Origin of the sequence: Pseudomonas fluorescens (genome assembly GCF_902497625.1) — a bacterium.
GTDB classification, from domain to species: domain Bacteria; phylum Pseudomonadota; class Gammaproteobacteria; order Pseudomonadales; family Pseudomonadaceae; genus Aquipseudomonas; species Aquipseudomonas fluorescens_BQ.
In genome coordinates, this window is the sequence record NZ_CABVGX010000015.1 from 57,672 (window position 1) to 112,528 (window position 54,857).

The following is a 54,857-nucleotide window of genomic DNA, read 5'->3' on the forward strand; positions in this document are numbered from 1 at the left end:
GCCTGGAGCAGTCGAACACCCGTCAATTATCGTGAAGCCGAACATGTGCGCCAGCGCATCGAGCAGGCCCGCCATCAACGCGAGGCCGAGCAACGCCAACGCCAACTAAACGCGGCAACCCTTGCTCAACGCTGGTGGCGTGACGGACAACGCGCCGACCCTGACCACGCCTATTTAATCGCTAAGGGTGTTCGCTCCCACAGCCTGCGCCAGCGCAATGACGAATTACTGGTGCCGCTGTACTCCGATGGCGTGCTAGTCAACCTGCAACGGATCGCCTCGGACGGCAGCAAGCGCTTCTTGGCTGGTGGCCGGGTAAAGGGCGCCTATTCACCGATGGGCCATATCACGCTAGGCAACCCACTTTGTATCTGCGAGGGCTGGGCCACGGGTGCAACGCTTCACGAAAGCGGCCACACCGTCGCCTGTGCAATGAATGCCGGTAACTTAAAACCGGTGGCGCTGGCGCTTAGGGCCGAATATCACACTACCGAAATCATCATCACGGGCGACGACGACCGTCAGACCGAGGGCAATCCCGGCCGCACCGCCGCCAATGCCGCCGCCATTGCCGTGGGTGGACTAGTAGCGTTTCCCGACTGGCCGAACAGTGCGCCCGACACCCTGACCGACTTCAACGACCTGTATCGCTGGGAAGCAGACCGTGCCAACGAGTAATGTAATTAGTCTGACAAGTGATCTAGGCGGCACGGCTGGGGCAACTGACGGGGCCAATACGGCGACAACTACCGCATGCCAAGCGGCAAAGGTTTCGGCCAAGTTTCTGGCGTGTGAAACTCCGAAAATCGCACCTGAACGCCCTTGCTGGTGCGTGTACAAACACTGGGTCACGAATGAGAAAGGCCGCAAACTGCGCCCCGGCGTCTGGTTCCACGGGCACAGGGAGAGCAAGGAAACGGGTGAATCCTTGCCATTTGATGAATGGTTGTGCGGCCCACTACATGTAGACGCAGTGACCCGCAACGAAGGCCAAGATGGCGACTATGGCCAACTACTGCGCTTTCGCAACTCTGATAGCCGCTGGCTGACCTGGGCAATGCCTAACGAGCTGTTGGCGGGCAAGCCTGACTCGATACTTAGTGCGTTGCTGAACATGGGGCTAGAGGTCGATTACAAGCGCCGGGCGCAGGTGCCCCAGTACATCGCGAGCCAGCACCCCACGCGCCGGGTTATTGCTGCCACGGCTACCGGTTGGCATACACCCGAGCTGTTCATTATGCCCCGGCAGAACATCGGCACCGGTGACGCCATATTTCAGAGCGAGGCCGCCAATGGTGACGACTACCGGCACGCCGGAACACTGGCAGGATGGCAGTCGAGCATTGGTTCGCGATGCGAGGGCAATCCGCTGTTGCTACTGAGCGTCTGCGCCTCACTGGCCGGCGCGCTGTTGTTTCATGTTCAGCGCCAAGGTGGCGGGTTTCACATCGTGGGCGATTCCAGCACCGGCAAGAGTTCCGCCATTCTGGCTGGTGCCTCGGTATGGGGGCACGGGGAAGACTTCAAACGCACTTGGCGCGCTACCGGCAACGGCCTGGAAGGAATCGCCAGCCAACGCAATGACACGCTGCTGGCGCTGGACGAAATTGGTGAGGCAGACCCGCGTGAGATTGGTGCAGTGATCTATGCCATGGCCAACGGCACCGGCAAGGCCAGAGCAAGCCGCAACGGCGCCGCGAAGGCTGCCAAACGCTGGCGCGTGATGCTGTTTTCGTCGGGCGAGCTGGGGCTGTCCGCACTGATGGCCGAAGGGGGTAAGCGCAGCCGGGCCGGTCAGGAAATTCGCCTGTTGGATATCGCCGCTCGCCGCACTTATGGCGCCTGGGACAACCTGCACGGATTGGCCGGTGGCCGGGAGTTTTCCGACGCCATCCAGCGCGCCAGCGTGACGGACTACGGCCATGCCGGGCCTGAGTTCATCCGCCAGCTCTTGGCGTCTGGTGACGCGGACAAGTTGCCTGGATGGCTGGCTTCCATGGGCGCCAAGTTCCCCAGCGCCAACGGGCAAGAAGGCCGGGCCGCTGAACGCTTTGCCCTGGTCGCCTTGGCGGGGGAGCTGGCTATCAAGTTCGGCGTTCTGAGCATTCCACCCGGCACCGTACAGATCGCCATGTTGGAGCTGTTCGACGTGTGGCGCGCTGGCCGTGGTACGGGCCCAAGCGAAGATCGCCAGATCCTCAAGAGCATTGCCGACTTCATTGCCCGTCACGGTGACACCCGCTTTTCAAGTGCCGACGATCCACACGGTGAAGCACGGGATCGAGCGGGCTATTGGGAGGCCTCACCGAGTGGGCGCCTGTACCTGTTCAACCGTCCGGGACTGGAGGAAGCCGCCAAGGGTTACGACATGGGCCGCGTGGTACAGGCGCTTGATTCAGTCGGGGCTATCACCAAGCGGGAGCTCGGAAAAAACCAGCACAAAAAATGCCTACCGGACAAGACAAAGCCACGTCTGTACTGGATAGACCCTTCGAAGTTGGAACCGGAAACCTAAACGCATTTTGCTTTTTCGAGGGGGAACTGAGGGAACCAAGGGAACCGCCTAGGGCCACGTTGCTTCCAGTAGTTCCCCCGCCTCAAAACGCATAGGGAACCAAGGGAACCGGGTCAGTATCAATTCCCCCAGTTCCCCCGGCCAAAAAAGCGAAGGGAACCGCTACAGCCCGCGCCATTACTGGCTGTCCCCTCGGTTACCCCAGTTCCCCCAGCAAAAATCAAAAGGGCGCTGAAGCGGGTAAATTGTTGCAGCTTGGCGGACACCATGAGTTATCTAACGCGCCCAAACCGGCACCAGCACTGCAACCGAGCGCCATGCCCGGTAAAGCTGGAGCCGGAGATCTAAACGCACTTTGGTTTTTCTACGGGTGCCAGGGTTGAGCGGTTGGCGATTTACCCCCACTGTCCCCGGACACCTACAGTTCACGCCGCTGGCGGCTATCGGGCCATGCGCCCAAGAGGCATTGCTGCATGCCAACGAACAACGAACAACGAACAACGAACAACGAACAGATCGTTAACGTTAACCAGCTACAAAGGCGTCGGATTTTCGGAAAAAGGCCCGTATTTGCGGGTCAAGAATGGCCTAATCGTATGCTGCTAGGCTGTTAACATTGGTTAACGTGGCAAAAACGCAAAGTGAACAAATTGTTAAGGTTAACCGGTTACAAACGCTTTGAAATTTCGGAAAAAAGCCCGTATTTTCGGGTCAAGAATGGCCTTGCCGTATGCTGCTAGGTTGTTAAGGATTGTTAAGGTGGCGAACAGAGGATTGTGTTGCCATCCGACCAGCTAATTAAAATGACAGGTAACAAATGGCTAATATTAGCCACCCACAAACGCGTCAAAATTTCGGCCTAAAGCCCCGGTTTTGTTGGCCGAAAGGACCTGGCCCTATGCCCCCAAGTTGTTAACATTTGCAAACGTGGTTTTTTCCATCAGGGAACGGGAGGCCAGGGCGCGGCAATCGTTTCGGTTCAGATGCTCAATGAGGATTCCAACCGCCGTCGGTACGTTACGCGTCACGTTCCGTTGCAGATGCGAAATTGCACTCCACTTGACCACCTGATTGCATCGGTACTGACCACTCGTTTGCATCGCACTTGACCAGGCGTTTGCAATGGATCTGACCACCGATTCCATCGGAATTTACCAGCACGTTTAGTCAACATGATCGGCGGAGAGCTGCCCATTGCTACCGGTGGCGACAGGCAAAATCGACCCACAGCTGCCGTTCCAAGTTGGCTATAACTCACTACAGCCCCTTACCTGCTCAGAGCATCCAATGCTCCTCGACCTGGTAGAGCGGCTTGCCGACCATCAGCAACTTGATGACATCTATGTGCGCCACGTAATCAGCCTCAGAGAACTTAGTCCATCGCGGATTACGCTTTTGCGCGGCGATGAATGCTGAGCGCGCCTTACCCATCGCGGCGCGGTTCTTCGATAGAAAACTGCGCAACCCTTTGAACAGTTCAGAGTCCAGCGGCGGATGGAGCAAGGCAACGCTCGGGTGTTGGTGGTGGCCACCGCAGACGAGCACCGTTTTCAAGTAAATGTTGACTAGCTTCTGGGCACGGCCGAAGGAGAAATCGGTCACACCCACGCGTGCAGCCTCGGCTTCGATCTTATTCATAAAACTCATCTGCCATTTATCGACGTTCGGGCCAATTTGCTCTGGCCCGGTTACCTGGCCTAGGCCGCTTGCCTCTATCAGCTCGAAAGCCAAGGAATTACCCCCGCCGGCCAGGCCGCGGCCATACGCGGCGGCGGCGCACCACTTGGCATAGAGGTGTTTGTGTTTTTCGATTGGATACAGGGTTGCAGGTGTAGTCATGGATTTTTACTCGCGAATATTTGAGAGGCCCCTTTTTTGGCGGCCTATGTGCTTCATATACCTTGAAGCGTCAGCTCTTGGCCGTTCTCTGCCGATCAAGGTTACAACGCGTGTTGGTCAAATCCGATGCAATCGCTGGTCAGAACGAATGCAAGTGACTGGTCAGGTCGAATGCAAACGGGTGGTCAAGTGGAGCGCAATTTCGCACTATCTGTTGTTAGAGCTGTTTTTTACTGCATTGACAAGGATGTAACGACTTGCAGCCGAAACTCCGCTCAGTCGGTTCAGCGTGGCGTTGGATAATTGGGTGTAAGAAATCATGTATTCAGCCATGGAAGCCCTTCACCATTGCCGCATAATGCATCCAAATTTTTTCATCAGCGTGCGGGTGCCAATATCAGCACCCAGCACCAAAGGGATTTCCACTCATGTCGCAAACCTCCAACAACCTGGCCGCCTACATCTGGTCTTTGGCTGATCTTCTGCGTGGCGATTTTAAGCAGAGCCAGTACGGGAGGATCATTCTGCCGTTTACCCTGTTGCGGCGCTTGGAGTGCGTGTTAGAGGCCAGCAAGGCGGCGGTGTTGGCTGAGTACGACAAAATCCAGCAGCTTGGCGTGTCTGAGGAGGCCCAAGAGAAACTGCTGCTGCGCGCCACCAAACTGCCCGGCCAAGCAGAGGGCTTGTCGTTTTTCAATACCTCGAAAATGGACATGTCCAAGCTCGGCGAGGCTGGCATCAAGGCCAACCTGGAGTCCTACTTGCAGAGTTTCTCCAAGGATGCGCGGGAGATTTTTGAGCACTTTAAGTTCACTGAATTCCTCGGCCAGCTCAACGATGCCAACCTGCTCTACAAGTTTGTGCAGCGGGTACGCCTGACCGACTTAAGCCCGGCAGCGGTGTCCAACCACGACATGGGCCTGGTGTTTGAAGAGTTGATTCGTCGCTTTGCTGAAGGCTCGAATGAAACCGCCGGCGAGCACTTCACCCCGCGCGATATTGTGCGGCTCACCACTTCCCTGGTGTTTATGGAAGACGATGATGCCCTGACCAAGCCCGGCATCATCCGCACCATTTACGACCCCACTGCCGGCACTGGCGGTTTTCTCTCCTCCGGCATGGAGTACGTGCACGAGCTCAACCCGCAGGCCGTGATGCGCGCCTATGGCCAAGAGCTCAACCCCGAGAGTTACGCCATCTGCAAAGCCGACATGTTGATCAAGGGTCAGGACGTCAGCAACATCAAGCTCGGCAACACCCTGTCCAACGACCAGCTGTACGCCACCGAGTTTGACTACATGCTCTCCAACCCGCCGTTTGGCGTGGACTGGAAGAAGATCGAGCAAGAGATCAGCACCGAACACGCTGAAAAAGGCTTCAACGGCCGTTTTGGCGCGGGCTTGCCACGGGTTAGCGATGGTTCCTTGTTGTTCCTGCTGCACCTGATTAGCAAGCTGCGCGACGGCTCCCTGGGTGGCGGGCGGATTGGCATCATCCTCAATGGCTCGCCGTTGTTTACCGGCGGCGCGGGCTCTGGCGAGTCGGAAATCCGCCGCTATATTCTCGAAGCCGATTTGCTCGAAGCCATAGTCGCGCTGCCCACCGATATGTTCTACAACACTGGCATCTCCACCTATGTGTGGGTGCTGTCGAACAAAAAAGCCGCTGAACGTAAAGGCAAGGTACAGCTTATTAATGGCGTCAACCTGTGCGGCAAAATGCGCAAATCCCTCGGCTCCAAGCGCAATGAAATGGCTGAGGAGGATATCGCCACCATCATCCGCGCCTTCGGCAGCTTTGCCGCTATCGATGCCTACGCGCTGGACAAACAAGCCGCACAAAAAAGCAGTCGTGGTCGCCCAGCCGCCAACCCGAAAGCCGAAGTGGCCAAGACCTTCGCTAGCAAAATCTTCAGCAGCCATGAGTTCGGTTACCGGCGTATCAGCATCGAGCGGCCGTTGCGGCTGTCTTGGCAGTTCAGTGACGCGCGCGTGGCCGAGCTGCGTTTCGCCCCCGGCGCACTCAACAGTGCCATGCGTTGGGTCTACCAAGAGTTCAGCGCGGTGGAAGGCGAGTGCTGGAACGACGGCGACAGCTGCAAGCGCTATGGCGAGTTGAACGCCCATGAAGACGCGATCCGCCGTTACTGCAAACTGCACTTCGCCGACCTGAAAGAGAAACACCTGAAAGACCTGCTCGCCCGTCGCACCTGGCTCGATCAAAAGAGTTTGTTATTAAAAGCCCAGCAGCTACAGACCAGCATCGGTACTGAGCAGCATGACGATTTCAATAGCTTTGACGACGCACTCAAGGCTGCCGGTAAGCAACAAGGCATCGCCCTGGATGCCAAAGACAAAAAGCAACTGACCGATACCATGAGCTGGAAGAACCCAGCCGCCGCCAAGGTCATCAAAAAAATCCACAAAACCCCAGCCAACCCGCTGTATGGCTTGTTTGCGGTTAATGGCGAGGTGCAGGAATACCAGACCGACAGCGAGCTGCGCGACAACGAGAACGTCGCCCTCGACCCGAGCCAAACGGTTAACGCCAGCAACGAAGCCTACTTCCTTAAAGAAGTGCAGCCCCACGTGCCTGATGCCTGGATAGATGCCAGCAAGAAGGATGCGAAGGACCAGCAAATCGGCATCGTCGGTTATGAAATCCCCTTTAACCGGCATTTCTACCAGTACCAACCGCCACGGGATTTGCTTGAGATTGATGCCGATCTGGATGCGGTATCCGCCGAGATTATGGCCTTGCTGCAAGAGGTGCATTCGTAATGGCGGGGCGATATAAGCCGTATCCTGAGTACAAGGATTCAGAAGGAGCATGGTTTGGAAATACTCCATCTCATTGGAATAATACTTCGCTGAAGAGAGTATGTTCTCTGAAAACAGGTTTAACGCCGCCTACAGATGATCGAGATAATTATGCGGATGAAATAACGGGGTTGCCATGGGTTCGACCCGAGGACTTGAATGATAGTAGCGATTCAGTGATAGCAAGCAAATTTATCAGCTTGTCCGGCTGGCGACTTATGCGCCCTGTGCCAGCAAATTCAACTTTAATTTGCTGTATTGGCACTATTGGAAAAGTTGGCTACACAGCCTGTGAAACAACAACGAATCAGCAAATTACAGCTGCATGCTTTAACGAGTCATTTAGGTATAACTACTATCTTATCCAGGCGGCCAGGGAGGTTCTTGAGGAATATTCAACTGGCAATGTTATTAAAATTTTAAACTCGGAAAGATTGGGTTCTATTCGATTTATATCACTACCTGAAGTGGAAGCGGGGAAAATCGCCGACTTCCTCGACCACGAAACCGCCAAAATTGACACCCTGATCGAAACGCAACAACAGCTTATCCAACTGCTAAAAGAAAAACGTCAGGCCGAGATTAGTCATGCCGTCACCAAAGGCCTCTCTTCATTAAACGGCGGGCCCAATGCCAAGCTGCGCGACTCGGGTGTTGAGTGGCTGGGGGAAGTGCCGGAGGATTGGACCGTGTGCTTGATCAAGCACATGTGTGAAGAGGTAACTGATGGGGCCCATATTTCACCGGTGACTGAAGGCGGTGAACGCCATTTTGTTTCTACTACAGATATAAAGAATGGCGTTATAAATTTCGACGATGCCTTGCTGACAACTCCAGCTAGCTTCGAGTACATGATAAAAACTGGCTGCATGCCATTTGCAGGAGATATCTTATTCAGCAAGGACGGAACCATAGGTCAAACGGCTATAACCCCAGAGGGGGTCGAGTTCGTAGTTGCATCTTCGCTGATTATAATTCGGCCGAATAAAGAAGTAGTTATGCCGGACTACTTTAATTTTTTACTACAGAGTGAAGTCGTTGTAGAACAGGTAAAAAGCTTTGTGAAAGGCGCTGGCTTGCCCCGTCTCTCAATTCAAAATTTGTTGAAAGTTGGCGGGGCTTTTCCTCCAGTTTCTGAGCAGGTTCAGATTGTTGCGTATTTGACTAGAAAGCTAGAACGATATGATGAGCTAGAAACTAGGGCGAGCATCATCGTTAAATTACTTCAAGAGCGCCGTATCGCCCTAATCTCCGCCGCCGTCACCGGCAAAATCGATGTCAGAGACTGGGTCGCGCCGCCAGCCAGTCCAACCCACAAGGAAGTAGCCGCATGAGTGTATTGGCTGGCGGTAAAGCCAACGAGCTGACGTTTCAAAACGACATGCTTAAACACTTGCTGGCCAACGGCTGGCTGCTGGGCAAGGCAGAACACTACAACCGTGAACTGGCCCTGTACCCCGAAGACTTGTTAGGTTTTGTTAAAGAAACGCAGCATGAGCAGTGGCAAAGGTTCTGCGCGCTGTACCCTAGCAACCCCGAGCAGCACTTTCTGGAGCGGGTCGCCAGCCAGCTGAATAAAACCGACCCGAATGCCGCCAGTAAAGACATGCGTACCTTCGGCACCCTGGGCGTGTTGCGCCATGAGCTGCGCCATCGCGGTACGCGCTTTAGCCTGTGTCAGTTTAAGCCCGAGCATGATCTGAACCCGGATACCTTGGCGCGCTACGCCAAGAACCGCTGCCGGGTGGTGCCGGAACTGGTGTACTCACCTTGGGCTAGCCAAGACCACTTGGAGCTGACCGGCGGCAAGGCAAAAGCCTGGCGGATTGACTTGGTGTTGTTTGTTAACGGCTTGCCGGTGGCCACGCTTGAGCTGAAGTCCGAATTTAAACAGGCCGTACAGAACGCCATTAAGCAGTACAAGACCACCCGTTTTGCCATCGACCCCACCACCAAAAAGCCCGAGCCGCTGCTGACTTTTAAACGCGGCGCGCTGGTGCATTTTGCCGTCAGCCAGTACGAGGTCTATATGGCCACGCGGCTGGAGGGCGCGGCTACTTACTTCTTGCCGTTTAACAAAGGCACCACGGCGGGCGGTGCCGGTAACGATGTGCCGGCCGACCTCAATCAGTACGCCACCGATTACCTGTGGAACGAGGTGTTGCTGCCGAGCAACTTGCTGGCGATTCTCGGCCACTTTGTGCACCTGCAAATCGAAGAGAAAGAAGACTGGGAAGGCCGTAAGTACAAAAAAGAAAGCCTGATCTTCCCGCGTTATCACCAGTGGGATGTGGTGAATAAACTGGTTAACGCGGCGCGCACCGAAGGCCCAGGGCATAAGTACCTGATCCAGCACAGCGCAGGGTCGGGTAAGTCCAACTCGATTGCCTGGGTCGCCCACCAGCTGTCGTCGATCTACAATGCGCAGGGCAGCAAGCAGTTCAACTCGGTAATCGTGGTGACCGACCGCACCGTGCTGGACGACCAGCTGCAAGACACCATCAATCAGTTTGAACACGTCGATGGCGCTGTAGGGCGGATCAATAACAAGGAGGGAGACGGTTCCAAGTCGGAGAAGCTCGCCAGCGCCTTGGAAAACTCCCAGCCGATTATTATCGTCACGATCCAGACCTTTCCGTACGTGCTCCGTGCCATCGAAAACAGCGTCAGTCTGAAAACCCGCAGCTACGCGATCATTGCCGACGAAGCCCACTCCTCGCAAACCGGCTCGACCGCACGGCAGCTGAAAGAAGTACTGATGATCGAGGCCAGGGCCGATGGTGAGGATGAACTCAGCTCTGAGGACATTCTCGATGCCGCCGTGGCCTCACGCAAAGCCTCGAAAAACCTCAGCTACTTTGCCTTCACCGCCACGCCAAAAACCAAAACGTTGGAGTTGTTTGGCCGTTTACCCAAGCCCGCCGAACAACCGTCGAAAACCAATAAGCCCGAGGCCTACCATGTATACAGCATGCGTCAGGCCATCGAAGAGGGCTTTATTCTCGATGTGCTGAAGAACTACACCAACTACAAAGTGGCCTACAACCTGGCGCAAAAAATCGATAAGGCCGATCAGGAGGTCGAAAGCAAAAAGGCCAAGGTCAAGCTCAACCAGTGGGTGCGCCTGCACGAGTACAACATCGCGCAGAAGGTGCAGGTGATCGTTGAGCACTTTCGCAGCAACGTCATGGGCCTGCTGGGTGGGCAAGCCAAAGCCATGGTGGTCACCAGCTCGCGCAAAGAAGCGGTGCGCTACAAGCTGTGTTTCGACAAATACATCGTCGAGCAGGGCTACCAGAAGCTCCATGCCATGGTGGCGTTCTCCGGTGAGGTGGAATTCGTCGAGAAAGACCCCAACTCAGTGGCGCTGCTGGGCAACAAATACACTGAGAGCAACATGAACCCCAACCTCAAAGGCCGCGACATGCGCAAAGCCTTTGATAGCGATGATTATCAAGTGATGATCGTCGCCAACAAGTTTCAGACCGGCTTCGACCAACCAAAGCTGTGCGCCATGTATGTGGACAAAAAGCTTGGCGGTGTCGAGTGCGTGCAAACCTTGTCGCGCTTGAATCGCACCTATCCGGGCAAGGCGGAAGTCGGCACCTTCATCCTGGATTTCTTCAACGAGCCGCAGGAAATTCTCGATTCGTTTCAGCCGTATTTCCAAACGGCTGAACTGGCAGATGTTTCCAATCCCGACTTGATCTTCGACCTGTTCGAGAAGCTCAACGCATCGGGCATTTATAAGTCGAGCGAGGTTGAGCAGTTCTGCGCGGCCTTCTTCGTCAAAAACAAAAGCAATGCGGCGATTGCCAATATTTGTAAACCGGCCGTCGAGCGCTGGACGAAAAGCTACAAGCTGGCGGTTGAGGCTTATGCGCACTCGAAAGAGATTTTTGCGCGGATTAAAAAAACCAACGATGCAGTATTAATCGCCAACGCAGAAAACGACCTGAAGGAATGCAAGCAAGCTAAGGACGCTTTGGATATCTTCAAAAAAGACCTGGGAACTTTCGTGCGCTTCTATGAGTTCATGTCGCAGATCGTCGATTACGACGATAAACAGCTGGAAAAGCTCAGCCTATACGCGCGCAACCTCAGCCCAATGCTGCGCGAAAGTGCGGTGGATGAGGATGATATTGACCTGGACAGCATCGTGCTCAGCCATTACCGAGTGTCGAAAATACGCCAGCAAGACCTCAAGCTAAAAGAAGACGCGCCCGACTACAAATTGGTGCCCGGCGAGGGGCTTGGCTCCGCCACTGCCAAAGACAAAAAAGAAGAGCTGCTCTCGCAGATAATCGAACGGCTCAACGAGCTGTTTATCACCGATGAACTAACCAACAAAGATATGGTGAATTACGCCTACACCATCCGCGACAAGGTCAGTGAAAACCACTTGGTCATGCAGCAACTGGCCAACAATACGGCTGAGCAAGCGCTGCTGGGTAACTTTGCCAACGCGGTCGATGACGCGATCATGGACAGCGGCGATGCCCACCAGAACCAGATGATCCAGCTCCTATCTGACCCGAGTAAGGCCCACAAATTTGCGCGGGTGGTGTTTGATTTGCTCAAGCTGGCGGAGTGATGCGTCTTTGCCCTTTCGCGTAGAGGCGACGGACCAGCCCCCATTGATAGCCAGTTGCGTGTTTCACTGCGAGTTTGAGTTTATTCACTCCTTTGCCGATGGCAATTGGCGCATGGGTATCATAGATGTGCTGAACAGGGAGTGATGCATGGTTGCAGGGCATCGTGCACAGGCGTCAGGCCAGCAACCCATGTAATGCAATCGTAAGACCGCTTGTGGCCGTTTTCTACCTGTGGTCAAGGGCCGAAATTGACCGTAAGCCGAGCCAAGGTCAGCGAATGAGACTGCGAATAACGGCGTTTATGGTAAATCTCTGATTTCTTACGGGAGCTAGTCAATATCTGCGAAGAACGCGCTCACTCCAGCGTCATCCGCGCCTATCGATTAAGCTCGGGCACTTTTTGAATGCAGTTCGTACCGGGACGAGAACCAATCAGCCGTTCCCCCTTACAAGCGTTATGCGCACGCGTTCTTCCTTTAGGCCAGAGATACCAAAGATGGGTAAATTTCCCGGCGCAAGCCAAGCAGTCTATGAGGCCGCTATCAGAGGCGATTTTCACCAAATCAACGCCTTAGTAGCTGCGGGTGCAAATCTTAATGGTTTAAATAGTAACGGTGACACACTGTTGCAAGAGATGGTGTTTTGGCTAGCTGAGGATCAAAGCCAACTTTGTGGTGAGATTCTGCGCTTGTTACTACAGCTTGGGGCAGATCCCAACATCCTCGGCGACGAAGGTTCTTCTGCGCTGACAGCAGCGATGTTGTGCATGGATTCGGAGCTGCTGGGGATACTTCTTAGCGCAGGTGCCGACCCGAACCAGCCCAAGGGCCTCTGTGAGTCGGATAGCTTTTACGACTGGGCTGAACTCGATTACTGCTACAACGTATGGATGCGCGATAACGAGGAGTTTGAGTTAATGAGTCCACCTGAAGAACCTACCGATGCAGACCAAGTATCGGAGGAGTCCTATTTGGATTACTTGGATCGGATGGCAGTCAAGTACGGGGTCCGCCGGCCCGATCATCTCTTCCTACTGCGAAGTTATGGGGCGAAGTCAGCGCATGAAATCAAGGGTTAGAAGCAGGTTCTCGTGGTACTTGTGTAATCAACAGACTAGGAATTTGCGTAGGAATGCGATTATTGCTCCAGCCCCGACTGTCAAACGTGTTCTAAAACATTTTTACACAGCCTCGGCCGTTTTCTGCCCGTCATGGTTGCGGAACGTGTAGGTCCAGTCCGATGCAAATAGTTGGTCAAGTCAGTGCAATTACCCAGCAGGAATGTGATTTGAGGTTATGGCAGTAAGAACACTCCTCACGAGACATTTTTCTTGCCTTGCACGGCACAGCAACCAGCAGCATGTATGCCCCTGTGTATGCCTTGAGTCATAGAGGCACGTCAAGCCCAATAATTACTGGCACATCACCGACCAGTTCAAACGGCCCCGGCCCACCAAACACGAAGCAAAACAAAACCCGCCAAGCGCGGGTTTTGTTGCATCTGGGATCTGGTGATTCCCCTTTCGATTGACGTCCCACTGAATGTTCAGCACCATGGCTAATAGAAATCATTTTGCCACCACTCGATCCATGCCCGCTTTCCAGCAGTGCACCCCAACGTCCTCACCCTCGCTCCCGAATACGGAAATTCAATGAAAACTCCTCAATTTTTGCTCCCCCTCTCCTGCTTTCTCGCCCTGTCGCTTTTGACCGGTTGCGCCGCGTCCGTAAAAAGCGGTGGCACTGAGACTCTGGCCATTCAGCAATCGGCGAAGCAAAATCTGATGGTCAGTTTCCAGGGAAACAGCAAGGTTCAGCAAAACGAAGACTGGCCTCTCTTGCAGCGTGAATGGAGTGAAGCCCTTCAGGCTGAAGCCGTCCGCGCGGGCTATGCCCTTACCCAGACTCCAACTGTGAGCGCCAACAACAAGGAGGGGGTCGGGATCATCATCAACGTGACCAATTTCCGCTACCTGACTCCTGGCGCACGTTATGGCGCGGGCGTTATGGTCGGCAATGCCTGGGTCAATTCGAGCGCTGATTTTACAGATCTGAAATCTGGAAGCTTGATTGGCACCCGGACATACGACACGTCCTCATCGGCGTGGGAAGGTGTGATGTCGGCGATGACTAAAGAGCAGGTCGAGGCCATCGCTCAGCAAATCATCAGCGACATCAAGAACGCTAAGGCCAAGTAGCACCCCTCCCGCGCGATTGATTGCCCAAACACAAAACCCGCCCAGTGCGGGTTTTGTTGCATCCGGGGGTTGGTCAGGCGAAGTCATGCAGGGCGTTTTTTTGCAGGAGCGAAGCTTGCGCGCGAAGCCGGTATATCATCAACGTTGAGGGGGAATGCCACTCCGAATCCCGCGCCAGCTTGCTCCTATAAAGGTTCGGGGTTCAGACGACGTTCAGCTCAACATCCACCCCATCGCGCGTCATGCGCGAGTACGGGCAGATCTGATGCGCGGCCTCTGCCAGCTCTCGCTTGACACTCTCCTCCAGCCCGGGAAAATTGACGTTCAATCTCACCGCCAGCTGAAAATTGCCGTCGCCGGTTTTGCCCAGATCAACCTCGGCGTCCACCGATGTATCCTCCGGCAACTTGATCTTCATTTTGCCAGCCGCGACTTGAATCGCGCCGATGAAACAGGCGGAGTAACCCAGCGCGAACAGTTGCTCGGGATTAGTCCCCGGCTTGCCCGAACCCGGCGAACTGAATTTCACATCCAGCTCGCCGTCGCTGGATTTGCCGGTGCCGGTGCGGCCGCCGACAGTGTGGGTTTTTGCGGTATACAGAACGGATTCCAGTGCAGTGCTCATTACGATGACTCCTGATCGAGACGGGTAAGGAGGGGCCGGAACAGGTCGTCTTTTGTCGGCAGCTCCGAGCGTTCAAGCGTAGCAGTGAGTCGCCGGCTCTCAAGTACGCCAGTCGGAATCATCGGGACAAAATAAAGGCACTTGCCTGGGGCGCAAGTGCCTTTTCATACAGCCTGGAACGTTATCGCGACATCATGAACGTATCGTACTCAAGATCTTCCAACGCCTTCGACAACCGCTGCAACCCCAACAGCACACACACCAGCAACGACAGCGTAAACCCATAACCGAAGAAGCTTGGGCCCAGGTACATGCTGAGCAGGGTCAGTACGCCGTTCAACACCGCAAACAGCACACACAGCTCCAGCACCACGGTGCGTTTGTCGAGGTAGAAGAACACGTTGAGCAAGGCCATGAACACCACCTGAATGCTCACGCCGATCAGGTCGATGTAGAACAGCGGCAGGTAGTAACTGGAGATGCCCAGCCAGTCCAGCAGACGTGGGGCGAACAGGAACAACAGCACCACCGTGAGACCTTGAACCTTGCAGATTTCCAGCAGCCCCTGACGGATCGACAGGGTCATCTCGGTTTTCAACGAACCGATGTGCTGCAGGGTTTCACCGTCGCGGATAGCGCGGAACAGACGGTCGTACCATTCGGCAAAATCGGTTTCGATGCGCACCAGGAACACCGCCATGCCGGGGATGATCGCCAGGTACGCGAGGAAAATCGGCAAGTCATACAGAATCGATGCGCGTAACGGACCGACCACGGCGTTGGAGGTGCCGGGGTTGAACCAGAACAGGAACTTGTCGATCCAGATACCGAAGTTGTAGAAGAAACCGGTGGCCAACAGGCTCAGGAAAACCTGGCGGCGATCGAGGAAATCGAAGGCGATCAGTTTCTCGGCGCGGTACTCGCGCAGGATGTCGTAGAGGAACAGGAACAGCAGCGTGCTGTGCCCGATCAACAACGCCAGCAGCAAGCCCGGCATCTGCAGGAAGCTCAGCACGTAGGCGCTCGCCACCATCAGCGTGTAGCCCACCAGCATCACCAGCAGAATGCGGTTGTAGGCTTTCATCCCCGACAGGAAGATGATCACCAGCCACAGGTTGCACAGCACCACAAAGTTCGCCAGCACCAGCAGGCGGTAGATCAGCGGCTGGTCGAACAGCAGAGCCAGCACGATGATGCCCAGCACGCCGGCGGCGATCGTGACCAGCAGCAGAATGCCCAGCAAGTTCGGCAGAATCTGCTCGTACTTGTGCTCGAACAGACGGTCGGAAACGAAGCGGGTGAAGAACAACTGCAGGCCGCCCGTGAGGATCAGCGATGTCGCCATCAGGTACGTGACCGTGACCAGAAACTGTCCGACCAATGCGTTCGGCAACAGCAAGCCCAGGCTGATGATCCCCACCAGCATCACGCTGATGATCGACAATACCCACGGCCCGGAGCTGATCAGACCGGCATACACGTAAGCGTGCAGGGTCGAGGTGTAGGAGTCGCGCGAAAGTATTTTGCGCAGCTCGAAGCCAATACCGGCCATTTAACTGTTCTCCATGGCTGCTTTATACAAGTCGCGATAACGCTGCAGCATCAAGGCTTCGGTGTAGTAACGGGTGACGCGCAACAAGCCGCTGGCCTGAGCCGCCTGCCAGCGTTGCGGGCTGCGCAACAGCTCGAGGATCGCCGCGCTGGTGGCTTGTGGATCGGCAATCGCCACCACTTTACCGGCGACGCCGAGGTCACGGTCTTCAGCACTGCCGCCTTCGATCAGCTCGCGGCACGAGCCGACGTCACTGCTGACCACCGGCGTACCGGCCGCCCACGCTTCGAGGATCACCAGCGGCTGCGCTTCACTGATCGAGGTCAGCACCATCAAGCCGAGTTTTGGCAGGATTTCCTGGATGCGCTGGAAGCCGAGAAAATGCACCTTGCCCTCCAGGCCCAGACTGGCCATCAGGCTGCGGCATTCGCTGACGTATTCCGGGTCTTCCTCTTCCGGACCGACGATCCAGCCTTCGGCTTGCGGCATCGCACTGATCACGCCACGCATGGCTCGCAGGAAAGTCTTCACGTCCTTGATCGGCACCACACGCCCGATCAGACCGACCACCGGTGCGATGCCAGGCTCGCGGGCTTGCAGCGCGGAGGTCCACTGCGGCAAGTCGATCCCGTTGGGGATCACTTGAGTGCGGCTCGGCTCGGCGCCGTCCTTGATCTGCCGCTGACGGTTGCCGTCATACAGCGAAATAATGTTGTCGGCGCTGTTGTAGGTCAACTGGCCGATGCGCTCGAAGAAGCGTACCCACAAGGTGCGGATGTAACCCGAACCGGCATCGAGGCTACGGTTCAAGGCTTGCCCGGAACTCTCGGCAATCCAGCTGGCCTGGGCCAGATCGATCTTGCGTTCCTTGGTGTAAATGCCGTGCTCGCTGAGCAGGTAGGTGCAGTTCCAGCGCTTCTTGAGGATGCAGCCCAACAGCCCGGCGTAGCCGGTGGAAATCGAGTGCAACACACGCGCCCGCGGCATTTTGCGCGACGCTTCGGCGAGCATCAGCAGCGGCGACTGCATGGTGCGCAGGGTCCAGAAATAGTTGACGAAGGACGGGTCGGCGCAATGCTGCGCATAACCTTCGCTCAAGGCTTCCCAACTGGCGCGGCTGCGCAACACGTCGTCGAGGGTCATGTCACCCTGCGCGATGCGGTCGAGCAGACGCTCACCAAGTTCCGGCTCCGGCAATTCCGGGTGATGCAGGAAGCGATAGAGATCCGCCAGCTGTTGCTTGTCAGCTTCGCGCGGCGTGCCGATCGTGTGCGTCGGGTGCACCGCGCTTTCGATGAACATCTCTTCGATGTGCACGACGTTGGCCGGCACGTCGTAACGGCGTTCGCCGTAAGCCGAACGCTGGCCGCCAATGAAGGCCACCGAAAACGTCAGTTCCGGCAGGCCCAGTATCATCTGATGGATCCAGCTCGACACGCCGCCGCGCACATACGGCCAGGTACCTTCGAGGAGCAGACAGATGTCCGCTACCGGTGCCTCTTCCTTGTGATTCATGTCCAGCTCCTCACCAGCTCAGCGAACGGTGGACGCTGGCGGGTTTTCTCGGGAAGGCTGGCGAGCAGACCCGGAATTTCGTGATAGCGGCCGGCTTCGAACGCCAGTTCGGCGCGGAACGGCAGGATTTGTGCTGCGCCCATGCCGTTGTCCTGGGCCTGGCCCAGCAGCACCTCGGCACGCTCGATGTCACCACGCTCCAAAGCAATGCGTCCGGCCAGCAAAAACAGCTCGCCGCCCTCGCCGGCCTGCAAGCCTTGCTTGGCATGGTCGCTGGCTTGGTCAAGCACGTGATCCAGCACGCTGCCCTGCGCCAGGCCAAGGTAGGCCAGCTCCCAATACCAGCGCGCCAGCGTGCCATGCAGCGCACCGGCGGCCTTAGCGTTGGCACTGGTCAATTGCCCGAGTGCAATCTGGATGCGCAGGTTGATGTCGCTTTCCTGCTTGTCGAGCATCGAGTACGCCAGCAGACGCACGTCATCGCTCGGGTCGCCCAGCGCCAGCTTGAGGATCGGCACTGCTTCCTTGCCCGGCATGCGTCGCGTGGCGAGCAAAGCGGCGAGGCGCTGATCCGGATCCGGCGCGTGACGCAGTACGTCCTGCAAACCGCCGTCGGCGAAAATCGGCGAATGCGATTGCAGTTGCGCGCGAAACGGCAGGCTCGGAATGCCCACCGCTTGCCAGGCTTGCTTGTCGCGTTTGCGCGGCAGGTACAGCGCCGGAAAAATCGACAGTACCACGCCAATCGTACCGATCACCGGCACAAAGAACGCCAGGCTGAAAATGAACAGCGGGCTCCACGGCAACGGCGCGCGATAACGTGCCGGCAGCAACAGCCACACGGCGGCGCACAACAACGCGCACGCCAGACCGTGGCTGAGGGTGAACACCAGCAATTGTTGTAACTCGGGCGCCGGCAGCCACAGACTGGCCCAGCTGCCTGCCTCTAACAACAAGGCTCCGCTAAACAGCCACTTGCTGATCATTCAGGCCACACTCGTTGAACAGGAAATTACGCAGCCCGTCGCGTTCACAGCCAGGCTCCAGATTGAAAGGCATCACCCGCACGCCAAGGCTGTCCAGATTACTGTCGATACCAAAGTGCTCATGCAGCAACACGTTGATCCGCGCCAGATAACCTTCGGTACCTTGCGGGCTGGTCAATGGCAGCAGCACCAGCAGCAGTTGATGATCGCGGCTGTTGCGCACCGGCAAGTGCAGATCGAGACCACGCTGGCTGCGTTCCAGCAAGCGCGTCAGTTCATCGTTGGGACGGGTCATTTCAAACGCGAACAGGCCGGCTGCCAGTTTGTGTTGCTCGACATCCACCAGCGAACGCTTGAGTTGCAGGGTGAACTGCTGAGCATCGGCGTCCGGCAGTTGCAGCACTGTCTCGTCTCTGCGCAACAGGTCGGCGATGTGCCCACCCAGCAACGCGAGCAGGCTCAAAGTACGATCCTGGAAGGCGAAGAACGGCATCTGTCGAACGGCCAGAATAGCGAGCAAACGGCCTTCTGCGTCGATCAACGGGATGCACGCCTGCAGCGAAGAGAACTGCGCCGAAGTGCCTGCATCGATCAATTCCTGGCGCACGCTGACCAGCTCGCCGCGTTCCAGACACAGCTTGACCAGACCGTCTTCAGTGCCCAACGGGCCCATGATGCCGATGGTCGCCAACGCTTGCGGCATAACGTTTTCGCCACGCTCGTCAACCCGATACAGACCGGCCACACGTAATGCACCGTACTGCCCGAGCACGGCCACGATCGGATCGGCCAGCGCAGCAAGCGCATCGCCCTCGACCGGCATCACGCGCAGTTTTTCGCGCAAGCCCAGCAGCGAACTGCGCAGGCTCTGGTCGCTACCGGCGACGCGCTGTTCCAGCAAGTCGTGGGAAACGCGCAGGATCTGGTGCGCCCGAGTGAACTCGTCGAGACGATACTGGCGATAGTCGTTGGCCATCTGCAGACGCTCCAGGCGCCGTTCCCACAGATCGCGAACCTCACCCACCAGCATGCCGCAGACCAGCAAGCCGACAATGTACGAAGGCTCAAGCTCTGCATAACCTTCCTGCCCATTCAAGCGCAAGACGAACAGTGCCAGCACCAACAGGCCGGCGCTGAGCAGGCCGCGCACAAAGCCGTAACGCACGCCCAACAGCAGCGGCGCCAGAATCGGCCAAGGGAAGCCGCCGTGCATTTGCAACGGGTCTTCAGGCGTCAGCCACAAGCCCAGGCCGATAGCCCCGCCGGTGACCAGAAACGTTTCCAGCCAAGACACCGGCCCGCTGGCGCGAGGCGCCAGGGTGTAATCCATGTGCGGAGAATTCATTGCAATCACTCGAACCGAAGGGCGCCAACAAGTTTGTCGAGTACCGTTTGAGCGGTGCCCGCCAGGCTTTCACGGGACCAGCCGGCGCGCGCGCCGCTTTTGCTCCAGAGCACGCGACCAGTGCTGGCTTCCAGCACACGCAGGCTGATGCCCACTGCCGGTTCGCCATCCAGGCCATTCTTGTACTGCCACTCTTCGACGCTGCCAGCGACGACGTAATCGAGTTTCTGCTGGCGTGCCCAGTCGAGGGCGCCGGCCAGACGCTCGTTGTCGTCCATCAGCGCTTGCTCGCCTTCGGTGCTCGCCGGGTAAACCCGTGGTTGCAGACCGCGGCTGCTGAGCACGCTGAGCAGGATCTGCTCGGCGCGTTCACCGGCTTGCGGCGTTTGCGAGTAGTTGACCACCGGCACGATGCCCCACTGCGCACTGCGCGACAGGTTCGGGCTGGCTTCATCAGTGAAGCTGGCGCAGCCGGCGACGAACAGGACTGTGAGGGCCAGGCCCAGATTACGAATTGCTTGCATAGTTTTTCTCCGTAGACATTCCATGATCAGCGTCCAAACCGCACGCCGTAGCTCACACCCAGGGTCCCGCCGGCCTGACCATCCCCGCCCTGAGGCGCGGATTGGTAACCGAAGGTCAGGGCCAGTTCGTCATCACCCAGCACTTGCACGCCGATCCCGGTGTTGATGCCGTAGTTAAAAGTTTGATCCAGCCATTGCCAGCCAGCCGTTACATCCACCAGCCAGGTGTATTGCGGTTTGGTGCGCACCAGGGCGCCTGGTAGACCGCGACGCCACGAGCTGCCGACATAGAGCTGGCTGTAGGTGCTTTGCAGCAGATCGCTGGCCAGCACCGTCTCGGGGTTGTCGTTATCTTCAACACGTCGCACCGGACCACCCTGGGTGCTGGACAAGTAATCCAGCGAGCGGTCCTTGACGTCGTTGTGCTGATAATCCAGCCCGCCGCGCAGGGTCCAGTTCGGGCCTGCAAACTCCAGCGTGTGGTTGTATTCCATCTTCAGCGCCTGGCCGTTACCGAGGTCATCGCCGGCACGGGTAGAGAACGACCGCTGCGCCACTTCCCAGCTGATCTGATCACGCGCGGTGAGGCCGTGACGACCGCCGAGCCAGACGCGATCCTGCTGCCCGAAAGCGCGCATCAGGCCGCTGTCGTCACTCTTGCGATGCCAGTCGACACCGAGCTCCAGTTCGTTGCTCGGGCTGACCTGCCAGCTCCGGGAAATCCCCAGGCCATTGCGGTCATCGTCGCTGCGCTGACTGGTGTCGGCGAACAGCGTGTAGCTGCCGTTCTCGACCGGACGTTGCAGGGTCAGAGCGGCGTTGCGCTCCTCGCCAATCTCGGAAGAGACAATGTCGTCGCCTTTGTAATCGCCCTGCTCAAGCTGCAAATCGGCGTACCAGTTGTCACCCAGGTTGTGAGCGATCTGCAGACGTGGCGCGTTGAACTCCAGACCGCCGAAATCCTGCTGATGCCAGGACAGCTGCGCGCCCTGCGGCGTGCGTTCCTGAAGCTCGACGGCCTGGCGACGCAGTTGTTCGCGCACGGCCACTGGCTGATCGTCGCCGAGTGCCGACAGGCTGGTGTCAAGCGCTTCGCCAAGACGACCCAGACGATTGAGGGCCTGCGCACGCTGCGCCGGGTTCAGATCGCTGCTAGCCAACAAGGCTTCAACCTGATCTTTGTTGCGGCTGCGCAAGGCCTGCTGAATCTGCTCGTAGCGCTCGACTTTCAAGCCCTGGCTACGCGCCCATTCCAGCCATGCATCTTTCTGCGATTCCTGGTTGGTCGCGTCGAGACGCGCCAGCAAACGTTCGAACCACAATTGCAGCATCGCCGGCGAACCGTCTTTCCAGTTTTTCAGCACTTGCTGCTGCGCTTTGCGTGGCGAATAGCTGCTCGCCACCAGACGCAACCAGATTGCATAGCGCTGGGACGACGGTTCGATGTTTTCGCCTTCAGGGCTGCGCAGCAATTTCAGGCGCAGACGCTGAGCGGCGTCCTGATAACCGGCGCTGTCGAGTGCATCGGCATAAGCCGCGCGAACCAGCCAGTCGTTAGGACTGCTTTTGAGGTACAGGCGATACCAGGCCAATGCTTCGGCGTCGCGGCCGAGCATCTGGCTCGCACTGGCGAACGGCAACCACAACACGCGGTCCTCACGAGCCTGCGAGCGCCATTGGCTCAACAGCGGCTTGAGTTTGGCGGTGTTGCCTTGATCGACGTACAGCCACATCAAGCGTTCGCGGAACAGGTTGTCAGCGGGAAAGCGCTCCAGGCCGAGCAAGTACAAGCGCTCGGCTTCTTCAGGCTGACCTTGCTGCACCGCCAGGGCACCGCGAATCGCCAGCACCTGGGCTTGCTCGTAAGCGGCCGGGAACTGTTGCGCATCCTCAAGCAAGGCAACCACTTGCGGCCAGTCGTTCAAATCCTGAGCTTGCTGAAGCGCTTCGACCAGGCGTTGCGGATCCCGCGTACGCTGCCAGCTGGCAATCGTCAGTTTCAGAGCGCGCTGCGGATCGCGGGTGCGGTACAGGGTAATCAGTTGGCTTTCGTCGCCGCTGGTCAACTTGCCATTGAGCGCCAGCACTTTCTCCAGGGAGACACGCAAGTCTTCGTCGCGTTCCAGGTCCCACGCCAGGGACGCGCGAGTGTGCCAGTAGTCGACGTCGTCAATGCTCTGATCATCAGTCTGCACCACGCTCCACGCTGATTCGTAATCGAACAGCTTGAGGTAAGTGTTGGCCCAGTCAACCTGCTCGACAGTGGTGAGCTTGAAGCGCTTGGAGTAGCGCTCGTAAACCTTGGATTTCGCGTCAAACTGCCCGGTGTTTTCCAGGTTTTGCAGCAGGCGCGTCCAGCCCAGGCGATGCGCTGGGTATTTCTGCACATAGGCGCGGAACCAGGTTTCAGCTTCAGCCGGTGTGCCACGGGATTCGTGGCCGTAGTTCAGCGCATCGAGCTCGATGTCGGTCAGTGCGCGCTGGTTCATGATTTCTGCCAGCAGCGGGATCGACCGATCAAAGTCGAATTGCTGGCTGGCCAGACGCCAGGCGCGCTCGCGGGTCTGTGGATTTTCTTCCAGCTTGAGCAGACGAATCCAGTAACCCAGCGCAGCCGCGGGTTCGCCGCGCCATTCACCGAGGTGCGCCATCTGTTCGAGCAGATCCGGATCATTCGGGTAGTCGACGGTCAACTGCTGGCCCGTCTCCCAGGCACCGGCCAAATCACCGATGGCCAGGCGCATGTGGAAATCCTTCAAGGGGATTTTCGGGTTGTCCGGTTGCAGGGTCTGCCATTGTTTCAGCACACGCTGGGCCAGATCAAAACGCTTGCTGGCCACCGCGACATCAACGCCCTGCTCGAGCCACTCGGGGTCGGTTTGCGCATTGGTCAGCTTCGACAGTTCGTCGGACAGCACCTGCGCCGCCTGATCGCCCCGACCGGCAGACAGCAGGCTATTGAACGCCAGCTGCGCATATCCGCGACGCTCGCTGTCCAGCTGACTGTCCCTTTTGAGCTGCAGATAAATCTCGGCCGCACGGCCCGGCTGCTCGCCAGCCATGTACCACTGGGCAGCGGATTTGAGCGACTCGTTGCGCACCTTTGGATCGCGCCCGGCAATCTCTTCGTAGACGTTGGCCGCGAAGGCCGGGGCCTGCAAGGTCAGCGCGAGCTTCGCCAGGTTCTGCAACAACGGCACCGGCAGTTTGCGATGGTCGAAGCTTTTGAGTCGCTCGACCAAGGCTTGCTGCGCGATCAGGTCGTTGCTTTTCGCTGCGACCAACGCGTCCAGTTCCAGACGATAGTAAGCCTGGACCTCAGGTACCGGCTTGGGCCAGGCCTCCAGGTGCTGGCGCGCCTTGGTGTAGTCACCAAGACGGATCAGCAGATCGACCAGCTGCAAACGCAGGTGATCGTCATCCGGGTGCGCCGTCAGCAACAACTCGGCGTAATTCGCCGACACCGCGTCAGGCTCACGTCCATCGGGCTGGAATACTTCTTCACGCTGGAAGGTCGCCCACAGCAGACCTCCCACAGCAACCGCCACCACCGCCAGTGCCCAAGGATTGAGCAGGCGGTTACTTTTAGTTGCAGAGGAGCTGACCATTACTCACCTGCTTCATTGGTAATTTGAAAACCCACAGACCGGCGGATGCCGTGCCTGCAAAACGTTGCCCGTCCACTTCCACCCGGCAAGCACTTGCCGAACGCACCGAGAAGGTCAGATCGAACTCCCCTGCAAAGGAGAAGCTCACACGACGATCGTCCACATACCGCCAGTCCTTCAGCGGCAAATTGGCTTCTTCCAGCGCCGGCCTGCTGTCCCTTTCAGGTTGCAGAACCAGCAAAGCACGGTCGCTGCTCAGGCTGACATAACGGCCCTGAGGCAAATCGCGCACGCCGGCAACGCCTTGCGAACGCATCAGATCAGGCCAGCCCATTTGCGGATCGAGACGCACCGTGCGCAACGCGTCCATGCCGCGAATCTGCCAGGCACCGTCGGCGGTGCGCGCCAGACTGGCCTGATACAGGCCGTGCAGACGATCGATGTAATCGGTCATCCACAGCGACAGCGGATGCTGCTCGCGCATGAAGCCGTAGACCTCATGCATGGCCTTGATGGAGGCCTGCTTGGTGCTGGAATAAAAGTGGTAATAAAGGTGCAGGCCGCGCAGGCGGCGTGGGCTGTCAGTCAACTCGAAGGTTTCGATCAAATCGCGAAAGCCGTAATACGGCCCCTTCCACAAGTTGGTGTAGAGGTTCTCGTTGATGATCGGCGCGTAATACTGCAACCCCCCTGCGGTAGGACGCAGCAGCGGGTTCAGACCGGTCAGGGACGGGTCTGCCTTGGTCATGATGGTTTCGGCGCCGTTGACGTTTTTCAGGCCAGCGTCGTAGGCCAGTTTCAAGGTCGCCGCCGAAGGCAGCGCATCGCCCGGCCAGAACACCATCTTCACCGGTTTTTCCGGGGTGGTGAGCTGCTGGTTGATGTAGTCGCGCGAACCGAAAATCTCGCGACGGAAATCGATTTTGTCGTAACCGGGAATCTTCATGTTCAACCCGTATTCCGGATTGAAGTTCTCACGTTTCTGCGCCTTTTCCGGCTGCATGAAAAACGGATGACTGAAGGTGTGGGTAGCCACTTCCACTTTTGGATTGGCGAACAATTCGCGGGCAATCGGCTCAAGCTCACGCGCCAGGTGCGGGAAGGCACCGCGCGGGGAAATTTCGCCTTCGACGATCGACACCGACGTCAGGAAGGGGTTGGGCTTGATGTAATCTTCCAGCGTGTGACGACCCGCGTAGGGCGTGCCGCGCACTTCCGCGCGGGACGGAAAACCGTCGCCGTCGATGTGCACGGTGGCAATGCGGCGGCCGTTTTCGGTGGTGGTGTCCGGGCGCGGCTGAGCCGGCAGACGCAGCGTCGCCTGCAGGAAGGCGAACGGATCGAGAATCCAGCGACTGCGCTCGTTGTTCATTTCCAGGACGTAAGGCGCCAGAGCCAGGCCACCCCACTCACCGACGACTACCGGGTTGTAGGTCTCACCGCCCTCATTGGTCAGCGTCAGTGCCGAGGTGGGCCCGTTTGGCAGTACGGCAACAGCGGTCAGGTCACGGGATCGTGGGACCACCGGTGCTTCGAACGCTCCGAGCAGCGCCTTGTCTTGATGAGAGACAGTCAGCACTTGCGTGGCCGGAGGCGCATCGCGCTTGAGGCCCATGCGCTTGAGCAGAAGCTTGTCTTCGACCGGCAGGCCCGCGAGAAATACCACCGGTACTTTTTCGTCCAGGCGCGCGTTGAGCCAGCGGTTGAACGCCGGGCTGTCCTGCGGCGGGCCGCTGGTCATCCAGGTGATCACACCCGCGTACAAGCCGCTGAAACTGTAATCCGGCATGGCGCTATCGGCAGGCAGATAGTCGACGCGGTAACCGAGGTATTCCAGCAAGCCACCAACGTAGCTGTGACCGGCGTTCGTGGCCAGATCACCTTCGCGCGGGTCGAACACCATAGCGATGCGGCGCGGCTGCACTTCGATGTTGCTGATGCCCATCGAATTCAGATCAGGGGTGCCGATGAACGGGATGAACCCCTCGTCGCGCAGACGTTTGGCCAGCTTGCGTGCTTCTTCACGACGCTCCGGCGGCAGGTAATCGATTGCCACCAACGGAATGCCTTTGGCACGCAGCGGTTTCAGGTGAGTTTCAAGCCACTCGCGATCGGACTCCGACACCGGGCGATAACGCTTGGCCGAAGCATCCCAACCAGCATGGATGGACTCGACCGCCACGGCGGCAGCAACGCCATCGAGGTCGGGCAGCACTTCAAAACCGCGGTTGAAAAACAGTTTCAACTTCGGTTCGCGCTGGTGCAGTTCACGCAGGAAACTGGCGAGTGCAAGGCGCTGCGCTTCTCGCGAGTCTTGCGGCAACAGCTGGAAACTGTCGAGGGTGTCGAGGAACAGGCCCGCGTAACCTTCAGCCTGTAAGGCTTTGGCGGCACCAAACAAGTGCTCCCGCCAGGCCGGCGAGGCCAGGTCCATGACCTGGCTGTCCCAGGAATCATTACGCACCGGGCTCACGGCTTTCGCCAGGCCGGCCTTGTCAATCTCGGCTTTACTGCCGCTGAACTCGCCCACCGATAGATAGGCGAACGGCTGACTCCCCAGCTTGCGCAGAGTTTTCACGTCGCCGGCCGCCATATGGCCCGGCTCGACCACCGCCCAGTCGAACTGGGAAAGCTCCGGAATGGGTGGTTGATCGGCGTACCAGAAGCCGACGCTGGAAGGTTGCGGCAATGCTGCAGCTTGTACGGCCGGCCCGCTCACGATGAGCGCCAGTGCGGCAAACAGCCGTTGGACGGCCGCGCGGACACGCGTCCTGCGAAAAACGATTTCCATAACTCACTCTTGAAATGACTGAATCGAGGCGGTTTGAAAGCTGTGAAACAGCCGGATTACAAACTGCGCAAAAGCTGTGCTAACCCATCGCCGATTGAAGTCGGTGCCGGAAGGGTAAAACGTTCCAGCAAGCGAGCGTTGTTGGCGCGCGAGTGGCGAATGTCGCCCTGGCGTGGCGCCAGATGAGTCACTGCCAAAGCGCTGCCGGTGGCGTTGCCCAATTCAGTGATCAGATCGTTGAGGCTGGTGGAGCGGCTAAGGCCGATGTTGACCGCGCCTTCTTTCGGTTCGCTGACTTGCAGCGCCTGCACAAGAATGCTGACCAGGTCTTTGACGAAAACGAAATCGCGGGTCTGTTCGCCGTCGCCGAAGATCGACACCGGCAAACCTTTGATGGCGCGCTCGGTAAAGATACTGATCACACCGGAGTACGGCGAGGAAGGGTCCTGGCGTGGGCCGAAGATGTTGAAGAAACGCAGAATCACTGGCTCCAGACCGTGCTCGCGGCGATAAAAGTCCAGGTAATACTCACTGGCCAGTTTATCGGCGGCATAAGGTGTCAGCGGCGATTTCGGGGTGTCTTCATCAATGGCCGAACCTTCGCCGTTGTTGCCGTAGATGGCCGCGCTGGAGGCGAAGACCACGCGCTTGATCCCGGCTTTTTGCATGCTTTCGCAAACGTTGAGCGTACCGACGAAATTGGCTTGATGCGTGCTGACCGGATCATCGACCGACGCCTGGACCGAGGCTACTGCCGCCAAGTGCACCACTGCGCTGCAATCACGCATGGCTTCCTGGACGACCGCTGCGTCCGCGACGTCGCCGGTCACCAGCTCCAGATTGGCATTGCCCTCTGGCAAATTGCTGACCTTACCGGTCGACAAATTATCCAGAACACGGACCTTCAACCCTTTGCCCAGCAAAGACTCGACAAGGTGAGACCCGATAAAACCCGCACCGCCGGTAACCAGTATTCGCTCAACGCACATGAAATTTCTTCCTGAAGATTCCAGCGGATACCAGATTAGAAAGTCCGCTAAACAGTAGTCATACAAATTGTTGTTTCAGGCTGATGGCAATTTCCCATCACGCCCGGCAATGCGACCTCGACCAATTCCAGAAGGTTCAAAAATATATTGTCAGAGTTGAATTGGCGAGTGTGATGTCGTTTTTATGGCGCAAGGCCAGCAAAACGCCGCCGATAATGTGAGATCAGAACGACACTGTCAATACTTTGTCTGCACTCCCGCTAGACGGTTAATTTCACTCGAAAGACGCCATGATTTTGACGACAATTAATGGATGAAGCATGCCATTCAATGATGACGATAATGTGGATTTTGGCATTGCTCAGCCTCCTCCATTTCGAGGCTGATGGTATCCATATGCTCGGGCAAAAATGTGTAAAGGAGCAAAGCAGTTCCATGTTTCAGAACCGAGTTTTAACCCGATCACCGTTACACCGATAACGGCCGCCACAGATGAACTTTTCTTCACCCCACTCCCCTTCGCCAACCGGTACATTAGTCTCGCTCTTCAAGAAACTACGATTTGCCCGCCCTCCCGCGGGCTTTTTTTTGCCCGCGATTTGTGCTCGACACCGCACCAGTCATTTCCTGCGCAAAAATCCTTTCAGCTCTCGCATCGGCGGCCGATAAAGCCTTGCTTACACCCTTGCTGGCGCCCAAAAACAACAATCTTCCAGCCAACAGACGATCAAGAAACACAACGTTCCTGGAGGAATTGTGATGAATAGCTGGTTCGGTAACATCAGCGTGAACCTGAAACTGGGTCTGGGATTTGGCCTGGTCCTGGCACTGACCTGCGTCCTCGCCCTGACCGGCTGGACGAGCCTGGGCGGGTTGATTGATCGCAGCAACTGGATGAGCGACATCACCCAGCTCAATGCCGGTCTGACCAAACTGCGCGTGGTGCGCCTGCAATACATGCTGACTAACGGCGATGAAACCGCCGCACAGAATGTACAAACCACACTTGATGCGTTCTCCGCCCAGCAACAATCTCTGCTTTCGTCCTTCAAGAGTTCGGAAAACATCAAGCTGCTGCAAGCGCAGGGCAGCACCATCGAGGCCTACAAGGCCTCCCTGAACAAAATGCGTAGCGCCTACCGCACCGGCAACAGTGCCAGCGCCAGCATGAGCAGCAATGCCGAAACCGCCAACACGCAGATCAATACCATCAGCAGTAGCGTGTTGCAGATGCCGCTTAGCGACCAGCGCTCAGAACAATTCCAGGCGATCACCGCAGCCAGGGAAGCCTTCCTGCTCGCGCGTTATGAAGTGCGCGGTTATACCGCAACCGCCAACGCCGAGACTGAGCAGAAAGCCATCCGCCAACTCGACCTGGCCATCGCCAGCCTGAAGCCACTCAACGCACAGTTCGCCGACACTCAGCCGGACGCGTTGCGTCAGCTGGACAACGCCTTGGGCAATTACCGCAGTGCGTTGCAGGCTTATAAAGCCGCAAACAGCGACGTGGTGCAGGCGCGCAAGGAAATGACTGATCAGGGCACGACCATCGTCTCGCTCAGCGATCAGCTGTATCAGATTCAGCTCGACCGCCGCGACGCCGAAAGCGCCCAGGCGCGCACCCTGCAACTGATCAGCACGTTGCTGGCCTTACTGGTCGGCGTGATTGCCGCCGTCATCATCACTCGTCAAATCACCGGCCCGTTACGTGACACCCTGGCGGTGGTTGAGCGCATTGCCAGCGGCGACTTGTCCCAGGACGTGAAGGTGACTCGCCGCGATGAACTTGGCGTGTTGCAGCAAGGCATCGCCCGCATGGGGGTAACCCTGCGCGATTTGATCAGCGGCATCCGCGATGGCGTCACGCAGATTGCCAGCGCCGCCGAAGAACTGTCGGCGGTGACCGAGCAAACCAGCGCCGGTGTCAACAGCCAGAAGGTGGAGACCGATCAAGTGGCGACTGCGATGCACGAGATGACCGCAACCGTTCAGGAAGTCGCACGCAACGCCGAAGAAGCTTCGCAAGCGGCGGCCGCTGCTGACGGTGAAGCCCGGGAAGGTGACAAAGTCGTCAACGAAGCCATCGCGCAGATTGAACGTCTGGCCAGCGAAGTGCTGCGCTCGACGGAAGCGATGGGTGTGCTGCAACAGGAAAGCGACAAGATCGGCAGCGTCATGGACGTGATCAAGGCCGTCGCCGAGCAGACCAATCTGCTGGCGCTCAACGCAGCGATTGAAGCCGCCCGCGCAGGTGAAGCCGGGCGTGGTTTTGCCGTGGTCGCCGACGAGGTGCGTGGCCTGGCGCAACGCACGCAGAAATCCACCGAAGAAATCGAAGGTCTGGTGGCGGCCCTGCAGAACGGCACGCAGCAAGTGTCGACGGTGATGAACAACAGCCGCGCCCTCACCGACAGCAGTGTCGCGCTGACGCGCAAGGCTGGCGTGTCACTGGAGAACATCACCCGGACGGTGTCCAGCATCCAGTCGATGAATCAACAGATCGCAGCCGCGGCCGAGCAACAAAGCGCGGTGGCCGAAGAGATCAGCCGCAGCATCATCAACGTGCGTGACGTGTCCGAACAGACCGCCGCCGCCAGCGATGAAACCGCTGCGTCGAGTGTCGAACTGGCGCGCCTGGGTAATCAGTTGCAGATGATGGTGAGTCACTTCCGGGTTTGATCAAACGGTTGCGGTCATTATGCCGATCAATCAAGGCGCCGAACGCCGCAATCCCTGTAGGAGCGAGCCTGCTCGCGAAAAGCTCAAGGGCGACGTGTGCTATCTGAATGCATGCGTCGTCGCCGTTAATTTCGCGAGCAGGCTCACTCCTACAGTAATTTGTGCAGCGCCGTTGAGCTTCAGCCAGCCACAAAACCCTGCTCTGCCCACCCTTGAATGGCTAGCAAAACCCGTCGCTCAAATCTCCCTTGCGCGCCAGAAAACGTCCTTCCCTCGCGCCGGTCGCCTGCCCTTCGCAGTAACTTAATACGCCATTGACCCACACGCCATCGATGCCTTCGGCCGCGCGTTGCGGATCGTTGAAATCGGCAACATCACGAATGGTGTCAGGATCAAACATCACCAGATCAGCCCAATATCCCTCGCGAACTGCGCCACGCGCCTGCAAGCCGAATCGCGCAGCGGACAGCCCGGTCATTTTATGCACGGCGGTATGCAGTGCAAACAAGCCAACATCGCGACTGTAATACCCGAGCACTCGCGGGAACGCTCCCCACAAGCGTGGATGCGGGAACGGGTCTTCCGGCAAGCCGTCAGAGCCGACCATGGATAACGGATGCGCGAGAATTTTTCTCACATCCGCTTCATCCATGCCGTAGTACACCGCGCCAGCAGGCTGCAAGCGACGCGCGGCATCGAGCAACGGCACGTTCCACTCGGCAGCAATGTCGATCAAGTCGCGCCCGCCGCATTCCGGGTGGGGTGTGGACCAGGTGATGGTGATGCGATGAGCGTCTGTTACCTGCTTGAGGTCCAGGGTCGAGGAACTCGCCGCGTACGGATAACAATCGCAGCCGACCGGGTGAGATCTGGCCGCCTCTTCGAGTGAGGCCAGCAGTTGCGGACTGCGCCCCCAATTGCCGGCACCGGCACATTTGAGGTGGGAAATGATCACCGGGGATTTCGCGTGGCGGCCGATCTGAAAAGCTTCGTCCATGGCCTGCAGCACCGGCTCGAATTCGCTGCGTAAATGAGTGGTGTACACCGCACCGAACGCTGCCAGCTCTTCGCTGAGTTGCATGACTTCATCGGTGGATGCCGAAAAGGCGATGGCATAAGCGAGCCCGGTCGATAAGCCCAACGCGCCAGCCTCGAGACTCTCACGCAACTGCTCGCGCATCGCGGTGACCTCCTCCGGCGTCGCCGTGCGCAGCAGATCATCGAGATGATTGCTGCGTAACGCGGTGTGGCCGACCAGCGCAGCGACGTTCAGCGTAGTGCTCGCCGCTTCCACGGCATTTCGATAGTCGCGGAAAGTGGGATAAACGAACGCTGCGGCCGTGCCCAGCAGGTTCATCGGGTCGGGCGGCTCACCCTTCAGACTTACCGGCGAAGCACTGATCCCGCAGTTACCGACGATCACCGTGGTTACCCCCTGACTGAGCTTGGGCAACATCTGCGGCTGACGGATAACGACAGTGTCGTCATGGGTGTGCACGTCGATGAAACCTGGCGCCAGCACCCGGCCCGCGGCGTCGATTTCTTCGCTAGCGCAGGCGTCGTGCAAGTCGCCTATGCGCTCGATGCGACCGGCAAGAATCGCCACGTCCGCGGCATATCCAGGGGAATTGCTGCCGTCGATAATCAGCGCGTTACGGATCAGCGTGTCGTACTTCATGTCAGTCTCCCAGCGGCAAGTGATCGTCGCCGCCACGGTAGTCGTCGAGCGCCAGTTTGATCCGCCGCAGACGCTCCTGGTTGTCTTCAGGATGGGCCAGCGCCAGCTCGGTGGCGAGCACGTCGATGGCCAGCAGCATGCCGTAGCGCGCGGCGGTTGGTTTGTAGATGAACGAGGTTTCCGCGCTTTGCAACGGCAGCAACACATCGGCAAGTTGCGCCAGCGGCGAGTCGGCTCGGGTGATCGCCAGAATCCGTGCACCGTAGCTGCGGGCGAGTTCGACGGCTTCGAGCAATTCGGGGGTGATGCCCGTCAGCGAGCAGACAATGACCGCGTGCTCGGCGCCGAGGCTGGCGGCGGTGACGCGCATCATCACCGGGTCGTGGCACACCGCAATCGGGTAGCCGAGACGCACCAGGCGCACTTGCAATTCGTCACTGCACAGCGTTGAGCAACCGCCCATGCCGAACGCGTGAATCATCCGCGCCTTGCCAATCAATCTGACAGCATCGGCAAAACGCGACTCGTCGAATGCCGACAGGTGCTGGCGCAGCGTCGACTCGATATCGCCAACGATCTGCCGGTAAAACGCCGACTGCTCAGGCGTGCCCGCCGGGTCAAGAAAACGGCTGCCGACCCCGCTGGCCTGGGCCAGTTGCAGGCGCAGGTCGCGCAAGTCACGGCAACCGACGGTGCGCGCAAATCGCGAGAGCGTCGCGGTGCTGACTTCCGCCCGCTGCGCCAGTTCGTCGAGGCTGGCGGCAGAGGCAAACCCGACGTCATCGAGCATCAGACGAGCGATGCGGCCTTCGCCGGCGCTGAAAGAATCCTGACGGGCGCGGATCTGGTAAAGAATGTCCAAGGCAGCTTCTCCGCTTAGATCAGGTAGGAAAGACCGACAGTGAGGGCGAAAGCCACCACTGAAATAATGGTCTCCAGCACCGTCCAGGTCTTGAAGGTCTGGGCGACGGTCATGTTGAAGTATTCCTTGATCAACCAGAAGCCGCCGTCATTGACGTGGGAAAAGATAACCGACCCCGCGCCCGTCGCCAGCACCAGCAACTCCGGATGCGGATAACCCAGGCCAATGGCTACCGGCGCGACAATCCCCGACGCCGTGGTCATGGCCACCGTCGCGGAGCCGGTGGCAATGCGCATCAGCGCGGCGAACAACCAGCCCATCAGCAGCGGCGACAAATGAAATTGGTGGGCAAGGCTGACGATCTGATCCGTCACGCCAGCGTCCACCAGAATTCTGTTCAGGCCACCGCCCGCGCCGACCAGCAAGGTAATACTCGCGGTGGGTGCCAGGCATTCGTTGGTGAATTTGAGGATCGATTCACGGCTGAAGCCCTGGGCGATGCCCAGTGTCCAGAAGCTCAACAAGGTCGCCAGCAGCAAGGCGATGACCGAGTTGCCGATGAACAGCAAAAACTGATTGAAGCCGCTGCCGGGGGTCGAGACCAGATTGGCCCAACCGCCCACCAGCATCAACACCACCGGCAGCAGAATGGTCGCCATGGTGATGCCAAAGCCCGGCAAGCGATCGCGTGGTTCACGGTCGAGAAACTGGCGCTCAAGCGGGTTATCCGCCGGCAACTGAATGCGCGGCACGATGAATTTGGCGTACAGGGGACCGGCGATGATTGCCGTGGGAATGCCGATCAAAATTGCGTAGAGCAAGGTCTGCCCCACCGAAGCCTGATACGCCTGTACCGCCAACATCGCCGCCGGGTGCGGTGGCACCAGCGCATGCACCACCGACAGGCCGGCGACCATCGGCAAACCAACCATTAGAATTGACACGCCAACACGTCGGGCCACGGTAAACGCAATCGGCACCAGCAACACAAAACCGACCTCGAAAAACAGCGGAAGCCCCACCAGAAATGCGATACAGACCATTGCCCAGTGCGCGTTCTTTTCGCCAAACCGATTGATCAACGTGCGCGCCAGCTGCTCGGCGCCTCCGGACTCGGCCATCATCTTGCCGAGCATTGTCCCCAACGCCACGACCAGCGCGATATGCCCCAGTGTTTTGCCGACCCCGGCCTCATACGCGCCCACCACACCGGACGCAGGCATGCCGGCCAGCAAGGCCAAAGCGATGGAAACGAGGGTGATGACGATGAAAGGGTTGAGACGGTATCGGGCGATCAGAACAATCAGCGCAATGATGGCGATGGCGGCATACACCAGCAGCCAGTAGCCGAAGGAAACGGTCATGCGGTACTCCTCGAAAGGGTCACGTCGAATGGTTTATGAAACTCATAAATCATTTCGAGAGGTGATTTTCAAACGAGGTGAAAGTAATTTTCGCAATGAGGTAAAAATTGTCGCTGAGAAGCATGCGGGGTCGCTGAATATGAAAATCAGTCAGGCGAACTTACATGGTTGACCGTGGGAGTGAGGAGCCTTGTTGTGACAAAGGGAATTCCTGTGGCGAGGGGGCTTGCCCCCGTTGGGACGCGAAGCGTCCCCCCGCATCCATTCAGCCAAATGGGACCAAAGGTTTCACAACTGCTGCGCAGCCGAACGGGGCGGTGCGACGTTTCGCCAAGCCCCTCGCCAAAGGTTTACGCCACGACCGAAACCGCGAGCAGGCTCGCTCCCACAGTGGCCTCAGTCGTGGTTGACGCGGGCGCGCTTGAGCAGCTTCTTGCAACGCTCCGATAAATGCAGCACGCGCAGGTGTTTGCCGGCCTTGGCGTAGCGCTCGCGCAGAGTCATCAGCGCGGCGATGGCCGAGTAGTCGACAAAACTCAAGTGTCGGCAATCGATCGTCACTACGGCCGGATCATTGGCCGGGTCAAACTGATCGAGAAACGGTGTGGTCGAGGCGAAGAACAGCGTGCCGTGGAGGTGATAGAGCTTGCTGCCATCGGCCTCGACGTGCGCGTCGGCATACAGTTCACGAGCCTGCTGCCAGGCGAAATTGAGGGCCGCGATGATGATGCCGCAGAGCACAGCGGTCGCCAGATCGGTGAACACGGTGATGATCGTGACAGCGACGATCACCAGCACGTCGTTCAGCGGTACTTTGTTCAGCACGCGCAACGATGCCCAGGCGAACGTCTGCTGCGAAACCACGAACATCACGCCAACCAGCGCGGCCAGCGGAATGCGCTCGATCAGCGGCGACAGGAACAGGATGAACAGCAGGATCAGCACACCGGCCACCGCACCGGACAACCGGCCGCGACCACCGGAGCTGAGGTTGATCACGGTCTGGCCGATCATCGCGCAACCGCCCATGCCGCCGAACACGCCGGAGACCATGTTCGCCGCGCCCAGCGCCACACACTCCCGATCAGGAAAGCCGCGGGTTTCAGTGATTTCGTCGGTGAGGTTGAGGGTGAGCAGGGTTTCCAGCAAACCCACCAGGGCCATCAGAATCGCGTAAGGCGCGATGATGCGCAGGGTTTCCAGGGTCCAGGGAATGTCAGGCAGGGCGAAGGTCGGCAAGCCACCGGCGATGTGCGCCATATCGCCCAGGGTGCGGGTCGGCAGGCCGAGCAGGTACACCGCCAATCCTACGCTGAGAATCGCTACCAGCGCCGGCGGCACGGCACGGGTCAGACGCGGCAGCAGGTAGACGATGGCCATGGTCGCGGCAACGAGTCCTGCCATCAGGTACAACGGTGGGCCGCTCAGCCAGTTTTCGCCACTCTTGAAGTGCTCAAGCTGCGCCAGCGCAATAATGATCGCCAGACCATTGACGAACCCGAGCATCACCGGGTGCGGCACCATTCGCACCAGCTTGCCCAACTTGAGCAGCCCGAACGCGAGCATGATCAGGCCGCCGAGCAAGACCGTCGCGAGCAGATATTGCACGCCGTGCTGCACCACCAGCGCGACGATCACCACCGCCATTGATCCCGCCGCACCCGAGACCATTCCCGGCCGCCCGCCGAACAGCGCGGTCAGGGTGCAGATGATGAACGCGCCATAAAGCCCCATCAGCGGGTTGAGGTGGGCGACCAGGGCGAAGGCGATGCATTCTGGAAGCAAGGCGAAAGAGGTGGTGAGTCCGGCCAGGACATCGGCGCGCAGACGTAGTGGTTTCATGGGGGGCGGGACACGGCAAGGAAATGAGGTGCGGATGTTACGGAATTGAGGCTGGCGGGGCCAGTTGCTGAGAATCAGAAAATGCCTTCGCGAGCAGACTCACTCCTACAATAGGTCTTCAATGAACACAACTTTTGTGCCCGACAGAAACCTACTGTAGGAGTGAGCCTGCTCGCGAAGGCAGCACCGCGGTCTACAGCGAACTCAAACCATCTCGTCCCGAATCCATTCAACCACCGACGTCCGCTGCGGCGCCCAGCCGAGTAATTCACGCGCGTGCTTCCCGCGCACCCGGCTGTTGGAGCCCAGACCGTAATTGGCCATTTCATAGCCCCACTCGGCCTCGGCTTCTGGCAACGGCCAGTCCTGTGGCGCACCCAGCTTCAACGCTTTGGCAATCGCGGTGGTCATCTCGATGAACGACGCCTCACCACTTTCAACAAAGTAGAACGTGCCAGGAACGTTCTTGTTCAGCGCCAACAGATACAGGGCAACCACGTCTTCAATGTGCACGTTCGACCAGATATTCCGACCCGTACCGACATGCCGCACTGTCCCGCTTTTGCGCGCCTGTTTGAGCAAGCGCGGCAACTGCACGCTGTCGCGCTTGACGCCCAGGCTGTGGCCGTAAATCAACGTATTGCAGATGACGGCCGAGTTCACGCCATCCTGCGCGGCGGCGAGAATCAGATTGTCGATGGCCACGCGATCAGCCTTGTCGACGGTCGGCTCCGGCAGGTTGTCTTCGTGATAAATGACGTCACTGGACTTGCCGCCCGACGCATCGCCGACGATGCTCGACCCACTGGTGTGCAGAAACACTTTATGCGAGCCGCGCAGTGCATCCAGCAGCGCTTGAACCGCGCCGCGATGGTCGCTGCTGGCCGCATTGATCACGGCGTCCGCAGCGCGAGCCTGTTCGGCCAATAGTGCGCCGTCGTCAAGAGTGCCGATCACCGGAGTGATGCCCAGCGCGCTCAGTTCATCGGCTTGTTCGACGCTGCGCACCAGGCCCGTAACTGTATGGCCGGCGCGGGCCAGACCAGTGGCGATGGAGCCGCCGATGAAACCTGCAGCACCGGTAACGAATACGTTCATGGAGAAACTCCCTGCGTGGATAAGTGATGCGATGAGTATCCGGCAGCCAGCTCTGCCGAAAAATCCCCGCTGACCCAATTCACTCTTGTGCAGAAGTCACGAATCAGCCGGCGAAGTCAGCGAGCGCGTAGCGAGCCAGTTTGCCTTGGATGAAGTCCAGGAAGCATTGAATGCGCAGGGCCAGTTGCGAGTTTCGGTAGTACACCGCGTTGATCGGCTGCCGATAGCCACTGTTGAACTCCGCCAGCACTGCCTTCAAACGGCCGGCACGGATGTCTTCGATGGTCATGAAATGCGACAGGCTGGCGATGCCCTGACCTTCGAGCGCCAGATGCCTCAGGGTTTCGCCGCTGGATGCGCTGATCGACGCCTCAATCGGCCAGCGATCGCCGTGCACGTGACGCAGCGGCCATTGATTAAGCCCTTCATTGTGGGTGAACCCCAGCAAGGTATGGTTGGCCAGATCGGCCACTTGCGCCGGCGTACCCTGTTGTTCCAGGTACGCCGGGCTGGCAACGATGTGCAGCGGGCTGCAGCCCAGCGACCGCGCGTGCAGCGTCGAGTCGGCCAGCGCACCGATGCGGATGGCGATATCGGTGCTCTGCTCGAGCAGGTCGATAATCAGGTCGTTGCTGTTGAGCTCCAGTTGAATCTCCGGATAGAGCCTACGGAACTCATCGATGTACGGCACGATGGCGTGCAGCATGAACGGTGCGGCGGCATTGATGCGCAGACGTCCGGAGGGTGTTTGCTGGCGCGAGGACAGACGCTCTTCGAGCTCTTCCATCTGATCGAGAATCAGCTTGGCGTGTTCGAAAAAGTATTTGCCCTCCTCGGTCAGGTCCATGCGTCGCGTGGTGCGGTTGATCAGCGTGGTGTCGAGTTTCGCCTCCAGCCGCGACAACGTGCGACTGACCGCCGACGGTGTTTGCCCAACCTGCTCGGCAGCGGCGGAAATCGATCCGCATTCAATTACGCAGACGAAAATCTGCAACTCATCGGATCTGGCTTTCACGTGTGTTCTCTTTCGCTGATCGGCGTCTGGGCATTGCAAAGATCGCAGCCTGCGGCAGCTCCTACAATGGCTGGCACTGTGCCTGTTCACGTGTAGGAGCTGCCGCAGGCTGCGATCTTTCCGGCCGTTGCGACGAATAGTAGCCGAGGGTTACGCGTTAAGGCCAAACACCTCCCTCAGGTGCTGCTCATAGCGCGCCACATCAGCCTCTATGTTCGGCCGTTTCATTACGTCCACGCAAAGGAACGTCGGCAAGCCAGTCATGCCCAGGAATTCATTGGCCTTGTGAAACGGAAAGTACACCGCGTCCACACCTTTGGCTTCAAAGAAATCGGTCGGGTCATCGAAGGCTTGCTGCGGCGCGTTCCAGGTTAACGACAGCATGTATTGCTTGCCGTGTAACAGGCCGCCGCTGCCGTATTTTTGCGAGGCATCGGAACGGGTCCGGCCATCGCTGGCGTAGAGGCTGCCGTGGCCTTCGGTGAAGACTTCATCAAGGTACTTTTTCACGGTCCACGGTGCGCCCATCCACCAGCCCGGCATTTGATAGATGATCACGTCAGCCCAGAGGAACTTGGCGACTTCTTCGGCGAGGTCGTAGCCCTCGTCGATATACGTGGCTTTCACATCGACACCGCCGCGGTCGAGCACGCTCAGTGCGGCCTCGTGCAGAGTGGTGTTGTAGCGGCCGTCGGAATGCGCGAATTTTTTACCGCCATTGAGCAACAGGACTTTTTTCATGAGAAGGCTCGCAAGGTCAGAAATTTGGATGGCGGCAGATTAACGGCCTGCCTCGCGCGGAATAAGCCCTGAGTCGACAAAATTCATTTGACCTGCAAGCACGAATCGACCAGTGATTGTTGCCGTAAGCTCTCCTCGTTAAAGCCGAGCGCAGTCCGGCTCCCACTATCCGTTCATCAATAAGTGACCGCCAAGAGCCCCGAGACCCATAAAAAACACACGCCTGAACAGCACGGCGCTGATCCGCTGGCGCAGCCATTGGCCGAGCAACATGCCGAGCACGGCCGGGACAAGCGCCAGCAGTGACGCGCTCAATTCGCCGCCACCTAGCGAGCCGTGCCACAGCAGCCCGGCAGCGAGCGCGAGGGTCGATACCGTGAATGACAAGCCAAGCGCCTGCACCAGTTCGTCCTTACTCAAACCGAGTGCCTGCAAATACGGGACAGCCGGGATCACGAAGACACCGGTGGCCGAGGTGATGATGCCGGTGATGGCGCCGCAGATCGGCCCGAGCCAGATTTCTGTCTGACTGCCAACGCGCAAGGTCGGCAGACACAATCCGCTCAGCGCATAGAGCAGCAGTGCGCCGCCCAATCCGCGCACGACCCAGTGACTGTCGGCCATAGCGATCCACAGCGTGCCTGCGCCGGTGCCGATAGAGATTGCCAGCAGCATCGGCCACAGGCGTCGCACCAAAACTGACAGATGACCGCCGAATGCCAGCTGCCAGAGGTTGGTCACGGTCGCGGGAATGATCAATAAAGCAGCAGCCTGCGACGGCGCCATAGCCAGGCCGAGCAGGCCCATGGCGACAGTCGGCAGGCCTAGGCCGATCACACCTTTGACCGTGCCGGCGAGCAGGAACGTTGCAACAACCAGCAGTGACAGGGTCAAACCGAGGTTGTGATAAAAACCGAAGAGGATATTCATGGGCCTATCCTTAGCCCGGGATGGCTGCGTGAAAATCTGCCATATACTCAGGCTGCCTCTTGTTTGGATAGAGGCTGAACAAGCGGATGATGTTACTCCATGTAAACATTACACCTCTCGGAACTGTAAACGATGCACTTCGACCTGACCGACCTGCGCCTTTATCTGAACATTCTGGAAAGCGGCAACATCACTGCCGGCGCCGTTCGCAGTCATCTTTCATTGGCCGCTGCCAGTGCGCGAATCCGCGCGATGGAGGCCTCGTTCGGTGTCGCCCTTCTGCTGCGTGGCCGTCGTGGCGTCACACCAACTCCCGCCGGGAAGGCCCTGGCCCATCACGCCCGCGTTCTCCTGCAAGATGCCGAACACCTGCGGCAGGAGCTCGCTGAATACGCAGTCGGCGCAAAAGGCCAGGTGCGCGTGTTATGCAACACCACTGCAATCACCGAGTACCTTCCGGAAATTTTGGCGGACTTCCTGGTCACTCATCCCAACCTCGACATCGATCTGCAGGAAATGCCCAGCCAGCGCATCACTCACGCCTTGCGCCAAGGCACGGCCGACCTCGGTATCGTCTCTGATGCGGTGGACACTCACGCACTTGAAACCCTGCCCTTTCGGGACGATCCGCTGGCACTGATCATGCCCCCGGAACATGCCCTCGCAGGTGACCGCCCTCCCACGTTCAGCGAGACGCTCGCCCACGATTACGTTGGCCTCGCCGCTCATAGCGCCTTGGCCGTATACCTCGAGGAACAGGCGCTGCACGTTGGTTCGCGTCTGCGGATACGCATTCGCGCCGACGGTTTCGACGGCGTCATGCGGATGGTCGCTCGTGGGGCTGGACTGTCCATCGTGCCACTTGCGGCGCTTGAGCGCAGCGCCAGCGCCCTCAAGACCTACGAACTGCGCGAACCTTGGGCGCAACGCAAGCTTCTGCTCTGCGCCCGTGATTTCGCTGCGCTGCCGGGGTACGCCAAAGCACTGCTGCAAACGTTGAGGCAGTCGCCGCGCAAATGCGCGTTTCTGGACAGCTCGATGTCGAGCACAGACAACTGAAGGCTGTACCGGCGCTATAGGGTGCGAGCTCTGTTCTCAAGCCTGCTGCCCCGGAGTCCACATGACCGCACCGATTACCGTTCTTCGCGACACTCACCCACTGCCCGTCCTCGACGCCTGCAAGTGGGAAAAACTCGAAGGCGATCCGCACACCGTCAACCTCAACGCTTATACCAGCGAAGACGGCAGCAAGATCATGGGTACCTGGATTTGCACGCCGGGCAAGTGGTATGTGGAATACGTAAAGTGGGAATATTGCCATTTTCAGGAAGGCTACTGCGTGATCACGCCGGAAGGCATGGCGCCGATTCACCTGCGCGCGGGTGACATCTTCGTGGTCGAGCCGGGCATGAAAGGCACGTGGGAAGTGGTGGAAACGGTGCGTAAGTATTTCGTGTTTGCCTGAGGCAAAAAAAACGGGCCCTGTGGCGAGGGGGTTTACCCCCGTTAGGCGGCGAAGCGGCCGTTAAACCTGCTTGCGGGGGGGGTGAGTGAGGAAAATGGGGGGAGTGCTGCGCACTCCAACGGGGGCAAGCCCCCTCGCCACAGGCAAGCCCCCTTGGCACAGGCAAGCCCCCTTGCCACAGGCAAGCCCCCTCGCCACAGGCAAGCCCTCTCGCCACAGGCAAGCCCTCTCGCCACAGTCAAGCCCCCTTGGCACAGGCAAGCCCCCCCTCGCCACAGGCAAGCCCCCTTGCCACAGGCAAGCCCTCTCGCCACAGGCAAGCCCCCTTGCCACAGGCAGCTCCATCACCAGGGCAAGTCTCTTCGCCATAGGCAGGCCCCTTCGTCGCAATCCCGGTTGAACGCCTTACTGGGGCTTGCGATAACCGTTGATGATCGCCGAGAAGTCCTGCCCCCCCTCTCCGCGCTGACTCATCGCCTGATACAGCTGCTGCGCCACCGCGCCAAGCACCACCGGTTGATGCGCCTGACGCGCCGCCTCGGTCGCCAGGCCGAGATCCTTGAGCATCAGATCGGCACCGAAACCGCCGGTGTATCCGCGCGAGGCCGGCGCCGTTTCGACAATGCCCGGCCACGGGTTGTACATCTCCGAACTCCAGCAACGTCCGGTAGAGCTGTTGATGATGCCCGCCAGCACCTTGGTGTCGATCCCGAGCGCATCGCCCAGCGCCATCGCCTCACTGACGCCGACCATGGATATGCCCAAAAGCAGGTTGTTGCAGATCTTGGCGATTTGCCCGGTGCCGACTTCGCCACAGTGAACAATGTTGCGGCCCATCTGCGCCAGCACGGGTTGCAGGGTGGCGAACAGTTCTGGCGTCGCGCCGACCATGAAGGTCAACGTCCCGGCCGCCGCACCACCGGTGCCACCGGACACCGGCGCATCGGCCACCGTCACGCCCTGTTTGGCAGCGGCAGCAGCGACGTCGCGTGCCGTCTGCGGATCGATGGTGCTGCAATCCACCGCCGGCACGCCCGGCGCAATCCCCGCCAGCACGCCGTCTTCACCCAGCCAGACGCTGCGCACATGCACGGCAGCGGGGAGCATGGTGATCACCAGTTCCGCGCCTTGTGCCGCTTCACGGGCCGACGGGCTGATGCTGCCACCCAGTTGTTCCAGTTCAGCCAGCACGGTCTTGTTCAGATCGACCAGACTCAGCGAATGGCCGGCCTTGATCAGGTTGCGCGCCATCGGCGCGCCCATGTTGCCCAAGCCGATAAAAGCGATCTTCATGTCCGGCTCCTTAACGCAAGTTGATGGTGGTGTTCACACCGTCATTGACGCTGTCGTCATCGAACCAGCGACTGGTGACTGTCTTGGTCTGCGTGTAGAACTGCACCACTTGCTTGCCATACGGGCCGAGATCGCCAAGCTTGGAGCCGCGCGAACCGGTGAAGCTGAAGAACGGCACCGGCACCGGGATCGGGATGTTGATGCCCACCTGACCGACATCGATTTCAGTCTGAAACTTACGAGCCGCCGCACCGCTCTGGGTGAACAGGCCAGTGCCATTGCCAAAAGGATTGGCGTTGACCAGTGCGATCGCCTCGTCGAGCGTGTTGACTTCCAGTACGACCAATACCGGGCCGAAAATTTCCTGAGTGTAGATCTGCATGTCGGTGGTCACGCCGGAGAACAGCGTCGGACCGACAAAATTGCCCTGTTCGTAGCCTGCAACCGAGATGTTGCGACCATCGAGTTCCAGCTTCGCGCCTTCCTTGATGCCGCTTTCGATCAGGTCGAGAATCCGTGCCTTGGCGCGTTTGGAAATCACCGGCCCGACGTCGGTGCCCGGCTCGCTGCCAGCGTTCACCTTGAGTTTCTGCGCCAGCGCCTTCAGGTCCGGCAGCCACTGCTTGGCCGCGCCTACCAACACCACCACCGAGGTCGCCATGCAGCGTTGCCCGGCGGCACCGAAACCGGCGCCGACCAGCGCATTCAACGCTTGTTCGCGATTGGCATCGGGCAGCACCACCGCATGGTTTTTTGCGCCCATCATCGACTGCACGCGCTTGCCATGTTTGCCGGCCAAGTCGTACACATGCGTGCCGACGGCGGTCGAGCCCACGAACGAAACAGCCTTGATGTCCTTATGCGTGCAGAGCGCATCCACCACGTCCTTGCCGCCATGAACGACGTTAAGCACGCCAGCAGGAACGCCGGCCTCAAGCGCCAGTTCGACCAGCAACATGGTCGACAGCGGGTCCTGCTCGGACGGCTTGAGTACAAAGGTGTTGCCGCAGGCGATGGCCATCGGAAACATCCACAGCGGAATCATTGCCGGGAAGTTGAATGGAGTGATACCGGCACAGACGCCGATGGGCTGGCGCAAGGTGTAGGTGTCGACGCCGCCCGCCACATTCTCGGCGAATTCGCCCATCTGCAGGGTGCCGATCGAGCACGCATGCTCGACCACTTCCAGACCACGGAAAATATCGCCTTCAGCATCGGCAATGGTTTTGCCTTGCTCATTGCTGAGCACCACGGCAATGCGTTTGGAATGTTCGCGGATCAACGCCTGCAGCTTGAGCATGATGCGCATCCGCGCGCCGATCGGTGTCAGCTTCCAGGTCTGGAAGGCTTGATGCGCGGCGCTGATGGCGGCATCCACTTCCTGCGCAGTGGCGAAAGGCACCTTCGCCAGCACTTGCTGGGTCGCCGGGTTGACGATGTCATGCCACTCGGTGGTTTGCGACTCGACCCATTCACCGTTGATCAACAGCTTTACCTGCTGAACGGTGGTTTCGTTTGGCGTGAGCGATACGTTCATGTCTGGTCTCCTGGACGTTGTTTTTATCGAGAGAACTGTAGGGTGGCGTAGGCGAGAAAATCGCCCTGCGATAAGGCATGCGTCGCGAGTTGGTTGTCGGACTGTTTTTGGAGTATAGATGTGCAAACTTCTAATAAGAACGCACATTAAAGCCGGTCCAACATGCAAAAAAACATCACGTCCCTGGGCGCCCTTAACTGGGATGACCTCAAGTTTTTTCTCGAAGTCGCCCGCACCCGCAAGGCCAGCACTGCGGCCAAACGACTCGCGGTGGATTACACCACCGTGTCACGGCGCATCAGTTCGCTGGAAAGTGCTCTGGGTACGCTGCTGTTCGAAAAATCCCGGACCAGCGGTTTTGTCCTGACTGCCGAGGGCCAGCGATTGCTGGGCTATGCCGAATCGATCGAAAGCACGCTGCACATGGCTTGCGAGCAGGTATCAGGTTCCGGCGTCGCGTTGTCCGGGCATGTGCGGATGGGCTGCACGGAAGGTTTCGGCAGTTTTTTCATCACTCCGCAACTCAGCCATTTCGTCGACACCTACCCGGCCATTTCGGTGGACATCCTGCCGCTGCCGCACTTCATCAGCCTGTCCAAACGCGAGGCAGACATCGTCATTGCCCTGGAGCGTCCGGAACATGGCCCGTACGTCTGCTGCAAACTGTGTGACTACCGATTGCAGCTGTATGCGACCCAGGACTATCTCGACAAACATCCACCCATTCGCCGCCCGGCAGATCTGGCCAAACATTCCTTCATCAGTTACGTCGATGATCTGGCCTTCAGCTCGGAGCTGCTGTATCTGGCAAACGTGCTGCCCGGCGCCAGCGCCAACCTGCGCAGCACCAGTGTGATCGCGCAATTCGTGGCGGCGCAGCAGGGGCGGTCGCTGGCGATTCTGCCGTGCTTTTTGGCGGCTCAGGATCCAAGGTTGCTGCCGGTGTTGCCGGAAGAGGTGAATATCACGCGGCAGTTCTGGATGTACTGCCGCGAGGACCTGAGGAAGCTCAAGCGGATTACCCTGTTGTGGGATTACATCCGTAGGGTGACTGAGCAGAATCAAGGTTTGTTGATGGGACAGGATCGCCAGATGCTGTTTGCCGATTAGTATTCCAGCATCAAACCGCTCAAGCGCTTGACCTTGCGCCGCACTGCCTCTTCGAATACGCCGGTGCGTGGCTCGATCAAGGTGAACCCGTGCTTGGCCCGGGTAATGCCGGTGTAGATCAGCTCCTTGGTGAGCACAGGATTCAGGGCATCGGGCAAAATCAGCGCGGTGTGAGCGAACTCCGAGCCCTGGGATTTGTGCACCGTCATTGCGTAGACGGTTTCAACATCATTGAGCCGGCTCGGCAATACAAAGCGCACGCCGCCCTGGCCGTCGTTACGCGGAAATGCAACGCGCAATACCTGCCGCCCGGCTTCCGGGCCCTCGCGCTCGGGCAGTTTCAGGGCGATGCCGATGTCGCCGTTCATCAGGCCCAAACCATAATCGTTGCGGGTCATCAGCACCGGCCGACCTTCGTACCATTGCTGATTACTGTCGATCAATCGGGCCTTGAGCAGCGCCTCGGTCACGCGTTGATTCAGGCCTTCGACGCCCCACGGTCCCTTGCGCACAGCGCAGAGCAACTGGAAGGCATCGAATGCCTGCAACACTTGCTGCGCCCAAACGGTCCAGCGCGGGTCTTCCAGTGGACTGTCGAGCGCTGGCCGCTGGCTGCGCAGCAGGCTCAGGTAATGGCGATAACCTTGCGGCCCCTCACCATGGCCTTCGAGCAGCAAACGCTCCAGCATTCGGTCGTGCTCACCTTTCAGGTGCAGGGAAAACACATCGGCGTGATTCCCTGCCTGCAGCAACTGGCGCGCTTGCTCCGCCTGCTGGTTGTTCACCCGTCGAGCCAGTTGACCGATTCCGCTGCCCTCTCCGAAGCGGCGTGAATGGCGCAGCATGACGACCTGCTGAGCCAGTGGATGCGCGCCATCGAGATCCTCCTGCAAATCGCTGCCCGTAAGGTTTTCACCACTGACTGTCTCCAGCCACTCGCGGGTTTGCGGGGTGTACCAACCGGCTTCGGCATCACGGCACAGATCACCCAGCACGGCACCGGCCTCGACCGATGCCAACTGATCCTTGTCACCGAGCAGCACCAGTCGAGCATGGGCGGGCATGGCGTCGAGCAGGTTGGCCATCATCTCCAGGTCAATCATCGAGGCTTCGTCCACCACCAGAACGTCCAGCGGCAGGCGGTTGCCAGCGTGATGGCGAAAATGTCGGGTACCGGGGCGACTGCCGAGCAGACGGTGCACAGTGGTGACATCGGAAGGGATTTTGCTGCGCACGGCTTCATCGACGTCCAGCGTGCGCACTTGCTGACTGATGGACTCGGTCAGCCGCGCCGCAGCTTTGCCGGTGGGCGCGGCGAGACGGATGCGCAGCGGTTTGCCGGCTTCGACTGCGGGCGCTTGCAGCAACGCCAGCAAGCGCACGACCGTGGTGGTTTTGCCGGTGCCCGGGCCGCCAGTGACAATGCTGAATGCACTGCGAGTCGCCAAGGCACAGGCGAGTTTTTGCCAATCGATCACCTCGCCATGCCGTGCAGCTCCGAACAGAGCGGTGAGGCGTTCCGGGAGATCAGCCGGCATGCTTTCGTGCTCAGCCAGGCGCAAGCGCAACGCCAGGTCTATCCGCCGCTCATAGGTCCAATAGCGGCGCAGGTACAAGCGTGTTCCGGAAAGCACCAAGGGGCGCTGCTGCGCGGTTTCGCCGGCATCGCCCGCCGATGCAACCAGGCTGCTTGACGCCAGCACTTTGCACCAGTGGGTGCCGTCGAGTGCCTCCAGCAATTGCGAAGGCAGCAGCATCGCGCTCCCCTGCACGTCACCCTCCGGCGGCAAAGACAGAGCGAAGTCAGGCTCCTTGAGCGTTTCGAGCACGTCCAGGCACACGTGACCATGGCCCAACTGGTGGCTGGTCAACGCCGCGGCGAGCAACACCAATGGATCGTCATCCGGCGCCAGCTCGTGCAGAAAAGCCACGAAGGCTTTGTCCAGCGCCCGCAGCCAGCCACGCTCGACCCAGCGCGTGAGCAACTTGAGCAGATCATCGGCGCGGCTCAGCGGCGCCAGGCTCGCCAGGCTTTCGGCAGCCAATGGCACCGGCAACAAATCGGCGAATGTGCGAGTCACAGCAGTTCTCCCTGAACCCACGCAGGTTCGGCTTTGAGTACCGGCTTACCCTGGAACAGACGATCCAGACGCTCGATCAACTCTTTTGGCGGACGGGCAAAATACACACCCTGGCTCTGCGCACGCGTACCGCGCAGGAACAGGTACACCGCACCGCCCACATGCCGTTCGTAATCGTAATCGGCAAGGCGCGCTTTCAGTTGGCGGTGCAGTGCCAGCAGATACAGCACGTATTGCAGGTCGTAACGATTATCCAGAATCGATTGCTCCATGGCTTGCTCGGTATATGCCATGTCGTCGACACCCAGCCAGTTGGATTTGTAGTCTGCGACGTAGTAACGGCCATCATGTTCGAAGGTCAGGTCGATGAAACCTTTGAACATGCCATTGAGCAGCACCGGCTCTGCTGCCACTCGAGCAACGCCGTTGTGAGTGTGCTGACAGACCAGCTCGTCGAGTTCCAGCACATCGACTTTATGGCTGGCGAACCAGAACTCCATCTCGACACGATACTGGCTCAATCCCTCGAGAATCACCGGCGCTTGATCGGCACCAACCGGCAGCGGCGATTTCAGCAGGTGTTGCAGCCAGTCGCTCAATGTCGAGATCCAGCCTTCCCAACCACGGCGATTGCAACGACGAGCGATGGCGTCTTCTATGGCTTGAGGCGTTGCCGTGAAACCTTCGTCACCGGCCCATTCCAATAGACCATGAAGGAAAGTACCCGGGCCGGGACCGCGCGGGAACCGATGAATATCGGCACCTCCGCTGATAATTTCTCGCGGCGCTTCAGGATCGAGGCGCTCATCATCGAACAGCTTTTGCGCTTGCGGACTCTCCGGCGCTTCGTCACTGCCCACGCTCAGACTGTCGCCGATTCGCAAGGCGCTGTAGGAGGCAATCCACCAGTTCTCGCTAGCCTTGCGACTGGGAACCAGCGGCGCGAGTAACCGCGCATTGTTGGGTGGCGGATGGTACTGCTCGGCCGTCGGCTCGAGCATCTCGGCGTAAACAAGCGCCGGACAGTCCTGCTGCAAATCTTCAAGCCAGCGCTTCAAACCTGCCGACTCGGCCAGCGGCGCGCCACCGCCGAGCAAATACCCCAAGGCCGAGAGGTGCAGCACCGAACTGTTGTTATTGCCCCGTTTCAGATCAGTGACACCCAGCCAACAGGCATGCTGCGCGCGAGTGAGCGCGACGTAGAGCAAGCGCAGATCCTCGGCCAACCGCTCATCATCCGCCAGCGCAATGAGCTCCGGCGTGGGCTTGAGGGTCATCTGCGGCTTGCCGTTTTCATCATGGTAATGCAGCGGCAAACGGCTGCCGTCCACTGGCTTGGCCGAACAAATAAACGGCAGAAACACCAGGGGATATTCGAGCCCTTTGGATTTGTGAATAGTCACAACCTTGACCAGTTGCTCATCACTTTCCAGGCGCAGGATCTGCTCCTCACCCGCCTGCCCGGACAAGGCCAGATGCTCGGAGAAATAGCGGATCAGTGCCTGCTCACCATCAAGCTCGGCGGCTGCCTGTTGCAACAACTCGGACAGGTGCAACAAATTGGTAAGAACCCGTTCGCCATCGCTGCGGGCGACCAATGTCTGCGGTAAGCGGAAGTCATGCAGCAAGCGTCGCAGCATTGGCAGCACGCCCTGCTTGCGCCAGAGTTCGCGATACCCCCGGAATTGCATGACCCGCGCTTCCCAGGCCAATTCGTCCTGATTGAGACGCTCCAGTTCCGCCAGCGACAGATCAAGAGTGATGCACGCAAGAGCGGCCCTTAATGTCCGCTCGATATCCGGTTCTGCACAGGCCTTGAGCCAGACCAGCAAGTCGTGAGCTTCCTGAGCGGCGAACACCGAGTCCTTGTCCGACAAATAAACGCTGCGTACACCACGATCGGACAGCTCTGCGCGGACGGCCTGAGCCTCTTTACCATCGCGCACCAGAATGGCGATATCCGCCGGCAACAGACCTTTGAAGTCTTTGCCCTCCTGCATGAACCCTGCAGTCCCCTGCTGACCACCGTTGAGCAACGCGGTGATTTGACTGGCGCACGCCGCGGCCATCTGCTGCCGGTAACCGGCACCGGACAATGGTTGATCAGCGGACAAATGCCAGATGTTCAGAGCGGGGGGCAACTGACCGTCGACGCTCAAAAACTCTTTGCGCCCCTGAGACCCGACCGGCAAAAAAGGCACAGGGTTTTCGCCTGTCTTTTCCCGAAACAGAAAGGCGCCCCGGCCGGACTCGCGCAATTCGGCCCGCTGGAAAACATGGTTCACCGCGCTGACCATGCCGTGGCTGGAACGGAAGTTGGTGCCCAGCGTGTGCAGTCGACCTGTAGTCGCCAGACGGGCGCGCAAGTAGGTATGAATGTCGGCGCCACGAAAAGCGTAGATGGCCTGTTTCGGATCACCGATAAGGAACAGGCCGCTCTCAGGATTGTTGTCTTCGATGCGATAGATGGTTTCGAAGATCCGATACTGCACCGGATCGGTGTCCTGAAACTCGTCGATCAGCGCCACTGGAAACTGGTCGCGAATCAAGGTAGCCAAGCGCTCGCCGCCTTCGGACTGCAGTGCGGCATCGAGGCGCAACAGCATGTCATCGAAACCCATTTCTGCGCGGCGACGCTTTTCTTCTTCGAAGCGCGCGCCTACCCAGCGTGCCGCGTGCTCCAGCACCGCCGCGTCAGGGCTTGGCAAGCCTTCAAGGCTGGCCTTGAGCCCGGACATCGCATCCAGTCCGGGGTGATTGGGCACGTCGCCTTTTTTCCAGGCTTCGGCCATTCCGTCGGGCGTCAGCCGAATGAAACCGGTACCGATGTCCAGCACCTCGATGGATTCATCTTCAGCCCAGGCTTTCATTTTTTCGAACCAGGGTTCGAAATAACGCGCCTGCATCTTGCGGCCATCGACACTTTTGCTTTCGACGCCTGCGTAACAGATCGCGAGCAGTTCGTCAGCCCACTGCCGCCATGGCATCTTGAGTTCGAGCAAAGCAGTGCTACGTTCCAGCAGAGATTCGGTGATCAGATCAACCGGACCTTTACCTTCAATACTGTCGCGCTGGCTGGCGAACAAACCACGTACCCGCGGCAGTAATGCTGCCGGCCCGCCCCAGTTGGTGCGAACCCAATTCAACGCATCGCCCTGCATCGGGTAGCAATGAAGTCGCCAATAATCACGCAGGACTTCGCCCAGCAAGTCGCTGTGATCGGTTTCCAGCGACTGGGTGAACAGGCTGCCACTGTCGAAGGCGTGTTCGCGCAACATCCGCTGACACCAACTGTGGATGGTCGAGACAGCTGCTTCGTCCATCCATTGTGCTGCGATGTCCAGGCGATTGGCACAGCCGGACCATTGCTCGGGAAGGTACTCCTCACGCAAATCGGCAATGAGTGCATCCGGTGCGGGCGTTTCATCGCGGAAGTACCGCGCGGCCTCTGCAAGGCGCGTGCGAATACGCTCGCGCAACTCTTTGGTCGCCGCGTCAGTGAAGGTCACGACGAGGATTTGCGGCGGCAATAATTCACGGCCGAACCCGCTGATAGCTCCGCCGTGGCCGAGTACGAGACGAAGGTAAAGCGCAGATATGGTAAACGTCTTGCCAGTCCCGGCGCTGGCTTCGATCAGTTGACTGCCGCGCAACGGGAAAGCCAGGGCCAGAGGCGTTTTTTTAGTCATGACCGCGCCTCCTCGCTGGCCAGTGATCGCCATCGAGCCTCAAACATCGGTTTGTACAAAGCGTTGCACCAGTCAGGGAAGGTTTCATCGGCAATCAGTGCGTCGTAATCGACGAATTGTCGGAGAAGCGCAGGGCTTTCGCGACGCTCGCCTTCGCTGGTTTGACCGTCGCCTTCATAAGCTTTGCGGGCAGCGGCGTCGGCTTTTGCTGGATCTGTATGAGCGAGCCAGGCGAACGCAGTTTTGACGGCAATGGGCAACGGCAGGCGCATGCCTGAGCGCCAGGCCATCAACAGATCGCCCAGCGTGCTCAGTGCGGTTGTTTCGTCCATCGGTTCCAGCAGCAGTGTATCGTCACTTGCCACCAAGGCAGTGGTCATCGCCATCCCGCTGGCGCAGGCCACCAAGTGATTGACCCAAGGTCGCGTGAGGCGATGCCATTTTCGCGATTTGATCGAGCCGATGCTGTTGGGAATGGTGGTCAGTGACAACAAGCCACCGTCAGCCCGTTGATGCAGGCCACTCAGCCAGCCTTCAAGACGTAGACCTTGCGACTCCAGGCTTACAGGCAGTGCACTGCTGAGCGGTGTTGGCCACAACGCAAGGATCTGGTTGTAACGTTGCAACAGGTCCGGCAACGGTTCGATCAGCTCCCGCTGAATGTAATCACCAAATCCGGCCAAGGGTAGCAAGCCACTGTTTTGCAGACGTCTGGCCTGCGCTTCGAGCGCGTGATCGACCCGATCCAGCTGGCCCATCGCGGCCTCGAGCAAACTGTCGCTGAGGTTATAGCGCTGGAGTGCGTCCAGTACGAACGGCTCTTCGTCGGGGAGAGGTACTTCAGTCGCTTCGAAAAACACCTTGAGGCGCTGACTGAAAAAATGTCTGACCGGATTGCGCAGAAAATCCTGCAACTGTCCCAGGCTTAAAGGTTCTTCCTGGATATAGTCGTCAAGCCATTCGCTAGCATTGTTTGCTGTATCGGCTTGATGGAGCACCTGCCATTCAGTGGCGTAGCTGAAGAGCGGATCGCCTTCATGGAAATAGCGGGCGCTGAAGGGTTGCAGTGGATGTTCCTGGGTCAACGCTTCAAGCAGGTTTTCGTCGGTACCGGAGAGTCGCCAGCCGCTGGCAAGATGGTCGCGCAACTGGCCGATCAATACTGAAGCCGGGCGCTCGCTGTTGTCCCGAATGCTGCGCCCGATCCAACTGATGTACAGCTGATCTCGAGCTGAAAGCAACGCCTCGAGCAGCAAATAACGGTCATCTTCGCGCCGGGAACGATCACCGGGACGGTAATCGCTGCCCATCAGGTCGAAGTCCAGCGGTGGCTGCGCACGCGGGTAATCGCCATCGTTCATGCCCAGCAGGCACACCAGTTTGAACGGGATTGCGCGCATGGGCATCAAGGTGCAGAAGTTGACCGAGCCTGCCAGAAAGCGTTGGGATAACCGCCCTTGATCGAGACCGGCCAGCCAGGCCTCGCGAACCACTGTCAGCGGCAATTCATCGTGCAAACCGACGGACTCGCAGGTGTCCAGCCAGGTCTCTCGCAACTCTTCAAGCTGAGCCAGTACATAGTCGTCATGTTCGTTACTGGCCTGGAAGAACAGCTGCACCAAGGCTTGCAGCCGTATGCCCCATTGTTTCGGGGTTGCCGGATGAGACAGTTCCTGATGAGCAACTTCCAGCGTATCCAGTAGCGCGACGAGAGGCCCGATCAGTGCCGCATCAAGACCACCAATCTCATCGTAGGGCTCAATTCCTTCACAAGCACTGGCGCTGCCGACGGCATAGCCGAGCAACATCCGGCGCAACCCGAAACGCCAGCTGTTTTGTTCCAGTTGCGGTGGCAGGCCCAGACCCGCTCGCTGCTCGGCGTTCATGCCCCAGCGGATACCCGCACCTTCGATCCAGCGATGTAAAGTCGGAAGGTCGCGCTCCTCGACTCCAAAGCGCGCGCGCAATGCGGCGACATCCAGCAAATCGAGGATCTCGCTGACGGGAAAACGACTGTCGGGAAGTTTGAGCAGATGTTCGACCGCAATCAGCAGCGGATCTCGACCGCGCTGACCTTGGTCGGTAAGGGTGAACGGAATGAAGCGGGGATCCTGTCGCTCCATCTGACCGAATACGGCGCGAATATGCGGTGCGTAACTGTCGATATCCGGGACCATCACAATGATGTCGCGAGGTCGCAAATCAGGATCGGCACTAAAGCGTGCGAGCAACTGGTCGTGGAGTATTTCAACTTCTCGCTGGGCACTGTGGGCGATGTGAAAACGAATGGATGTGTCTTTCTTTACATCGACTGCAGGCCAATGCTCACGGGTTTCACTTAATGGGCGCAGTTCCAGAATATCGTCCTGCAGTTCATTGAGCATGCTCTGCGGCTGGCTATCACTGAACAGGTCGATGCGCCCGTCGCGGAAGGCAGCGCGATAGCTGTTCGGATCGTCATAGCTATCCAGCAGGTTGATGTAGTCCCGCCCTTGCTTACCCCACGCGGCGAGGAGTGGGTGAGCATGCTGATGCAGTGTTTGCGGGTCGAGCACGACTGGCATGCCGCTCTTGCGCGCCTGCCGTTTGTATTGATGCCTTAGCAGGTCTTTATCGGCGACGATGTCTGCCCAATGATGGCGACACGGGTTATGCACACAGAGCAAGACCTGACTGAAGCGTGCCAGTCCCGCCAAGGCTTCCAAGGCTTGGGCTGGCAGTGAGGAAATGCCGAAAACGATTACTCTGGAAGGTAGGCCATCGGGCGCAACGTCGAGGCTGTTGATCCGTTCGATAAACCGTTGATGGACGCCCGCTCGACTCTGCGCCATGCCTTGTTCACCGACATCCAGCAACAATGCACGCCACAACTCCGCCTGCCAGCAATTCGCCGGGGTAAGGGGTTTGGCTTCCCCTCGAACGCTACGTAATTGATGCCGACCGTCTGCCCAGTCTTCGAGCCAGTCAGCCCGGTAGACCTGATATTGGTCGAACAAGTCAGCCAGGCGCTCGGCGAGCTGATAGCGTTTACGCAGATCGGTGTCATTCGTAAGGAAGCGTTGCAAGGGTTCGAAGTGCGGTTGATTGATCAACTGCGGCAGCAGACGCATGAGGCGCCAGGTCAGCGGGGCTTTATCAAGCAAGGATTTGACCGGGATTTCATTTCGACCCAGCACCATGCGGTACAACTGCCACATGAAGCTGCCCGGCAGCTGCACGTCAATGGCTGCGGCAATGCCGCATCCGCCCGTATCGTCTTCCTCAGGATCTTCCGCGAGCGCCAGCTTCAGCCATTGCGCGATACCGTTGCTCTGTACCAGAGCAATTTCGTTTTCCAAGGGAGCCAGAGGGTAGCGCCGCATCCAGCTGACCACCAGGCTGCGCAACTCGTCCAGGCGGTTACCGTGAACCACCATAAAACCAGCATTGAGGGACGTTGCGTCCGGCATAAAGGCTTCCTTGGAAAATATCAAAAGCTAGGGCCAGACCTTAGCATTGTCGGACGTCCAAGACAGCCAAACGCTGTCCGAAGATGCTGTACGAACTTTCCTGCGGGCAAAACAAAACCCCTAC

At 58.7% G+C, this 54,857-nt stretch carries 34 protein-coding genes and 1 pseudogene (1 of these 35 only partly in view); 12 read left to right on the forward strand and 23 right to left on the reverse strand.

Annotated elements, in window-relative coordinates:
* Positions 1 to 678, forward strand: the 3' portion of a protein-coding gene (locus tag F8N12_RS11525; protein ID WP_150580544.1) for a toprim domain-containing protein. Its footprint begins 201 nt before the window's first position; the window shows 678 of its 879 coding nt (coding positions 202-879); its start codon lies beyond the left edge, outside the window; its stop codon occupies positions 676 to 678.
* Entirely contained in the window at positions 665 to 2,515 is a 1,851-nt protein-coding gene (locus tag F8N12_RS11530; RefSeq protein WP_412072144.1) for a DUF927 domain-containing protein, read from the forward strand. The genes F8N12_RS11525 and F8N12_RS11530 overlap by 14 nt, the downstream gene beginning before the upstream one ends.
* Before the next feature lie 1,275 nt (positions 2,516 to 3,790).
* On the opposite strand, the gene F8N12_RS11535 is transcribed toward F8N12_RS11530, so the two are convergent.
* Positions 3,791 to 4,354: a hypothetical protein gene (locus F8N12_RS11535; protein WP_150580545.1), complete on the reverse strand. Its 564-nt coding sequence runs from the start codon at positions 4,352 to 4,354 to the stop codon at positions 3,791 to 3,793.
* 428 nt (positions 4,355 to 4,782) lie between these two features.
* Here F8N12_RS11535 and F8N12_RS11540 point away from each other — a divergent pair, with 428 nt between their 5' ends.
* The 6 genes and pseudogenes from F8N12_RS11540 (at position 4,783) to F8N12_RS11565 (ending at position 13,965) form a co-directional block, all read left to right on the forward strand.
* Positions 4,783 to 7,134: a type I restriction-modification system subunit M gene (locus tag F8N12_RS11540; protein WP_150580546.1), complete on the forward strand. Its 2,352-nt coding sequence runs from the start codon at positions 4,783 to 4,785 to the stop codon at positions 7,132 to 7,134.
* Positions 7,134 to 8,507, forward strand: a complete 1,374-nt coding sequence (locus F8N12_RS11545) for a restriction endonuclease subunit S (RefSeq protein WP_150580547.1) — start codon at positions 7,134 to 7,136, stop codon at positions 8,505 to 8,507. Before F8N12_RS11540 ends, F8N12_RS11545 begins: the two co-directional genes overlap by 1 nt.
* Positions 8,504 to 11,767 carry a type I restriction endonuclease subunit R gene (locus F8N12_RS11550; protein WP_150580548.1) on the forward strand — a complete coding sequence of 1,088 codons (3,264 nt, stop codon included), beginning with the start codon at positions 8,504 to 8,506 and terminating at the stop codon, positions 11,765 to 11,767. The genes F8N12_RS11545 and F8N12_RS11550 overlap by 4 nt, the downstream gene beginning before the upstream one ends.
* Positions 11,768 to 11,798: 31 nt before the next feature.
* A pseudogene (locus F8N12_RS11555) lies at positions 11,799 to 11,885 on the forward strand (Fic family protein); the annotation flags it as partial.
* Between the two features lie 379 nt (positions 11,886 to 12,264).
* Positions 12,265 to 12,846, forward strand: coding sequence for an ankyrin repeat domain-containing protein (locus F8N12_RS11560; RefSeq protein WP_150580549.1), 582 nt, complete (start codon positions 12,265 to 12,267; stop codon positions 12,844 to 12,846).
* Positions 12,847 to 13,419: 573 nt separating this feature from the next.
* On the forward strand, positions 13,420 to 13,965 hold the full coding sequence (locus tag F8N12_RS11565) for a DUF4410 domain-containing protein (protein WP_150580550.1): 546 nt from the start codon (positions 13,420 to 13,422) through the stop codon (positions 13,963 to 13,965).
* A gap of 202 nt (positions 13,966 to 14,167) precedes the next feature.
* Here F8N12_RS11565 and F8N12_RS11570 read toward each other — a convergent pair whose 3' ends face one another.
* The 9 genes from F8N12_RS11570 to F8N12_RS11610 all read right to left on the reverse strand — a co-directional run bounded on the left by F8N12_RS11570 (position 14,168) and on the right by F8N12_RS11610 (position 27,900).
* Positions 14,168 to 14,590 carry an organic hydroperoxide resistance protein gene (locus F8N12_RS11570; RefSeq protein ID WP_150580551.1) on the reverse strand — a complete coding sequence of 141 codons (423 nt, stop codon included), beginning with the start codon at positions 14,588 to 14,590 and terminating at the stop codon, positions 14,168 to 14,170.
* 181 nt (positions 14,591 to 14,771) lie between these two features.
* Complete coding sequence (pelG, locus tag F8N12_RS11575; protein ID WP_150580552.1) at positions 14,772 to 16,142, reverse strand: exopolysaccharide Pel transporter PelG; 1,371 nt, start codon at positions 16,140 to 16,142, stop codon at positions 14,772 to 14,774.
* Positions 16,143 to 17,657: a GT4 family glycosyltransferase PelF gene (gene pelF / locus F8N12_RS11580; protein WP_150580553.1), complete on the reverse strand. Its 1,515-nt coding sequence runs from the start codon at positions 17,655 to 17,657 to the stop codon at positions 16,143 to 16,145. It lies immediately after the preceding gene.
* Positions 17,654 to 18,643 (reverse strand): HEAT repeat domain-containing protein, encoded by a 990-nt coding sequence (locus F8N12_RS11585; RefSeq protein ID WP_150580554.1) that lies wholly within the window; start codon positions 18,641 to 18,643, stop codon positions 17,654 to 17,656. The genes pelF and F8N12_RS11585 overlap by 4 nt, the downstream gene beginning before the upstream one ends.
* Positions 18,621 to 19,988, reverse strand: coding sequence for a PelD GGDEF domain-containing protein (locus F8N12_RS11590; RefSeq protein WP_150580555.1), 1,368 nt, complete (start codon positions 19,986 to 19,988; stop codon positions 18,621 to 18,623). The genes F8N12_RS11585 and F8N12_RS11590 overlap by 23 nt, the downstream gene beginning before the upstream one ends.
* A 5-nt stretch (positions 19,989 to 19,993) precedes the next feature.
* Positions 19,994 to 20,512, reverse strand: a complete 519-nt coding sequence (locus F8N12_RS11595; RefSeq protein ID WP_150580556.1) for a penicillin-binding protein activator LpoB — start codon at positions 20,510 to 20,512, stop codon at positions 19,994 to 19,996.
* Between the two features lie 26 nt (positions 20,513 to 20,538).
* Positions 20,539 to 24,120 (reverse strand): tetratricopeptide repeat protein, encoded by a 3,582-nt coding sequence (locus tag F8N12_RS11600; RefSeq protein ID WP_150580557.1) that lies wholly within the window; start codon positions 24,118 to 24,120, stop codon positions 20,539 to 20,541.
* Positions 24,098 to 26,911 (reverse strand): bifunctional glycoside hydrolase 114/ polysaccharide deacetylase family protein, encoded by a 2,814-nt coding sequence (locus F8N12_RS11605; protein WP_150580558.1) that lies wholly within the window; start codon positions 26,909 to 26,911, stop codon positions 24,098 to 24,100. The genes F8N12_RS11600 and F8N12_RS11605 overlap by 23 nt, the downstream gene beginning before the upstream one ends.
* 56 nt (positions 26,912 to 26,967) lie before the next feature.
* Complete coding sequence (locus F8N12_RS11610) at positions 26,968 to 27,900, reverse strand: NAD-dependent epimerase/dehydratase family protein (RefSeq protein WP_150580559.1); 933 nt, start codon at positions 27,898 to 27,900, stop codon at positions 26,968 to 26,970.
* 759 nt (positions 27,901 to 28,659) lie between these two features.
* Here F8N12_RS11610 and F8N12_RS11615 point away from each other — a divergent pair.
* The gene (locus tag F8N12_RS11615) at positions 28,660 to 30,579 is read left to right on the forward strand and encodes a methyl-accepting chemotaxis protein (protein ID WP_150580560.1); all 1,920 of its coding nucleotides are present in this window, start codon (positions 28,660 to 28,662) and stop codon (positions 30,577 to 30,579) included.
* 220 nt (positions 30,580 to 30,799) lie between these two features.
* On the opposite strand, the gene F8N12_RS11620 is transcribed toward F8N12_RS11615, so the two are convergent.
* From F8N12_RS11620 to F8N12_RS11655, 8 genes are all read right to left on the reverse strand, one after another.
* The gene (locus F8N12_RS11620) at positions 30,800 to 32,257 is read right to left on the reverse strand and encodes an N-acyl-D-amino-acid deacylase family protein (RefSeq protein ID WP_150580561.1); all 1,458 of its coding nucleotides are present in this window, start codon (positions 32,255 to 32,257) and stop codon (positions 30,800 to 30,802) included.
* A gap of 1 nt (position 32,258) precedes the next feature.
* Entirely contained in the window at positions 32,259 to 33,119 is an 861-nt protein-coding gene (locus tag F8N12_RS11625) for a MurR/RpiR family transcriptional regulator (protein WP_150580562.1), read from the reverse strand.
* A 14-nt stretch (positions 33,120 to 33,133) separates the two neighbouring features.
* Positions 33,134 to 34,483, reverse strand: coding sequence for a gluconate:H+ symporter (locus F8N12_RS11630; protein ID WP_150580563.1), 1,350 nt, complete (start codon positions 34,481 to 34,483; stop codon positions 33,134 to 33,136).
* A gap of 396 nt (positions 34,484 to 34,879) precedes the next feature.
* Entirely contained in the window at positions 34,880 to 36,325 is a 1,446-nt protein-coding gene (locus tag F8N12_RS11635; RefSeq protein ID WP_150580564.1) for a SulP family inorganic anion transporter, read from the reverse strand.
* A 204-nt stretch (positions 36,326 to 36,529) separates the two neighbouring features.
* A complete protein-coding gene (locus tag F8N12_RS11640; protein WP_150580565.1) occupies positions 36,530 to 37,423 on the reverse strand; it encodes an NAD-dependent epimerase/dehydratase family protein in 894 nt (297 codons plus the stop codon).
* A gap of 103 nt (positions 37,424 to 37,526) precedes the next feature.
* Entirely contained in the window at positions 37,527 to 38,438 is a 912-nt protein-coding gene (locus tag F8N12_RS11645; protein WP_150580566.1) for a LysR family transcriptional regulator, read from the reverse strand.
* Between the two features lie 150 nt (positions 38,439 to 38,588).
* A complete protein-coding gene (locus tag F8N12_RS11650; RefSeq protein WP_150580567.1) occupies positions 38,589 to 39,179 on the reverse strand; it encodes an NAD(P)H-dependent oxidoreductase in 591 nt (196 codons plus the stop codon).
* 165 nt (positions 39,180 to 39,344) lie between these two features.
* Positions 39,345 to 40,109, reverse strand: coding sequence for a sulfite exporter TauE/SafE family protein (locus tag F8N12_RS11655; RefSeq protein ID WP_150580568.1), 765 nt, complete (start codon positions 40,107 to 40,109; stop codon positions 39,345 to 39,347).
* Between the two features lie 132 nt (positions 40,110 to 40,241).
* Here F8N12_RS11655 and F8N12_RS11660 point away from each other — a divergent pair, with 132 nt between their 5' ends.
* Together F8N12_RS11660 and F8N12_RS11665 are read left to right on the forward strand one after the other, a co-directional pair.
* The gene (locus tag F8N12_RS11660; protein ID WP_150580569.1) at positions 40,242 to 41,168 is read left to right on the forward strand and encodes a LysR substrate-binding domain-containing protein; all 927 of its coding nucleotides are present in this window, start codon (positions 40,242 to 40,244) and stop codon (positions 41,166 to 41,168) included.
* 61 nt (positions 41,169 to 41,229) lie between these two features.
* The gene (locus F8N12_RS11665) at positions 41,230 to 41,574 is read left to right on the forward strand and encodes a cupin domain-containing protein (protein WP_028624747.1); all 345 of its coding nucleotides are present in this window, start codon (positions 41,230 to 41,232) and stop codon (positions 41,572 to 41,574) included.
* A 405-nt stretch (positions 41,575 to 41,979) separates the two neighbouring features.
* Here the strand turns inward: F8N12_RS11665 and mmsB are convergent, their stop codons facing one another.
* Both mmsB and F8N12_RS11675 read right to left on the reverse strand, forming a co-directional pair.
* Positions 41,980 to 42,867: a 3-hydroxyisobutyrate dehydrogenase gene (gene mmsB / locus F8N12_RS11670; protein WP_150580570.1), complete on the reverse strand. Its 888-nt coding sequence runs from the start codon at positions 42,865 to 42,867 to the stop codon at positions 41,980 to 41,982.
* A 10-nt stretch (positions 42,868 to 42,877) separates the two neighbouring features.
* Positions 42,878 to 44,404 carry a CoA-acylating methylmalonate-semialdehyde dehydrogenase gene (locus F8N12_RS11675; RefSeq protein WP_150580571.1) on the reverse strand — a complete coding sequence of 509 codons (1,527 nt, stop codon included), beginning with the start codon at positions 44,402 to 44,404 and terminating at the stop codon, positions 42,878 to 42,880.
* A 162-nt stretch (positions 44,405 to 44,566) separates the two neighbouring features.
* On the opposite strand from F8N12_RS11675, the gene F8N12_RS11680 reads away from it, so the two are divergent.
* Positions 44,567 to 45,514 (forward strand): LysR family transcriptional regulator, encoded by a 948-nt coding sequence (locus F8N12_RS11680; protein ID WP_150580572.1) that lies wholly within the window; start codon positions 44,567 to 44,569, stop codon positions 45,512 to 45,514.
* On the opposite strand, the gene recD is transcribed toward F8N12_RS11680, so the two are convergent.
* Genes recD through recC form a run of 3 tightly spaced genes read right to left on the reverse strand, consistent with a single transcriptional unit; the run spans position 45,511 to position 54,733 of the window.
* A complete protein-coding gene (recD, locus tag F8N12_RS11685; RefSeq protein ID WP_150580573.1) occupies positions 45,511 to 47,595 on the reverse strand; it encodes an exodeoxyribonuclease V subunit alpha in 2,085 nt (694 codons plus the stop codon). The two genes, F8N12_RS11680 and recD, sit on opposite strands and share 4 nt — an antisense overlap.
* On the reverse strand, positions 47,592 to 51,284 hold the full coding sequence (recB, locus tag F8N12_RS11690; RefSeq protein WP_150580574.1) for an exodeoxyribonuclease V subunit beta: 3,693 nt from the start codon (positions 51,282 to 51,284) through the stop codon (positions 47,592 to 47,594). The genes recD and recB overlap by 4 nt, the downstream gene beginning before the upstream one ends.
* Complete coding sequence (gene recC, locus F8N12_RS11695; protein ID WP_150580575.1) at positions 51,281 to 54,733, reverse strand: exodeoxyribonuclease V subunit gamma; 3,453 nt, start codon at positions 54,731 to 54,733, stop codon at positions 51,281 to 51,283. Before recC ends, recB begins: the two co-directional genes overlap by 4 nt.
* Positions 54,734 to 54,857 lie beyond the last annotated feature (124 nt).

Coding starts and splice junctions, on each gene's coding strand:
- F8N12_RS11535 (WP_150580545.1), bottom strand. CDS start 4,354: ATGACTACACCTGCAACCCTGTATCCAATCGAAAAACACAAACACCTC.
- F8N12_RS11540 (WP_150580546.1), top strand. CDS start 4,783: ATGTCGCAAACCTCCAACAACCTGGCCGCCTACATCTGGTCTTTGGCT.
- F8N12_RS11545 (WP_150580547.1), top strand. CDS start 7,134: ATGGCGGGGCGATATAAGCCGTATCCTGAGTACAAGGATTCAGAAGGA.
- F8N12_RS11550 (WP_150580548.1), top strand. CDS start 8,504: ATGAGTGTATTGGCTGGCGGTAAAGCCAACGAGCTGACGTTTCAAAAC.
- F8N12_RS11560 (WP_150580549.1), top strand. CDS start 12,265: ATGGGTAAATTTCCCGGCGCAAGCCAAGCAGTCTATGAGGCCGCTATC.
- F8N12_RS11565 (WP_150580550.1), top strand. CDS start 13,420: ATGAAAACTCCTCAATTTTTGCTCCCCCTCTCCTGCTTTCTCGCCCTG.
- F8N12_RS11570 (WP_150580551.1), bottom strand. CDS start 14,590: ATGAGCACTGCACTGGAATCCGTTCTGTATACCGCAAAAACCCACACT.
- pelG (WP_150580552.1), bottom strand. CDS start 16,142: ATGGCCGGTATTGGCTTCGAGCTGCGCAAAATACTTTCGCGCGACTCC.
- pelF (WP_150580553.1), bottom strand. CDS start 17,657: ATGAATCACAAGGAAGAGGCACCGGTAGCGGACATCTGTCTGCTCCTC.
- F8N12_RS11585 (WP_150580554.1), bottom strand. CDS start 18,643: ATGATCAGCAAGTGGCTGTTTAGCGGAGCCTTGTTGTTAGAGGCAGGC.
- F8N12_RS11590 (WP_150580555.1), bottom strand. CDS start 19,988: ATGAATTCTCCGCACATGGATTACACCCTGGCGCCTCGCGCCAGCGGG.
- F8N12_RS11595 (WP_150580556.1), bottom strand. CDS start 20,512: ATGCAAGCAATTCGTAATCTGGGCCTGGCCCTCACAGTCCTGTTCGTC.
- F8N12_RS11600 (WP_150580557.1), bottom strand. CDS start 24,120: ATGGTCAGCTCCTCTGCAACTAAAAGTAACCGCCTGCTCAATCCTTGG.
- F8N12_RS11605 (WP_150580558.1), bottom strand. CDS start 26,911: ATGGAAATCGTTTTTCGCAGGACGCGTGTCCGCGCGGCCGTCCAACGG.
- F8N12_RS11610 (WP_150580559.1), bottom strand. CDS start 27,900: ATGTGCGTTGAGCGAATACTGGTTACCGGCGGTGCGGGTTTTATCGGG.
- F8N12_RS11615 (WP_150580560.1), top strand. CDS start 28,660: ATGAATAGCTGGTTCGGTAACATCAGCGTGAACCTGAAACTGGGTCTG.
- F8N12_RS11620 (WP_150580561.1), bottom strand. CDS start 32,257: ATGAAGTACGACACGCTGATCCGTAACGCGCTGATTATCGACGGCAGC.
- F8N12_RS11630 (WP_150580563.1), bottom strand. CDS start 34,483: ATGACCGTTTCCTTCGGCTACTGGCTGCTGGTGTATGCCGCCATCGCC.
- F8N12_RS11635 (WP_150580564.1), bottom strand. CDS start 36,325: ATGAAACCACTACGTCTGCGCGCCGATGTCCTGGCCGGACTCACCACC.
- F8N12_RS11640 (WP_150580565.1), bottom strand. CDS start 37,423: ATGAACGTATTCGTTACCGGTGCTGCAGGTTTCATCGGCGGCTCCATC.
- F8N12_RS11650 (WP_150580567.1), bottom strand. CDS start 39,179: ATGAAAAAAGTCCTGTTGCTCAATGGCGGTAAAAAATTCGCGCATTCC.
- F8N12_RS11655 (WP_150580568.1), bottom strand. CDS start 40,109: ATGAATATCCTCTTCGGTTTTTATCACAACCTCGGTTTGACCCTGTCA.
- F8N12_RS11660 (WP_150580569.1), top strand. CDS start 40,242: ATGCACTTCGACCTGACCGACCTGCGCCTTTATCTGAACATTCTGGAA.
- F8N12_RS11665 (WP_028624747.1), top strand. CDS start 41,230: ATGACCGCACCGATTACCGTTCTTCGCGACACTCACCCACTGCCCGTC.
- mmsB (WP_150580570.1), bottom strand. CDS start 42,867: ATGAAGATCGCTTTTATCGGCTTGGGCAACATGGGCGCGCCGATGGCG.
- F8N12_RS11675 (WP_150580571.1), bottom strand. CDS start 44,404: ATGAACGTATCGCTCACGCCAAACGAAACCACCGTTCAGCAGGTAAAG.
- F8N12_RS11680 (WP_150580572.1), top strand. CDS start 44,567: ATGCAAAAAAACATCACGTCCCTGGGCGCCCTTAACTGGGATGACCTC.
- recB (WP_150580574.1), bottom strand. CDS start 51,284: ATGACTAAAAAAACGCCTCTGGCCCTGGCTTTCCCGTTGCGCGGCAGT.
- recC (WP_150580575.1), bottom strand. CDS start 54,733: ATGCCGGACGCAACGTCCCTCAATGCTGGTTTTATGGTGGTTCACGGT.